This is a genomic window from Candidatus Providencia siddallii, from assembly GCF_964026685.1.
In the GTDB taxonomy this organism is placed as follows: Bacteria; Pseudomonadota; Gammaproteobacteria; order Enterobacterales; family Enterobacteriaceae; genus Providencia_A; species Providencia_A siddallii_A.
The window spans coordinates 461,371-519,041 of sequence record NZ_OZ034688.1; the positions used below are offsets into that span (position 1 = coordinate 461,371).

The following is a 57,671-nucleotide window of genomic DNA, read 5'->3' on the forward strand; positions in this document are numbered from 1 at the left end:
TTTGAAATATAGTAAGGATCAATTAAATATCCACCATTTACTATAACTGAGTAAGCTCGTACCAATTGTAACGGGGTAAATGAAGATACACCTAATGCAATTGATTCTGTATTATTAATATTTTCTAAAGGAAAACCGAAACGTGTTAAATAATTAGAAGCATATTCTATGCCAATAGCTCGTATCATTCTTACCATGACAACATTTTTAGATTGACCTAAACCTTGACGTAAACGTATAAGACCATCATATTTTGCTGGAGAATTTTTTGGACGCCAATTTGAATTTTTACCTGAATCCCATCTACTAATTGGTGCGTCATTAATTAATGATGATAACGTCATACCTTTATCAATTGCAGCTGCATATAAAAATGGTTTTATACTAGAACCAACTTGTCTTAACGATTGAGTAACACGATTAAATTTACTTAAATTAAAATTAAATCCACCTACTAATGTAGTAATTGCTCCATTATTCGGATTTAAAGCAATAAAAGCTGCATTTACATCTGGAATCTGAGATAAATACCATTCATTTTTTATTTTTCTAACCCAAATTTGTTCTCCAGCATGAATTACATTATTAATCATCATTGGTGGTATTCCTTGTTTTTCGTCAGAAATAAACCTACGAGCCCATCTAACACCTTTCATAGTAATTACTTCTTGTGACCCGTTAGATAATAATATATTTGCACTATTTTTAAAAACAGAAAGTACCACTGCAGGTTCTAATTCCATATATTTAGAAATTTCTTTCAATTTTTTAAGTATTTTACTAATTCCCCAAGAAGACTCTCCAGATTTCCATAATATTTCTGAAGCACCTCTGTAACCATGTCTTTCATCATAATTAATAACATTATTTTGTACAGCATTTATAGCTGCTAATTGGTGTTTACTAATTATTGTAGTATATACTTTATATCCATCAATATATGCATTTTCCCCGTATTTATTATATAACGTTTGACGAACCATTTCTGATAAATATGGTGCATTAACTTCAATTTTTGCAATATGATAAAATGTTTTTATTTTTTCTTTTTTAGCATAATTATATTGATTTTTTGTAATATAACCTTCTTCAAACATACGTAAAAGAACTATATTTCGCCTATTAGTAGCACGATTATAGGAATAAAACGGGTTAAATGTTGAAGGTGCTTTCGGTAAACCTGCAATCATTGCTATTTCATTTAAAGTTAACTTATCAACTGTCTTACCAAAATATACATATGCTGCTGCTCCAACACCATATGCACGATTTCCTAAATAAATTTTATTTAAATATAATTCTATAATTTCATTTTTGGTAAATAATTGCTCTATACGAATTGCTAAGAAAACTTCTTTAGCTTTACGTAAAAATGTTTTTTCTGGACTTAAATAAAAATTTCTTGCAAGTTGTTGAGTTATAGTGCTTGCGCCTTGAGAAGGATATCCTGATATTATTAACATTATTAAAGCACGAAAAATACCTATAACATCAATACCATGATGATCATAATAACGACGATCTTCTATGGCAATAAAAGCCTGAACCATTAGTAATGGAATTTCGTTTAACATTACTGGGACACAATGCTTTTCACCGTATTGAGCCATTAACTTATTATCTGCACTAAATATTTTCAATGGAACCTGAAGATGAATATCTTTCATCATTGTTACATCTGGTAATGATTTTTCTACATACTTATATACACAATAAATAAATATAGCTCCAAAAAAGATACAACAAAAGACAAAAACAAAAAAATATTTAACAAACTTCATTTTAAAAATTCCAAATTTTAATATTTACTCAATAATAAAAATATAAAACAATATAATAAAATGTTTATTAATTTATTAAATAATTATATATAATTAAAATTTATTAATTTTTATTTTTATAAAACTTATTCAATAAATATTTATATGTAAAATTAATATATAATACTAATTTATTTTTAAAACTTCATAATATTTGTATCATATAAAAACATTTTTCTAAATATTCATTTATTATATTACATACTTTGTGTAAAATATAAAAAATATTTTTATTTAAAAATATTCGTATTAATTTTTTTAAAAAAAATAAAAAAACAAAATTATATACTTTATATTTATAGAATTATTTATAAAAAAAATAAAAACTTGCAATTATTTTACATAAATAAAATATAAAAATCATAAAATTATATAATAAATTGTAATTTAATTACAAAAAATTAAATTTAATATTTTATAAGTATTATAATAAATAAATTATTACAAAACAAAAACATAATGATAAATTAAAATATTGTATCAATAATAACATGAGTAATTATATTTTAATATAAAAAATAAATAAATATATATTTTTATCTTTGTAATAAACTTACAAAAATAAAATATCAAAAAAATAACTATTTTTTTATAAAGCGATAATTATTTTATAAAAAATATTTTTAATTAATATATAAAAACAAAATAATTGATATTACAACAAAATAATTTTATTATTTAATTAAATTAATATGTTTATCAAAAAAAATTATTTAATTTATTATTCAAATAACAACTATTTAAAACATATAAATAATTAAACTATTTATATTATAATTAATATAAGAAATAAATATATGACAGAAAAACGCAATATTATTTTAGTTGGACCAATGGGATCAGGAAAAACTACTATTGGACGTCAATTATCTAAACAACTAAATATGGATTTTTTTGATTCTGATTATGAGATAGAAAAACAAACAGGTGTTGATATAAGCTGGATATTTGATTTAGAAGGTGAAAACGGTTTTAGAAAAAGAGAAAAAAAAATCATTAATAAACTTACAAAAAAACAAGGTATTATTTTAGCAACTGGTGGCGGAACTATAAAACTTAAAGAAATACGCAATCGTTTGTCAATTTGTGGTGTTGTTATATATTTAAAAACAAGTATTGAAACACAACTTTCTCGTACAAATTTTAATAATAAACGCCCGTTATTACAAATTAACTCTCGTGAAATCCTTCAAAAATTATCAAACGAACGAAACCCAATGTATAAAGAAATAGCTGATATAACTATTCACACAGATAAACAAAAAACAAAAACTGTTACTTATAAAGTTATTGAATTATTAAAAAAAAAATATTATTTATTTTAATAATATAAAAATGGAAATAAAAAATGACGAAATATTGTATTACAATAAATGACGTTAATTATCCAGTAAAAATAATAAAAAATTTATATCATAAAATTAATATATTTAAACAATTAATTTCAACAAAACAAATTATAATAATTACAAATAAAACAATAAAAACATTTTATTTAAAAACAATAAAAAATATTTTTAAAAATACAGTTATTAAAATAGATTCAATTATTATTCCAGATGGAGAAAAATATAAAAATTTATCAATTATAAATAATATTATTACTAAATTACTAAAAAAAAAATATACTAAAAATATTACTTTGTTAGCTTTAGGTGGTGGAGTTATTGGTGATATTACTGGTTTTGTAGCATCAATATATAAACGCGGTGTACAATTTATTCAAGTACCAACAACATTGCTTTCACAAGTAGATTCTTCTATTGGTGGAAAAGTAGGTGTTAATCATATTTTAGGAAAAAATATGATTGGAACGTTTTATAAACCAACTTCTGTTATAATAAATTTAGATTTTTTAAAAACATTACCAAAAAGAGAATTATACTCAGGTTTTGCTGAAGTAATTAAATATTCTATTATTTTAGATAAAGCTTTTTTTAATTGGTTAGAAAATAATATTAATCTTTTATTACAACTTAATAAAGAAGCAATAGAATATTGTGTTTATAAATGTTGTAAGTTAAAATTAAAAATAGTTTCAATTGATGAAAAAGAAAAAAAATCATTACGTACATTACTTAATTTTGGGCATACATTTGGTCACGCAATTGAAACATATATGTGTTATGGTACATGGTTACATGGAGAAGCTATTTCAGTAGGAATTGCAATTGCAACAAAAATATCTGAATTAAAAAAACAAATAACATCAAAAGAAGCTAATAGAATAATTACACTTTTAAAACAAGCACATTTACCAATAAAAGGTCCTTTTGAAATGAAACCTAATCATTATATCACTTACATGATAAATGATAAAAAAAATATAAATAACAAAATTAATTTAATACTACCAATATCAATTGGAAAATCTATAATATATCAGAATATCGATATAAAAACTATCACACTAGCTATATCTTATTTAAAATAATATAAACTATAATTTAATATATTTTATAAAAAATATTTTTATTATAAAAATATAAAATTTAATCTAAACATAGTTATTTGATTATTTTAAATACTTATATTTAATATATTATTTAAATATAAAATATATAAAATAATCATATGATAAATATGATATATTATATTAAATCAATGCTTAAGATATAAAAAAATAAAAATAAATAAAATTCTATAAAATATTTTTAAATACATATTTAAATGTAAAATTATTAAATATTTTAATATTATTTATAAATATAAAAAATTAATAATTTTATTAAATATTTTAATTTTAAATTTTTTTAATAAACAAAAATTTAAAATTAAAATGTATTCTTAGGATCAAATATGAAAAAATTTATTATTTCTTCATCTATTTTATCTGCTGATTTTGCACGTTTAGGAGAAGATATAAATAAAGTTCTTATAGCTGGTGCAGATAAAATACATTTTGATGTTATGGATAATCATTATGTGCCAAATTTAACATTTGGTCCACAAGTTTTTAAATCACTAAATGATTATGGAATTACAGCTCCAATAGATATACATCTAATGGTTAAACCAATTGATCGTATAATATATGACTTTATAAAAGTTGGTGCTAAACATATAATTTTCCATCCAGAAACAAGTAAAAATATTAAAAAAACTTTAGAATTAATTAAAGATTATGGATGCACTTCAGGATTAGCATTAAATCCAAAAACATCATTTAATTATCTTGAATCTGTAATGGATAAAATTAATACAATATTACTTATGTCTGTAAATCCTGGATTTGAAGGACAATTATTTATCCCAAATACATTAAATAAAATACGTCAACTTCGAAAAAAAATAAACGATAGTAAATATAAAATTAATTTAGAAATTGACGGTGGGATAAAAATAAATAATATTTTATCAATCGCAAACGCTGGAGCAAATATATTCGTTATAGGTTCTGCAATTTTTCATCAAAAAAATTATAAATATGTTATAGATGAAATAAACAATAAACTATTAAAAAACTCTAATTAAAATATTTTTTCTGATATTTTAATTAATAAAAAGTTATTAAATATATATAATATAAAATTATTTTAAAAATATAAATAAAATTAACAAATGAAAACTTTTATAAAAAAACAAATAGTATTTAGCGGTACACAACCTTCCGGTAAATTAACTATAGGTAATTATATAGGCGCTTTACGACAATGGGTTAAATTGCAAAATAATTACGATTGTATTTATTGTATAGCAGATCAACATTCTTTAACTATTAAACAAGATCCAAAAAAAATACATAAAAAAATATTTGATACTTTAGCAATATATTTAGCATGTGGTATAGAACCTAAAAAAAGTATTATCTTTACTCAATCTCATGTTCCACAACATTCGCAATTAAACTGGATATTAAATTGTTTTACGTATTTTGGTGAATTAACTAGAATGACACAATTTAAAGATAAAATAATTAAGCAAATTAAAAATATTAATTCTGGTTTATTTAATTATCCTGTTTTAATGGCATCAGATATATTAATTTATCAAACTAATAAAGTACCAGTTGGTATCGATCAAAAACAACATATTGAATTATGCAGAAATATTGCTAAACGTTTTAATAAAATATATGGAAAAATATTTTCCATACCAGAACAACTTATCGATTACGAAAATAATAAATCAACTATAATGGGATTACAAGAACCAACAAAAAAAATGTCTAAATCTGATTTAAATATAAACAATATAATAACTTTAATGGATAATCCAAAGATTATATCAAAAAAAATTAAATATGCTTTAACTGATTCTGAAAAACAAGAAAATAATATTTATTATGATATTAAAAATAAACCAGGAATTTCAAATTTATTAAATATTTTATCAGGATTTACTGGTAAAAAAATTACTGATTTGGAAAATGAATTTAAAGGTTATAAATATAATTTTTTAAAAAATACTGTATCTGATGTAATTTCTAATTTCTTAATTGAAATACAAAAACAATTTAATTACATTAGAAAAGATGAAATTTTACTTAAAGAAATTATAAAAAATGGAGCTCAAAAAGCAATTGAACGCGCACAAATTACTTTAAATAAAGTATATGAGATAATTGGTTTTATAAAAATACATTAATTTTATAATTTTTTATATAAATATAAAAAACAAATTTATATTTAATTAATATAAACATTCAATATAATAATGAAATTATAATTGATATATAATATAAAATTATCGCATTTACAAAATTAACAAATAGTAATTCTTAATTTTAATTACTATTTGTTATTAAATTTACAATTTATATTTTTAATTCAAATCTATTACTAGCTTCATACCAATTAATCACAGACCAAAACGTTTTTACATAATCAGAACGACGATTTTGAAATTTGAGATAATATGCATGTTCCCATAGATCTAAACAAAATATAGGATATTCATAATTTTCTAAAATATTTTTTTTCATTAATAATGTATCTTGATTATTTGTAGATACAATGTCTAATTTTTTATTACTTTTCAAAATTAACCATACCCATCCAGAACCAAAATGTTTTATAGCTATTTTTTCAAAATTTTCCTTAAAATTTTCAATACTACCAAAATTACAATTAATAGTTTCTTTTAATTTTCCTTCTAATACACTTCCTAATCCTAAACATTTCCAAAAAAAACTATGATTTAAATGGCCGCCTATATTATTACGTAATAATAAATATTTATCACAAGAAAGTATATTTAATTTTTCAATTAAATTATCAAATTCTAAATTAGAAAATTCAGGTAATTTTTTTAATTCAGAATTTATGTTATTAACATATGTTTGATGATGTTTAGTATAATGAATTTCCATAGTCATTTTATCAAAAAAAGGTTCTAACGCATCATATTTATATGATAATTCAGGTAATTTACAATTCATTTAATTCTCCATAACATATTAAAATATAATAATTTTATTATAAAAATATATATTTTGCTAAAATAATTTTATTAAAAAATATTTTATGATATATAAAATCAACATTTTAATATTATAAATTTAATTTTAAAAAAAATAAATTTTATTAATATATTTTAAAATAAATAAAACATAATTTTTCATTAATTAAAAAAAACAAAAAAAATATAAAATACTTTAAAATTTAATTGAATTATTTTAAAATATATTTATAAATTTTACTACAAAAAATTATTTATAATAAATAACATATATCAAAAAAATACTAAATTAATTTTTTACAGATACATTAATTATAAAAAATAATTGAATATTTAATATAAAATTAATATATTTATTTAAAATAAACCAAATATTTTAACAACGAATTTTCAACGCATCAATATTATAAAATTATTATTAATATTTTATTTTTTATTATCAACAAAATTGTTTTTAACAATATAAATAAATCAAATTAAAATAATTAATTTTATAATACAAAAATATTTTTTTTAAAACAATTAAATTATATTATTAATTTAATTAATAATAAAGTTATCATAATAATAATTATTATTATGATAACTTTATATCTTTTTTATTAATTGTTTTTTTTATATAAGTTTTAAATTCAGTAAACCCACCAATATATTTTTTATCAATAAAAATTTGTGGAATTGTTTCAATTTTTTTACCAACTATTTTAAATAATTCTTCTTCAGTTATACCTTCCGAATAAATATCAATAAATTTATAATCAAATCCACTATTTATACTTTTAATTTTTTCAGAAAGTTCTTTAGCAAAAATACAATATTTACAATTATTACTACCAAAAATAACAGCGTACATTTTATCTCCTTTTAAAAAAATATTTTATATTTCTTATAAAAAATAAAATTTATATAAAATATTTAAATAAGTAATTTATTTAAATTAAAAAAATATTTTATATAACACATAAAAATCAAAACTAATATTTAAATAAATAATATATATATTTTAAAAAATTATTTTTTTAAAAAACTACAAAATAACATTTAACAACTAATTATATATTATATACAATATTTTATATTTTATACTTTTTTTAATTTTTAATTAAAAATTAATATATAATAATATTTTTTACAAAAATTATATAATAAATTAATTATCTATGTAAATAATTAAAATCTATATATTATGAAATTAATACGAATACCAGCATTAAAAGATAATATAATTTGAATTTTATTAAATAATAATCAACAATGTATAATAATAGATCCTTCTGAATCTAAAAATGTATTAAAAATAATTATATCTAAACAACTAAATCCAATTGCTATTCTATTAACTCATCATCATAGCGATCATGTAAATGGTGTAATAAATATATTAAATATTTTTCCAAAAATATTAATTTTTGGACCAAAAGAAATTTTAAATCAAAAAATAACAAAATACGTTAACAATGATGATAAATTAAATTTTGATAATTTTAATATTAAAGTAATTTCATTACCAGGTCACACATTAGGACATGTTGCTTTTTATCAACCTCCATATTTATTTTCCGGTGATGTTTTATTTTCAGGAGGATGCGGACGTGTTGTTGACGGGACATATGAACAACTCTTTAATTCTATAAAAAAAATAACACTGTTACCAAATGATACAATTATTTGTTATGCTCACGAATATACGCTAAATAATTTAAAATTTGCTAAATATATTTGGCCAGAAAATAAAATAATTTCAAAATATCAAAAAAAAATAATTAAAAAAATTTTAAATAAAAAAAATATTTTTACAACTTTAAAAATAGAAAAAAAAATCAATATTTTTCTTCAATGTAATAATTTAAAATTACAAAAAAAATTACAAATTAAAAATCCTTCTGAAAAATCCATTTTTAGTTTTTTACGTAAATTGAAAGATAAATATTACATTTTTTAAAAATAATTTTTTTATAAAATATATCCATCAAAAAAATTATAAATATTTTATTTAATAAGAGTGCTTTTATTAAAAATAATATAATATTTAAAATAAATTAATATATTATTTTTTATATAATAGTATTTATTAAAAAAATAAATATAAAATTTAATAAAAACTTTTTATTTTTTTTATAAAAATATTAATGAAATTAATATAAAACTAAAATATACTTTTAAAATTACTATAAAAAAAATTGGATTTTATGAATTAATATATTAATGATATTTATAAAACATTTAAAATTATCATTTATAATACAAATTATTTATATTGTAATATTAATATATATTTTATATAATAAATGTCAATAAATGCATAAAAATTACATAATTATAAATAATTAATAAAATTTAATTTATTATTTTTATTTTTTATAATAAAAATATTTTTTAATAAATGTAATTATTAATTAATTTATAATTTTTATTAAAATAAAATAACGTATGACAAAATCAGATTATTTAATGCGCTTAAGAAAATGCACAACCATTAACACACTTGAACGTATTATAGAAAAAAACAAATACGAATTATCAGATGATGAATTAGAATTATTTAATTCAGCAGCAGATCATAGACTTGCAGAATTAACAATGAATAAACTTTATGATAAAATTCCTGCTTCAGTTTGGAAATTTGTTCGTTAATTTTTAAAAAAAATTTAAGTTTTAACGTATTTAAAATTTCGGAAATCTTGCTATATCAATCTCGTCGATATAAAATCAATTATGGCTGCTTTCTTCCGAACCTGACCTGATTAACTAATCAATATCACAAGCATACAACAAGACTTCCTTCTTTATTAAATCATTTTTATAACAAAATATCAATAGTAAAACCAATATTTTATTATTTTAATATACATTGATCATTTAATAAAATATATTAATAATACAATTAATTATGATTTTTAAAAAAATTATAATTTTTATTGCAATTTAGTTTTATTATTTCTTCATATATTATTTTACATAATTATATACTTTTAATCCAAAACTAAATATAAAACAAATAAATAATATATAAATTACTGTGATCTATAATATATAATACACTTATAAAAATTTAATAAATTTTATTAAATTAATATAGTATATACAATTATTTAAAATATAATATAATTATAAAAATAAATTATTTTATTTTTATAAAACAAATATACTATTTATTAACAAAAAATTTTATTTTTGCGTTTTGACGAAGATTTGACATAAAAATATCGTTAATTGTAAAATTCATGGCTTTTTGATATTCAGTTAATAATTGTTTTAATTCATATTTCGTTGGTTCATTTAAAATAATCTTATTAAGTTTTATAAGAACTAAATTTTCAAATTCATCACGAACAACAGTATAAGATGGATTATTTTTAACTGGAGGTGACATTTCCATAGTTGCATTAATAATTGCATTTTGTGAAATTAATCTAGAAACAATTTGTTTATTTGTAAAAAACATATTTAATTTTTTTAAATAAACATCACCTTTACCAATTTTAAAAGCATCTAATAATTTTTTACCTTCTTTTTTTAATTCTTCATTTGTTTTTTTTATTCTTATTAATTCATAAATTTCATTTTTTACTTCATTTAATAATTTTATATATTCATGTTTACGTTTTATTATATGAATAATGAATATTTTATTATCATTTTTAATATCAATTAAATCAAATCTTGTATTTTTTGATTTTTGTTTATTAATTTCTTTATCATCAAAAATCTTTTTAATAACTTTTGTAATATTTAACTCAGCAGGCGGGGTATTACGTCCAAACCAATTTGTTGTTTTAAATTTCAATTTATTAGTTTTAATTAAATATAATAATTTATTATCGTCATACAATGATTTACTAATATTGTATTTTAATTTATTAAATATTTTTATTCTTTTTTCTTCTAATAAAATATTTTTAATAAGATGTTTTACTGTAAATAATGGCTTTATTTTTTTTGGCTTTATATCAACTAAACTAAAAATAACATAATTTTCCTGTGACTTAATTGGAACAGAAAATTGACCTTTTTTTGTTAAATTAGCAGAAATAATTTCATTTGGTGTAGAATCCGCTTCCATCCATCCTATAATACCATTATTTTTTGCTGTAAATTTATCTGTCGATTTTTTTAATGCCAACAAAGCAAAATTTTCACCATTTTTTAATTTATTAACTATATCAATAGCTTCATTTTTTGAAGAAACTTGTATTAAACCATATTTTTTTTGCTCAGGAAATGTATATTTATTTAAATTTTTTTTATAATAAGATTTTATATCTTTATCTGATATTGTTAATTTTTGTATTTCTTTAGGATTTATATCTATATAATTAACTTTTACTTGTTCAGGTGAAACAAAAAAATTTTTATTTTTATCATAATATGTTTTAATTTCTTCTTCTAAAACTATTTGTTTTTTTTTAATATTAGAAAATGGCAAAATAGACGTATTTATTTCTCTTTTTTGCATGAATAATTTAGCATATTTTTTTATTTCTGAAGGTAATACAAAATCACTACCTATAAATGATTTAACAAAATAAGTACGAATAAGATTCATTCGAATCTGTTCAGCAAAGTCATCAGCATTAATATTATATTTATTTAGTATTTCACGATATTTATTACTATTAAAATGATTATTTTTAAAAAAAATTGGCATAGCAAAAATTATTTTTTCTATTTGTTTATCACTAACTGTAAAATTTAATTTTTTAGCATATTGATCTATCAATTCATTATTAATTAAATTATCCAAAACTTGATTACGTAATAAATTCATATTTTCTTCATTATTTATTACTTCTGAAAACCTATCACCTAAATATTCTTGTAATAATTTACGCTCTTGTTGAAAAGATTGCTGTAGTTGTTCATTTGTAATTTTTTGTCCGTTAACTTCTACTATTTTATTACTATGTTCATTAAAATTTTTTACCATAATACCTGTTATTATTAATGATAAAATCATTATAATTACTAATATTTTAATAAAAAAATTACTTCTTTTTTTATATATATTTTTAATCATAAATAAAATCCCAATTTTATTTTTTTTAAATGTATCTATAATTACATTTATTTATTTCATATAAATAATATAATTTTAAAATTAAACAGAAACGCACCATTTTATATGGTGCGTATATATATTAAAAATATTTCAAAAACACTTCATTAATTTTAAAAAAATATAAAAATTTAAATTTTTTCAATAAAATATATTAATATATAAAATATTAATATTTATAAAATTAATATTTTTTATAAAACTACATTAATAATTTTAAATATATTTATATAATATTTAATATATTTATTTTATTAATAATTATTAATTATTAACAAATCTACATTTTTAATAAAAATAATTAATAATTTAATATAAATATTAATTTAATACATAATAAAAATATAAAAAAACAATATTTACAAAATATTTAATTTAATATTTTGTAATTTTTAATAAGGATTATTTACAAAAGCTAAAAAAAATACTTCTTCAATTGTTTTAACTAAATGAATTTTAAAATTAGATATCGCATTTTTAGGAATTTCTTCAAGATCGCGTTTATTATCTTCTGGAAGAATAACAACTTTTATACCACCACGATGTGCTGCTAATAATTTTTCTTTTAAACCACCAATAGGTATTACCAAACCTCTTAAAGTAATTTCACCAGTCATAGCAACATCAGATCTAACAGGATTACCTGTTAAACAAGATACTAAAGCTGTTGACATTGCTATACCAGCACTAGGACCATCTTTTGGTGTTGCACCTTCAGGAACATGTACATGAATATCACATTTTTCATAAAAATCATCATTTATACCAAGTTTTTTAGCTCGAGCACGAACAACAGTTAAAGCTGTTTGAATAGATTCTTGCATAACTTCTCCGAGTGAACCTGTATAAGTTAATTTACCTTTTCCTGGAACACATGCAGTTTCAATAGTTAACAAATCACCACCAACTTCTGTCCAAGCTAAACCTGTTACTTGACCGATACGATTTTCAGTATCTGCTCTACCATAATCAAAACGATAAATACCTAAAAAATCTTTTAAATTGTCTATATTAATTTTTATTTGCTTTATATTTTTATCTGTTAAAAAAATTTTAACAGCTTTACGGCATAATTTTGAAATATCTCGCTCTAAATTACGAACACCTGCTTCTCGTGTATAGTAACGAATAATACCAATTAATGCACTATCATCAATAATCAATTCACCTTTTTTTAAAGCATTTCGACGTAATTGTTTTGACAAAAGATGTTTTTTAGCTATATTTAATTTTTCTTCTTCAGTATACCCCGATAATCTAATAACTTCCATTCTATCTAATAATGGTGCAGGTATCTTCATTGAATTTGATGTTGCTACAAACATAACATCAGAAAGATCATAATCAACTTCCAAATAATGATCATTAAAAGAAATATTTTGTTCTGGATCTAAAACTTCTAATAAAGCAAAAGCTGGATCACCACGCATATCAAAAGACATTTTATCAATTTCATCTAATAAAAACAAAGGATTTTTAACACCAACTTTTGCCATCTTTTGAATTAATTTACCAGGCATAGAACCGATATAAGTTCTTCGATGACCACGAATTTCTGCTTCATCACGAACACCACCAAGAGCCATGCGTGTATATTTACGACCAGTTGCTTTAGCAATAGACTGACCAAGTGATGTTTTACCTACACCTGGTGGCCCTACTAAACATAAAATAGGTCCTTTTATTTTATTTGATCTACTTTGAACTGCAAGATATTCTAAAATACGATCTTTTACATGTTTTAACCCATAATGATCAACATCAAGCATTTCTTGAGCTTTTATTAAATCTTTTTTTACTTTACTTCGTTTATACCATGGTACTTGTATTATCCAATCAATATAACTACGAACAACAGTTGCTTCAGCTGACATTGGTGACATCATTTTTAATTTTTGTAATTCTGATTCAGCTTTTTCTTTTACTTCTTTTGGCATTTTAGAATCTTCAATTTTACGTTTTAAAGATTCATATTCATCTGGAATATCATCCATTTCTCCAAGTTCTTTTTGTATAGCCTTAATTTGTTCATTTAAGTAATATTCACGTTGACTTTTTTCCATCTGTTTTTTTACACGATTACGTATACGTTTTTCAACTTGTAACATTTCAGTTTCAGTTTCCATGGTCAACATAAGAAACTCAACTCGTTTTTTTATATTTACCATTTCTAAAACTTTTTGTTTATCAATTAATTTCAATGGCATATGTGAAGCAATTGTATCAATTAATTTATCTAATTGATCATGATTTATCATATGTAATGAAGTAAGAACTTCATGTGGAATTTTTTTGTTTAATTTAATATAATTTTCAAATTGACTAATAATAGTACGATATAAAACTTCATTTCCTTTTTCATTAATAAATTTAGTTTTATAAAGTTCAGATTTTACTAAATCCGAATCATAAATTGTACTTAATATTGATTTTGTTAATTCTGGAGCTAAATATTCAGCTTGCGCTAAAAAATATTTACCATTATCAATTAAATTAATAATACGAGCACGTTTTAATCCTTCAACTAAAACTTTAACAGTACCGTCAGGTAATTTTAACATTTGAAGTACAAAAGACACTGTACCAACTGTAAATAAATCGTCAACACCAGGATCATCAGTTATAGCTTCTTTCTGTGCAACTAATATCACTTGTTTATCATTATTTATTGCAACTTCCAAACTATAAATAGATTTTTCACGACCAACAAATAAAGGAATAACCATATGAGGGTATACCACTACATCACGCAGAGGCAATACTGGCATTTCAAGACAATCGGAACGCTCTAGATTCATAAAGCTCTCTCTTCGTTTAGTTAACGTAGTAGTTTAATATTTTTGAATATAAAGTAAAATTACTTAAAAATAATAAAATAATAATTTTTAAAATAAACATAATGAACATAAAAAATTTTTAATAACTATAATTAATTATTTATAAAATTATTTTTAATTAAAACATTATCATTAAATTTTTGTTTTTTATTAGATTTTTCATAAAAATATAAAGGATCAGAATTATTATTAACTACATTTTCATCAATTAAAATTTTTTCAACTTTTTTTGTAGAGGGAACATCATACATAGTATTTAACAATATGTTTTCAAGAATAGAACGAAGTCCTCTTGCTCCTGTTTTATGTAATAATGCTTTTTGAGCTATAGCTTTAATAGCATTATCACAAAATTCAAGTTTAATTCCATCCATTGCAAATAAAGTTTTATACTGTTTTATTAATGCATTTTTAGGTTTCTTTAAAATTTGAATTAAAGTATTTTCATTTAATTCATCTAAAGATATAATAATAGGAAGACGACCAATAAATTCAGGAATCAAACCAAATTTAATTAAATCTTCAGTTTCTATTTTAGATAATAATTCATTTTTTGTCTTTATACTAGATTCATTTTTAAGATTTGCAGCAAAACCAATACCAAAAGACATATTTAAACGACGTTTTATAATTTTATCCAAACCAATAAAAGTACCACCACAAATAAATAAAATTTTAGAAGTATCAACTTGTAAAAAATCTTGTTCTGGATGTTTTCTTCCACCTTTTGGCGGGACTGAAGCAATAGTACCTTCAATAATTTTTAACAAAGCTTGTTGTACACCTTCACCTGAAACATCACGAGTAATTGATGGGTTGCTTGATTTACGAGAAATTTTATCAATTTCATCTATATAAATAATCCCACGTTCAGCTTTTTTAACATCATAATTACACTTTTGTAATAATTTTTGAATTATATTTTCAACATCTTCTCCTACATAACCAGCTTCTGTTAATGTAGTTGCATCTGCTATTGCAAAAGGTAAATCTAAATAACGCGCTAACGTTGTAGCTAATAATGTTTTACCACTTCCTGTAGGTCCAATTAATAATACATTACTTTTATCTAATTCAACTTCATTTTTTTGTTCATAATAATGAAATAAACGCTTATAGTGATTGTAAACTGTTACAGCTAACATTTTTTTAGCTTGTTCTTGTCCAATTACATAATTATCAAGATAAGTTTTAATTTTATATGGTACTGGAAAACCATTTTTTTTAAAATTAAAAATAAAACTATTATGATCTTTATTAATAATTTCTATGAATAAATTTACACATTCATCACAAATATAAACTAAAATTCCTGCAATTAATTTTCTTACTTCATTCTGACTTTTTCCGCAGAAAGAACAAGATAAAATTTTTTTTATTCCTTCTTTGCGTTTATCTATCATCAATTAACCTCATAAATTATTACTATGTTAAATAATACAATAAATATTAACGATAATTATATATTTTATCTACTAAACCATATTCTTTTGCTTCATTAGAAGATAAAAAACAATCACGTTCTGTATCATAATTTATTTTTTCAATAGATTGACCTGTATGATAAGCCATTAATTCATTTATTTTTTGTTTTATTTTTACAATTTCTTTAGCATGAATTTCAATATCTGTTACCTGTCCATTATAACAACCTATAGGTTGATGAATCATAATTTTTGAATTTGGTAAACAAAAACGTTTTCCTTTAGTCCCAGCACATAATAAAAATGCACCCATTGAACAAGCTTGACCAATACAAATAGTACTAACATCAGATTTTATAAATTGCATAGTATCATAAATTGACATACCGGAAGTAATTATTCCACCAGGTGAATTTATATAAAGTTGAATGTCTTTATCAGGTCCTTCTGATTCAAGAAATAACATTTGTGCAATAATTAAATTTGCTAATCCATCTTCTATTTGTCCAGTTAAAAAAATAATACGTTCCTTTAATAAACGCGAATAAATATCAAATGAACGTTCACCAATAGATGTCTGTTCAATAACCATAGGGATAAGATTATTTTGAAAATATTGTTTTTTACTATCATAAAAATAAGACATCAAAAACTCCTAATAAAAATTTATAATTATTTTTTTGTAAAAAAATTACATATTATTATTTTATATTTATCAAAATAATATATGATAAATAATATACTTTATAAAAAATTTTATAAATTTTTAAAATATTTATTAATATATAAAAACTTTTTAAACAAAAAAATATTTATATTCAATAAAATATTTTTTTAAAATATTTTAAATAAAAACTTTTATATAAATAAACAAATAATACCAAATTATAAATTATTTTAGTATTTTATTAATCGAATAAATTAGTTTTATTTATAAAATCATCAAAATTGATTTTTATTTCATTAATTTTTACAATTGACAATATGCTTTCAATAGCTTGTTTTTCTAAAACTAAATTACGAATATTATCTATATTTTTTTCATTATTAATTAATTTTTTTGAATCTTTATTTTTAAATAAATTTTTATTAATTAAAGTTTTAACACGTTCTTCATCTACTATAAGTTGATTTTTATCAATAATTTCCCTTATTATAAAATTATCAATAACATTTTGTCTTATATATTTTTCTAACGTTTTATACGAAAAATTTTTAATTTTTTGTTTATTTTTATTTATAAAAAAATTTTTATTTAAAAAATTATCAATTTCTTGTTTTATTAAAAAAGAAGAAAATGAAAATTTATTAATTTTATTTAAAATACTTAAAATTTGTTTTTTAATAGATTTATAAATCAATTCTTCTAATTCATGTTCTATATTAAGACGTAATTTAAATTTTAAACTATCTAAAGAATTATCGGTAACACCAAATTTTTTTATAAAATCTTCAGTAAAATTAGGTATATCACATTGTTCTATTTTTTTTAAAGTTATACTATATTTAATATTTTTACCTTTTATATCTTTAATATGATAATCTTTAGGAATTTTAATTTTTATATCAAATTTTTCGCCTACTTTACGACCAATAATAGATTTTTCAAAATCTAACAACATTTTACCAATACCAATAATTAATACAAAATCTTTAGCACTATTACAACTAAATTCTTTATCATCAATATAACCAACATAATCAATTGTTATCCGTGAACAAAATGATGCTTTTTTAACATTTTTCCATTTCGCTTGATTCATATATAATTTTTCTAATACAATACTTAAATCTTCATTATTTATGGAAATAACATATTTTTTAATTTCAAATTTTTCTATTCCTTTTAATTTTATTTCAGGAAAAATTTCAAATTCAGCAGAATAAATTAAATCTTTGTTTTTATCAAATTCGATTAAATGATAACTAGGATCATTAGATATTTTAATTTTTTGTTCAAAAACTATTTTAAAAAAATTTTGTTGCATTACATTTACTAAAACATCTTGTGTAATATTTTTTTTATATAATTGTTTTACAATATTAATTGGAGCCTTACCTTTACGAAAACCATTTATTTGTACTTTTTTAGCAATAAAAAGAAGTTCATTATTTATTTTTTTTTTAATTTCTAAAGAAGGTATTGTAATAGTTATAGAACGTTTTAATCCATTAATAACATCTATAGAAACTTGCATTTTTCACCTCAAAAATAAATCTTTACTAAATAAAATCTTTATTAATTTTATAATTAAATTATAATTTTTTTTAAAATTTAAATTACAAAATTATAATTTAAAATTATATTAATATTTTAATAATTTCAAATTATTCAAAATTAATTATATTAATACCAAAACATAAAATATTAATTTATATTTATTATAACATAGTTTTACTTATACTAAAAAAAACAATTTTTTAATTTTCATTAAAAAATATTAACAAATATATTTTTACTTCTAATTTGATAAATTAAATATTACTGTAAAAATTACAAATTATATAACATATTTAAAATTTTTTATTTAATTTTATATTGATTTAATATCATTATACATATAAAATTTAATTTAAAATACAAAACTAAAATTAAAAATTTAAAATTATGTTAAAAAAAATTTATTTATTTATTTTTATATTATTTATTACTACTAGTTGTTCACAAAAAAGACATGTTGTATCTCTTGAACCTAAAATTATATTGCCTATTCAAAAAATATTTTCAAATTCTACTTCAATTAATATAAATATCATTGACAATAGAGTTAAAAAATTTTTAAGCGAAATTAATCATAATGGTAAATTATTAACTATTAATTTATCTCGTGATCCTACTTATCTAATGAAAGAAGTAATTGAAAAACAAATGATAGCCCGTGGATTAAAAATAAAATCACCTTCACATTTTAATGTATTTGTTCAATTTAATAAATTAGAAGCAAAAATATATGAAGGAACTTTACATCACAATATAATTGTAAATTCAAGCATAAATTTAATAATTACGGCTCCAAACGGGTTAATAAAAACTCGTTCATATACAAGAAAATTTAGCACACAAGAATTACTATCGGCAAATAATATAAAAATTCAAAATGCAGTAAATAATACATTAACAGATTTAATCAGTGATATGGCTAATGATCAAGAAATACTAGATTTTATAAATCAAAATCTATAATATATTTTCTTAAAATTATCTTTTTTAAAAAATTAAATTTTAAACATTTAACATATATAACATTATATTATAAAAAAACAAATTTTTATCAAAAAAATAATATTTTATAAATGCATATCTTAAAAAATAATGAAAATAACTGTTATTGGTTGTGGTTCAATTGGGAAAATATTATTAGCACATCTTACTTTATGCGGGCATAATACACAAGGTTGGATAAAATCAAAATTAAAATCTAATTTTTTTGTATATGTAAAAAAATATAATATAGATTTTTTTCAAAAACCAATTATATGTAATAAAATAAATCATTTATCTAATAGCAAATTAATTATAGTTTGTTTGAAAGCATGGAACATATCTAACGTTATTTTACCATTACTTCAAATTATCCCAAAAAATACAGCTATTTTATTACTACATAATGGAATGGGTGTTTTTGATAAAATAAATGAATTAGATCATCCATTTTTAGTTGGCGTAACTACACATGCAGCATGGCAAAAAAATAACAAAGTTTTTCACGTAACAAATGGAGTAACAGATATAGGACCAATAAATAAAGCTGCAAAATCTTTCTGTTATATAGCTAATATTTTAAATAAAGCAATACCAATTGTAAATTGGCATGATCAAATATCAACTATATGCTGGCGTAAATTAGCAGTTAATTGCGTAATAAATCCACTTACAGTTATCTACAATTGTAAAAATGGTGATTTAAAACAATATAAAAAACAAATAAATAATATAATCTTTGAAATTCATCAAGTTATGATTAAATGTGGAATTATAATAAACAAAAACAAATTAATTGAATATATATATGATACAATTAACAAAACAACAAATAACTATTCATCAATGTTACAAGATATCAAAAACAATAAAAAAACTGAAATCGATTATATTACTGGTTACATAATAAAACAAGCAAAAAAATACAACATAAAAACACCAAAAAATAACTATTTATACTATTTTATAAAAAAAATAGAAAATGTAAAATTAAAATACATAAAATAAACAATAATTTTATATATTCAAAAATACTTAAAATTTCAATTAAGGTCGATAAATTTTTATGTTAAAAAATCCTTTTTCATTAAGAATTAAAGCTTGCAGACGACTCATAATACCGCGTTCACAATATAATAAATAAGTTTTGTTTTTTGGTAAAATAGGAAATTGTGTATTCAATTTATAAAATGGTATATGTTTTATTTCTACTCCTTTTATAAATAAAGGTTTAGTTTTATATTCATCTATTGTTCTTATATCTAAAATAATTTCATTTTTTGAAAAAATTTTATTAACTACTTCAACTTTTAAATTTACTTTTATTTTTTTAAAAAAAAATTGATTAAAATCAACATATTCAACACTTTTAATTGCAACATCTAAAATATTATAATCAATTTTATTTTCTTCTGTTTCAATAGAAGATTGAATTGCTTTTGCTGTTTGTTTTTTTAAAAATTTTGTACAATATTCAGGTATATTTTTCGTAAATTTTTCTGTTCCAATCTTACGAGATATTTCAATAATAACTTCTTTGTCATAAGCAATTAATGGTCTTAATACAATTAAACTCGAAATATTATTTATAATATTTAAATTAATTATTGTTTGACTAGAAACCTGACCTAATGACTCACCGGTTGCTATTGCTTGTATATTATAATGTTTTGCTATTTTAGATGCAGCTTTTATCATCATACGTTTTAAAATTATACTGATTTGATCAGATTTTACCTTTTTAATAATCTCAGAAACTAAAAATTTAAAATCTATAATAAAAAATTTGACATTATGAGTGCTACCAAAACGTTTCCATAAATAATATGCTATTTCTTTTACTTTTATTTCATATTCGATATTTCCTATATTAAAAAAACAATAATGTACACAACAACCACGACGAATTAACATATAACTAGAAACACATGAGTCAATACCACCTGAAATTAATGATAAAACATTTTCTTGAGTTCCAATTGGAAAACCACCTATCCCATTAAAACGAGATTTTACTATAAATAAAATATTATCTTTTATCTCTAAATGTATAGTAATATCTTGATTTTTTAATTTTACAATAGATGATTTTATAGAATTATTTAACATAAAACCAATATAACTTTCAGCTTCAATAGAAGAAAACTTATGTTTTCCTTTACGTTTTACACGAACACAAAATGTTTTATTTTTTAATTGAATTGAATAAATTGAATACACTTCTTTAAAAATATCATCAAGATTCAAAAACGTTTTTTTTTCTACTTCTAAAAAATAATTGATACCAGGAATACGAGTAAGTTCATCGCATATTTTATCATATTTTGATAAATCATAAATGTATACTTCAATATAATCCCATTTGCGAACAACTAATATTTCTTTACTAATCTTCTTTAATATATTATTAATATTATTAGTAAGAGTTCTAATAAAATATAATCTAACTGATTTACTTTTTATAGTTATTTCTGAAAATAACTTAATAATAAAATTCATAGTTAACTTAAAATTATAATAATTAGTAATTATATAAAATAACTTAGTATTTCATATATAAAATACCATAAAATATTTTATTTTCTTGATAAAGAATAATAATAAATTGTAAGTATATAAATACTAAGTTAATCTTATATGAAATTAATTCTATCAAATGATATAATACTAAGGATTAAAATATGACAAAAGAAAAAAATAAACAAACTCAAATTAGTTTTGAAAATTCACTTAAAGAACTTGAAGATATTGTTACATTACTAGAATCTGGAAAATTATCACTAGAAGAAGCTATTAATAAATTTGAACAAGGTATTAAAATTGTTAAAACAGGACAAGATATTTTACAAAAAGCAGAACAACGAGTACAAATTTTACTAAGCGATAATGAAAATAAATCACTTGAAAATTTTCAACCTAACATACAATAAATTATGCCTGAAAAAAAAATAAAAAGTTTCAATTTTTATCAAAAACAAATTTATAATAGAATAAACAATTATTTATTAACTTTTCTTAATAAATTACCTTTGGTTAATTCAAAATTAATAGAAGTAATTAAATATGGCACGTTATTAGGCGGTAAACGATTACGTCCATTTTTAACATATGCTGTAGGCTCTATGTTTGGAATAAGCAAAAAAAAATTAGATGCCCCTGCAGCAGCTGTTGAATGTATTCACGCATATTCTTTAATTCATGATGATTTACCATCAATGGATAATGATTTTCAACGACGTAATAAACCAGCTTGTCATATTAAATATGGTGAAGGAATTTCTATTTTAGCTGGTGATTCATTACAAGCATTAGCATTTCATTTGCTCTCTACAGCACAAATATCTAATATAAATAATATGGATCGTATAAAAATGATATCTGAACTAGCACAAGCAAGTGGTATTATTGGTATGTGTGGTGGACAATCATTAGATCTTTATACAAAAAATAAAAATATTAACTACGAACAACTTAAATATATTTATAAACATAAAACAGTAGCACTTATTCGAGCTGCTGTTCGCTTAGGAGCTTATGCAGCTGGATCAATTAGTAATAAATTAATACCAATTTTAGATAAATATTCTGAATCTTTTGGATTAGCATTTCAAATTCAAGACGATATTTTAGATTTTTTATATGATAAAAATAAAATAACAAAAAAACAACAATATAATTTTAAAAATTATAAATGTACTAATATAACAAAACTTGAATCAAAATTATCTAAAAAAATACATGAATTATATCAAGATGCTCTATTAACTTTAGAAACTATTCAAAGTTATAGTTATAATACAAATATGTTAAAAGCTATAACAAATTTTGTTATAAAACATAAAAATTAAAATTATTCTTTTCAACTTTAACATATATAAAAAATAATTACAACATTTACTTAGTTATATAAAAAAAATAAAATAAATTTTTTATAAATAAAAATTTTTATATTGATAATATAACTTGATATTTTTTAGTTATAAATGAGCATCTAAATGATTGATACTATTAAATATCCAACACTATCTATTATAGAAACACCTAATGATTTACGTTTGTTACCTAAAAAAAGTTTACCTAAACTTTGCGACGAACTTAGACAATTTTTACTTAACAGTGTTAGCAAATCTAGCGGACATTTTGCATCAGGACTTGGTGCTATTGAAATAACAGTTGCAACACATTATATTTATAATACTCCTTTCGATAGTTTAATTTGGGATGTTGGGCATCAAGCTTATCCACATAAAATTTTAACTGGACGTCGAAATAAAATAGATACAATTCGTAAAAAAAATGGTTTACATGCGTTTCCATGAAGAAATGAAAGTGAATATGATGTACTTAGCGTTGGACATTCATCAACATCTATAAGTGCTAGTTTAGGTATAGCTATTACTGCGCAAAAAGAAAATATAAATCGAAAAACAGTTTGTATAATTGGAGATGGGGCTATTACAGCAGGTATTGCATTTGAAGCTATGAATCACGCAGGAGATATAGCACCTAATATGTTAATCATTTTAAATGATAATGATATGTCCATTTCTGAAAATGTAGGAGCTTTAAATAATCATTTATCCAATTTACTTTCTATAACTATATACAATAATACACAATATAAAAACAGAAAAAAAACTTTTATTAATATTCAACAAACAAAAAATTTTTTTAAAAAAAATAATAACATTAAAAATGCAATTCCACCTGGAATAATGTTTAAAGAACTAGGATTTAATTATACAGGTCCTGTAGATGGACATGATGTAATTAAATTAACAAAAATTTTAAAAAAAATACGAAACTTAAATGGTCCTCAATTTTTACATATTTTAACAAAAAAAGGTCGTGGATATGAACCTGCTGAAAAAGACCCAATTAGTTGGCACTCTGTACCAAAATTTGATCTAAGTACATATAGCTTACCAAAAATTAAAGAAACAACACCTACATTTTCAAAAATATTTGGAGACTGGTTATGTGAAGTAGCAAAAAACGATAAAAAATTAATAGCAATTACACCAGCAATGTGTGAAGGATCAGGAATGGCTATTTTTTCAAAAAAATATCCAAAACAATATTTTGATGTTGCTATAGCTGAACAACATGCTGTTACATTTGCTGCTGGGTTAGCTATAGGAGGATATAAACCGATAATTGCTATTTACTCAACTTTTTTACAACGTGCATATGATCAAGTTATTCATGATATAGCAATACAAAAATTACCAATAATGTTTGCTATTGATCGTGCCGGTATTGTTGGAGGTGATGGTGAAACCCATCAAGGATCATTCGATATTTCATTTTTACGATGTATCCCAACAATGATTATTATGACTCCAAGCGATGAAAACGAATGTCGTTTGATGTTACACACTGGTTATCACTATAAAAATGGACCAACAGCTGTACGTTATCCTAGAGGTATAGGTACTGGTACAAAATTACAACCATTAAAACAATTATCTATTGGAAAAGGAGTTATACGACGACAAGGTAAAAAAATAGCAATACTATGTTTCGGAACTCTTTTAAAAAATGCTTTAAAAGCAGCAAATAAATTAAACGCAACAGTTGTAGATATGCGTTTTGCTAAACCACTTGATAAAATATTAATTTTAAAAATAATAAATAATCATAGTATATTAGTCACATTAGAAGAAAATGCAATAATTGGTGGAGCCGGCAGTGGTGTAAATGAATTTTTATTACAAGAAAAAAAAATATTGCCAATCCTAAATTTAGGATTACCTGATTCTTTTATTCCGCAAGGAGATCAAGAAGAATTAACTATAGATCTTGGTTTGGATTCCAACGGGATAATAAAATCAATTAATAATTATTTAAAAAAATAAATATTAACCTTTTGTTTTTTTTTAATAATTTATTATATTATTGATAATATAATAAATTTGTTTTTATCAAAAAAATACTAAATTAAAATTAAATATCAATAGTTTTATTAAAAAATTAAAAAAAATAAAATATATAAAACTAAAACAATATTAAATCATACATATTATAATATTATTCAAAAAACAAAAAATATAAAATACTTTGTTTTTATATAAAATAATTAATTTAATTATATTAAATTTTAATTTTTCAATAAAATATCTTAATAAAATATAAATTTTATATAAAAAAATTTTATCTAAAATATTATAACTTATAGTAATAATACTATGTTATATTTAAAATATTAATAATATATTATTATATATATAAATAATTACACATGAAAAAATTGCTGCAATAATATCATCAATCATAATACCAAAACCATTTATAACTTTTTTATCAAAAAAACAAATTGGCCATGGTTTTAATATATCAAAAACACGAAAAACAAAAAAAGCAATGAAAATTCACTTAAATTCAATACTAGGAATACTCATTAATGTTATCCAAATACCTATAAATTCATCAAATACTATACTATAATGATCATGAATCTTAATATTATTTTGTTTACAAAATATACAACCAATAAAAAAACCAATTATTATTACAATCCAAATTGTAAAAGTAGAAAATATTTTTGTCATTAAAATCCAAAAAAATATTGCAATAAAAGTTCCAAATGTCCCAGAAAATTTTGGAAATAATAACCCACTACCAAAACCTGTTACAACTATATAAAATATATTTTTTATATTTAATATTTTTTTTATTTTTTTACTAATTTTTATTAATAATAAAATGTTCAAAACCATTAAAAGTTATATCAACTTCTTCATTGTTATAATAGTAACGAATACCATTAGATTGCGATTTTATTGTACCGATACAAGTAAAATCAACACTAAAACGTTTTAATGTTGTTTCTAATAAATCTTTATTAACTTTAGATATTGTAAAACATAATTCATAATCATCACCACCACTTAATGACCATAAACGATTTTGTTCAAATGTAGTATTTTGTTTTAATGCTTCTGATTGAGGTAAATTATTAATATCAATACACGCACCACAACAACTTGCATTTAAAATATGTTTTATATCAGAAACCAAACCATCAGAAATATCAATAGCTGAAGATGCGATATTCCGTAAAATTTTACCTTCTAAAATACGTGCTTTAGGTCTTAAATAACGATTAATTAAATATTTTTTATAAAATGTATTTTCAACTTTTAATTCATTTTTTAAAATAGCAAGACCGGCAGCACTATCACCTAGTGTACCAGTAATATAAATAAAATCTCCATTTTGTGCACCAGATCTAGATAATTCCATTCCAATTGGAATATAACCATAAACAGTATACGTTATGCTCATAGGTCCACGAGTAGTATCACCACCAATTAATTGCATTCCATAATAATTTAATTGTTTAAAAAAAATATTACTAAAATTTTCTATCCAATTAAAATCTATAAAAGGTAAAGTGATAGCTAAAGATATCCAAACAGGATCAGCCCCCATAGCAGCAAGATCACTTAAACTTGAAGCTAATGTTTTATAAGCAATATCATCTGGTGAAATATTAGGTAAAAAATGAATACCAGAAACAAATGTATCCGTACTAATTGCTAATTGTTGTTTATCTGGTATCACAACAACAGCACAATCATCTCCGATACCAATATTTACATCTCGCCTATTCTTTTTTTGACGATCAAAATAATCCCAAATAAGATTAAATTCACTATATAACATTATAATTTTCCATTTTAAAAAAAATTATTTTATAAATTTATTTATTTTATATTAATTATATAAAATATAATAACTAGTTTATTTTTCACGATTAATTATATGAATTATTTTATCTAATACACCATTAATAAATTTATAACTATATTCAGATCCAAAAATTTTAGCTAATTCAATACCTTCATTAATTATAACTTTATAAGGTATATCTTTACGATAAATTAATTCATATATTGAAAGACGTAAAATTGCTTTTTCTATTTGTCCTAAATTATTAAAATCACGAGATAACAAAGGTATCATTAAACTATCAAGTTTTCTTACATTATTTGTAATTCCAAAAATTAATTCATAAAAATAAGTTGTATCAATATTTGATATTGTGCATTCATCACTAAAATCATATTCAATTTTAGTAATTGGATTTTTAGAAATTTGCCACGAATAAATTATTTGTACTACACGTTTTCGAGCTCGAGTACGAGCAATAAGTTTCATTATTTTCCTCTTAAAAAAGAGATATAAAAATAATTTATTTGATTTTATTTATTTTTAATCTTATTAATTACATTAATCATTTCTAATGCAGTTAACGCTGCTTCAACACCTTTATTACCTAATTTACTACCAGATCGTTCAATAGCTTGTTCAATATTTTCAGTAGTTAAAATACCTAAGGCAATTGGGATTTCATTATTAATTCCAATACTAGAAATAGAAGAAATACAATCATTTGATAAATATTTAAAATGTTTTGTATTACCACGAATAATAGTACCTAATGCAATAATTGCATCATATTTTTTAGATTTTGCTAAAATTTTTATAATTAATGGTAATTCATAAACACCTGGAACCCAAATAACGGTTATATTATTTTTTAATATTTGACCTATTCGTTCTAAAGAATCAATAGCACCCTCCAATAATTTGTCATTAATAAAATGATTAAATCGTGCAACTATCACAGCTATAAATGAATTTGTAGCTGTAAGTGTACCTTTTATAATATTCATATTATTTTCCATAAAAATTATTTTTTATTATAAATTGTAATACGTAAATCATTACCTATTTTTTTTATATTTGAAAATTTAAATTTAGGAGCATCAGATATAATATTAATTCCAGAAAAATCAACTAAATTACAAGCATCTTTACCAAAAAATTTAGGAGCAATATAAATAATTAATTCATCAAATAAATTAAATTTTATTAACGAAGTAGCAAATTTAGAACCAGATTCAACTAAAATAGTATTAATTTTTTTACTACCTAATTTTATCATTAAATTTATTAAATTATTATATTGATATTCAAAATTAAAAAATACTTCTTCTACATCGCCTTTCCATTTAATATCATTATGTAAACATGAGCGAATTAATAAACATTTTCCTTCTAATTGTGTTATTTTATGATTTGGAGTAATTAAATTTTTTTTATCTAAAACTATACGTATAGGTTGCCGTAATTGTTTTTCTTTGTAGTCTTCTTTTATATTCAATGGAAGTTCATGCCAACGTACAGTTAAAGAAGGATTATCAATTATAACAGTTTTACTTGTAGTTAAAATAGCACATGATTCAGAACGTAATTTTTGTACATCTTTTCTAGAATCTATACATGTAATCCATTTACTTTTTCCTGATTTAAGTGCAATTTTACCATCTAAAGAACAAGCAAGTTTTAATCTAATATAAGGTATACCTGTACGCATTCGCTTAATAAAACCACGATTAATAGTTTCAGCTTTTTTTAAAAAAACATTTTTTTTTATTTTTAATCCAGCTTTTAAAAGCATATTTATACCCATACCTGATACTTTTGGGTTTGGATCTTTCATTGCAACTACAACACGACTTACACCTGCTTTAATTAAAGCTTTTGCACATGGAGGGGTATGTCCATAATGACTACAAGGCTCTAATGTAACATATACTGTTGCATTTTTAGCTTTTTCTTTTGCCATTTCTAATGCTAATATTTCCGCATGAGCATTACCTGTTTTTTGATGAAAACCTTCACCAACTATTACATTATTTTTTACAATTACACATCCGACATTAGGATTAGGTGTAACAGTAAATCGACCTTTTTGTGCTATTTCAAGAGCACGATTCATATAAAATTGATCTTTATACATTATTTATTACATTCCAATTTATCAATTTCTTCCCAAAACTCATTAACATCTTTAAAACTACGATAAACAGAAACAAAACGTATATATGCAACTTTATCAATTTTTTTTAATTCATTCATAACTAATTTCCCAATAAATTTAGATTTCACCTCTCGTTCACCTATAGAACGCAACTGATTTTTAATATTACTAATCGCAGATTCAATAGAATATAAATCAATATTTCGTTTTTCTAAAGCTTTTAACATACTTATACTAAGTTTTTTTTCGTCAAAAGGTTCACGTATTTTATCATTTTTAATTATACGTGGCATTATAAGTTCTATTATTTCAAATGTAGTAAAACGTTCATTACAAATTTGACATTTTCGTCTACGACGAACTTTTGTTTCACTACAAAATAAACGAGAATTAATAACTTTTGTATTAATTGCAAAACAAAATGGACAACGCATAATTTTTCCTGATAACATTTATAAATAAATAACATATTTAAAATAATTATTCATTATTAAACATCAGATATTAATATAATGATTATAAATTTAATGTAATATTAATTTTACTTAAAACTTTCTTAGTTTTAAATATTTATATTTTATAATATTTAAAATAATAATTAAAACTTAAATATTTTAAATAAAAAAATATTTTTAATTATTAAATAACGTATATAAGTATGAAAAAAATAAAACAACATTTTTATTTTTTTAATAATTTTAATAAAAATTAAAAAAATAATTAAATATATTAAACTTTATTAAAAAATATTTTATAATAAAACATTAAATAAATAAAAATCAATTTTTATTATAAAATAATATTTAAAATATTATTTATTTTAATAGATATTAAAATTATTTGATTATATATCAATACAATATTATATATTAAATACAATTATTTTAATATTATATATTTTAAAATTAAAATAAAATATTTAATATTATTTAAAATAATTAAAAACATTTTTTTATATTTTAATCTAATATATATTAATATTATATTTACAATGATATTTATATTAAAATTTTATTAAAATTATTTAATAATAATCACTTATTAAAAATAATAAAATATATTAAAACATTAAATTTTATTATTTATATATACTAAAATATTTAAAAAAATTTTATTAACTTAATTAAACATAATCTTAAATTTTTAAAATATATATATTATATATAATTTTTTTAAAAAATAATCTTTTTTAAAATGAAAGAAATTTGTTTTGATTATCCATAATAAGATATCTTTTAAATTAAAATAAATATTTTTATATATTTAATTAATATATTTATTTAAAAAATATATTTTTAAAATAAAAAATTAATATTCATTTAAATATATTTATTTTATGATAAAATATATTTTTTAAAAAAATAAAAAACATTTTATATAAAAATATATAAGCAATAAAATAAATAAAATTTAAAATAATAAATAAGAGAGAAAAATATGACTTTAGTAGCAAGAGAAGCACCGGATTTTATAGCCCCAGCTGTTCTTAGTAATGGTGAAATAATTAAAAATTTTCATTTAAAAAATCATTTAAAAAATCATTTAGCAATAATTTTCTTTTGGCCGATGGATTTTACTTTTGTGTGTCCTTCAGAATTAATTGCATTTAATAATCGTTACGAAAAATTTAAAGAACAAGAAGTAAAAATCATTGGTATTTCTTCTGATTCTGAATTTGTACATAACGCATGGCGTAAAACATCAATAAATAATGGTGGTATTGGAAAAATTAAATTTCCTATGATTGCTGATACTAAACATGAAATTATGAAATCTTATAAAATTGAACATCCAGAAGAAGGAGTTGCTTTACGTGCTTCTTTTCTTATTGATAAAAAAGGAATTGTTCGTCATCAAATAATAAATGATTTAGCATTTGGCCGTAACATTGACGAAATGCTTCGTATGGTTGATGCATTACAATTTCACGAAAAAAATGGAGAAGCTTGTCCTGCTCAATGGGAAAAAGGAAAAGAAGGAATCAATACAACCGAAAGAGGAATAGCAAATTTTTTAATAAAAAATGCAAATAATCTTTAATTTTTTATAGTATTTAATGCGGATTAATTAATTCGCATTAAATATTACATAGTTTTTGCTTTATATATAAAACAATAATTAATTAATTATAGATATAATATATAACTAATAATCTATATTAGATTACAATAAATAAATTTATTTTATAATATTAAATAAAAAATATTTTTAATAATGAATTATTTCAAAAAATAATTATGTAAAAAAAATACAAAATAAAACTTAATATTATCTTATACAAATTTTTATCTAATAGTATTAAAATTAACTATAAATTTAATTTCTAATATTATTTTAAATAACTTAACAATATTTAAAAAATTAAACTCATAAATTAATAGTTTTCTATATCAATTATTATTTATAATTAACATATTTATATAAAATATTATTCTATAAAAATAAATAAAATTTTATATAAATATATAAAAATTAAAAACTAAAAAAATATAAAAAAATAATTTTATCAAGGATATTTAATAATGACAAAATTTGAAAAATTTCTTTTTGAACAAAAATTTCATTCTAAAACAGAATATGAAATAAACGAATTAATATTATCAATAATATTAGCAGCAAAATTTATTCAACACAAAATAAACTCACCTAAATTTAAAAATATATTAAAAAATAATGATAATAATATAAATATTCAAGGTGAAATACAAATGAAATTAGATCAATATGCAAATAATAAATTTAAACATATTTTAAAATTTCAAAAAAATGTTGCAGGGCTCGTATCTGAAGAAGAAGAAAATATCATTATTTTTGATAACGACCGTGCAAAAAAAGCTAAATATATAATTTTAATTGACCCACTTGATGGTTCTTCAAATATAGATGTCAATATTCCAATTGGAACAATTTTTTCTATTTATCAACGCGTCACGCCAATTGGTTTTTTAATAGATAAAAATGATTTTCTTCAACCTGGAAATAAACAAATAGCAGCTGGTTATATACTTTATGGAGCTTCAACTATATTAGTTTTTACAACAGGTTATGGAGTGAACATATATACATATGATTCATCTTTAGGAGTTTTTATTTTATCTCAAAAAAAAATAATATATCCACAAAAAGATTTAATTTATTCTATAAATGAAAGTAACTATTTTAGTTTTTCAAAAGAAATAAAAAAATATATTAAATATTGTCAAAAACAAAATAAAATTATTGAAAATTATTATATTTCACGATATGTTGGGTCTCTTGTTGCGGATTTTCATCGTAATTTAATAAAAGGAGGAATTTATATTTATCCAAATACAATAAAATACCCAACTGGGAAACTTCGTTTATTATATGAATGCAATCCAATCGCATTTTTAGCTGAACAAGCTGAAGGCAAGGCTAGTAATGGTACAAGTCGAATTTTAGATATCATTCCAAATAAATTACATCAACGTTCACAATTAATTGTAGGAACAAAATCAATGGTAAATAAAGTTGAATACTTTATAAATAAACTTTAATAAAATTAAAAATATATTTTGCTAAATTTTACTTTTAAAGTATACAAATTTTAAAAACAATATAAATATAATTTTCAAAATAATTTATTATAAAGGAAATTTTATGAATTTAGATAAAGTTCAAACAGGAAAAAATCCTCCTGAAGATATTTATGTTATTATAGAAATTTCTGCAAATGCAAATCCTATAAAATACGAAGTAGATAAAAAATCTGGAGCATTATTTGTAGATCGTTTTATATTAACCACAATGTTTTATCCATGTAATTATGGATATATTAACAAAACATTATCTTTAGATGGTGATCCACTTGATGCATTAGTTCCTACTCCATATCCTATACAATCAGGTTCAATAATTTATTGCAGACCGATTGGAACATTAGAAATGATAGATGAATCAGGTGAAGATTTAAAAATAATTGCGGTTCCTCATAATAAATTAATAAAAGAATATAATCTCATAAAAGATATAAAAGATTTATCAAAATTACTTAAAAAACAATTAATTCATTTTTTTACACATTATAAAGAACTAGAAGAAAAAAAATGGGTTAAAGTTAAAGGATGGGGTGATAAAAATAAAGCAAAACAAGAAATAATTTCTTCTATAGAAAGATATAAAAATAATCTTTTATAAAATATATTTTATACAATATATATAAAATTATTGTAAATATATATAATTAAAAATCAAATTGATAAATAATATCTAAAGCATGATTTATACCAGAAACCACCTCTAAATAAAGTTTAGGTATCAATTGATAACGTAATGTTAATGTTGCTAAAGAATCAAAAATCCCAACACCATATTTTATTTGTAAATCATTAGTAATTTTACCAGTTACAATAACTTGTGAATCGTTACCTAATCCTTTTAAATCTAATGTTAAATCAGATAAACCTAATATTTTACCTATTTTATCAATTAACACCCCGCTTTTTGCAATACTTAATCCAATTAATATTGATTTCATATAAGAACTTGTTATACTATTTGAATTTATACCTTCTCCTTTTATTAAATAAGAAAAAGCTTCTTGTTGTGTTTTAAACGGTTCAGAAAATACATTAATTTTAATATTATCTGCAAAACCTATAAAATTAACACCAGCAATAACACCATCAGATGTATTATCTGGATTACGAATAGCTTCAAAATTTAAAAATGGTTGATCAATAGAACCAGAAAACAAAATTTGACCTTTTCGAATTAATAAATCTTGACCATACGTAGAAAAATGACCAGATTGAATATCTACTTGTCCATTAACATGTAATCCATATATATTTTGAATAACATTCAATAATCCATTCAAACGAACATCCAATCCAAATGCATTTAATTTAACATCATTACCAATTTTTATTTTTAAATTAGTACAAATAGGTAAAAAAAATAATTTTTTTGTAATTTGTTTATCTTTTTCATCTAACATAATAACATCTGATGATTGATTAATAATAGATATTGGTATTTCATTAACAAAAATTCTTGAGGAAGGAAAATCTATTGTTCCATTTATTGTTAATAATGAAGATGAAAATTTTAAAACAACATCCATTTGAACATCTGTTTGAATTATTGGTAAAAATGTAAAATATAAATTTTTACCTTTTAATACAAGTTTAGCATCTAATAAATTAATATTTTTCCAATTTAATTTACAATGAAAATTTAAAAAACCTTCATATGTATTTAATTCTCCTTTTAATATTGAATCAATACCATTAAATATAATTTTTAAATTTCCATTTCTAATAACAATTGGTATTTCTGAAGATTCTATTTTTATATTAGAAATATATATATTTCCATAAATTAATGGATTAATTATTGTCCCTTTTAAAATTAAATTAGTATTAAATTCACAATTTATAATTTTTTTATTTTTGATAAAATACTTACCAATATTAATTGGAAGATGTTTTATTTCAATCTGACCAAACAATAAATTATTTTTTTTTATATTAGAAATTTGTATTCTACTTTTTAATTTAATTAAATTATTTTTTTTTGATAAAACATCAATATAAATTTTATTTTTTTCTATATACATATTTAAATTTATTGAATTTAATTCAATAGGAATATATATATCTTCAGTAATTTTTGTTATTTTAATTTTTTCTCCTTGTAAATTTATATTTATTTTCGGAAAATTAAATAAATTATCAAAAATTATATTTATTTTACCAAAAAATAAACCATTAATACGAATATTTTTAGATATAAATGATTCAAAAATTTTTGCATCTAAACGATCTAATACAATATTAAAATCAATATATTTTATTATTTCAGATAATTTTAATAAAACACAAATTTTATTAAAATTATCTAATAAAAAATTACTTCCAATGAATTTTCGTGTATGTTTTATATTTTTAAAAAACGTTTTTTCTTCTAATTGATATTTACTAGTAATATTTTTATATATAATATTTATTAAATTTTCATAAATATCTTTAATCGAATAATTATTTTTTTTTGTTAAAATAATACATCCTTTAATTTGATTACTAACTACGTATATTTTAAAATTATTTATTTTTTTATTATTTTTAATATAAAATATTATTTCTTTTAAAATAAAATTAGATCTTTTGAAATCATATAAAAAAATAGAAAATTCATTATTTATTTTTTTATCTGTAGAAAGCATTCCTTTTATTTTAATATTTTTTATATAAATATTATTTTTAAAATTTAAATTATAAATATTAAAATTTATAAAAGTTTTGATAATTCCAAAATTATTAAATAATTTTATGTTGCAATTAATAATACTATTTTTTTTAAAAAATAATTTTTCATTTAAAAATATATTTAATTTAATATTAAAATTATGTTTGTTTATAATAATACCATTTATTTTTAAATGATTTTTACCTAAAAATAAATTAAATTGTTTAATGCTTAATATACTATTAGAATTATATTCTATTTTACTATTAAATTTTAATTTTCTATTTTTAATAATCCCATCTAAAAAAAAATTATAAATATTAAATGTTATTTTTTTTTCATATATTTTTCCATTTATTGCCGCTTTACCTTTAATTTTTAAAGGAAAACCATCATATTTTTCATTTAAATTAATTTTTGAAAAACTTAATATAAAATTCCAATTTATGATTTTATTAAAATTAATAAAACCAGTAATATTACTATTTATTTGTGAAGTAATTAAACGAAATGATTTTATTTTTAATTGTTTTTTATTGAAATCACATTCAATATTTAATTTTGATAGAATTGGTTTTTTTTTAATTATTACTTTATTTAAAATAATATCGTTATAAAAAAAATTACTATTCAAATTTAAATGTATATCATTTAAATTTAAAATAAATGATTTTGTTTTTAACAAATTTGCTTTTATTTCCAAAATAGAATCAATTAATCCATGTATTTTTAATATAAAATATAATTTATCAAATAAATCACATTTAATAGAAAAAATATTTTTTTTATTATTTAAATATTTTAATTTATTAAAATTATAAATACCGTCTAAAGATATTAAAAATTTATTTTTTATTGATAAAATTCCAGACAAAAATATATTTATTTCTGACGTATTTATATTAATTTTTTTTAAAAATATTTTTTTTTCCTTATTAAAAATAATAAAATTAAAATTATTAATTATTAATTTTTTATTTTTTTTAAATATAAAATTTTGATTAAATATTTTATTAATATTTAAATTAATAGGAATTACAATTTTATTTGGCTTTATTAAAAATAACTTACTTAAAATATTTTTAATTTGATTAGAAAAAAAATCATAATTATTAAATGAAGTTTTTAAAATAAAATATTTTTTTGTAAAATTTAATAAATCAATTTTTATATCAACAACATCAGTTTTAATAATATTAATATTTTTTTTTTTCCATAAAAAATGAATAATTGTTTTACCTGAATCAATATTAATATCATTAATATTTAAAACAGAAGAAATTATATATAATTTATTTAAACGTATAGTAAAAAAACGATTTATTTTCTTTAAAAAATCTAAATCTGATATATCATTAAAAAATAAAGAATTTTGTATATTAATATTAATTTTATCAATTTTTAATGTTTCAATATAAAATTCTCTTTTTATTAATCTATTCGGACAAATTTTAACTTTAATTTCATTAGAATTAATATCTATATTATTTGTTTTATATTTTATATTATATAATCTTAAATTTTTTATATTTCCTTTTATAGATTTTATAGTTAATTCAGGTATAAAATATTTTGTTCCTATATTAACAAAAAAATTCAATCCTGATTCTGTATATAATAAAAAACTTAAACTAGCAAAAATAATAATAAAAACCAATATTAGTGAAATAATTAAATATTTCAAAAATTTTGATAAAATCACAATTCAGCTCCTAAACTAACATAGAACTGTATTTTATCATTAATTAAATTATTGATTGATTTTGCGAAATCAAACTTTATTGGACCTACTGGGGATACCAAACGAATACCAATCCCTGTACCTATTTTAAATTTATTTATTTCAATATTATTAACTGCTTCACCTATGTCTATAAAAACTGCACCCCACCAACTATTAATAAAATTATATTGATATTCAGCTGAAACAAATAATAATTTTGATGCACCTGTTAATTTACCATAATTATCTTCAAGAGAATTTTTTTGATAATCATAACCTCTAATTTTTCAATCACCTTCAGCAAAAAAGCGTAAATCAAGTGGTATTTTTTCAAAATTATTAGTTAAAATTAAACCTAAATTACTACATATAACAAATCTATGTCTATATATTGGAGTTCTAATCAAAACATGTTTTGTTTGTAAAACAAAAAAATCAACATCTGATTTCCAAATATTATTAGAATAATCAATTGAATAACTTTGACTATCCCCTCATATTGGCATCACACCACCATGTTGTCTAATACGACTTATATTTGAACCTAAGTAAATCAACATAGTTTTATTACTTATATTTGCTTGAATAAAATTACTTAACATCCAACGAGTATATAAACTATAATGCCAACCATTAGAAAAATTTAAATTACGAGATATATTAAATGTAACTGTATCAGATTGCATATTATTTAAATTTATACGTTTTAATCCAGTTTGAATAATATAAAATTGCTCAAGTGGGTTTACTTTTAATGGAATTTTTAAAAAAGTATCTAATAATTGTTCATGTTTTGCTATACTAATACTTGAAGTTAAATTTTGACCATAAGAATTTATCCAGGGTTTATTTCATGTTACTTTAAAACGAGGACCAACATCAGTTGAATATCCAACACCTAACTCAATAAAATTTTTAGATTTAGGTGTAACTACAACTTCAATAGGTATATCATAAGAATTAAATTTTTTAATATTAGAAATAACTGGTATAACATTAACAAAAGAAAACCAATTTGTTTCAAGTAATCGATTATGAAATTCTGCTATTTTTTCAGATGAATAATAATCTTTATATTTAAATGTAGTTATATTATTTAAATAATCTTTATGAATTTGAGAAGATTTATATGATATTTTACCAAACTTATAACGTTTACCGCTATCAAAATTAAAATTCCAATAAGATGAATGATTATTAAGTGAAATATACAATTGACTTTTTTTCATTACTGCATCAAAATAACCTTTACTTATAGCTAATTTACTAAATTTATTTTTTAAAAAATCATAATCACCATCATTTTGAATTTCTCCAATTTTAGGAACATATTTTGCAATTATTTTTTTAAAATCAAAATCATTTTTAACTTCACCTTCTAATTTTATATTTACTTGTTTTAATAAAATCGGTTTTCCTAAAATAACTTTTATAGTTAAAATAGAAATAACAGGATAATTATTTTTCAAATAATTAAATTTAATCTTAGAATCATAATAACCTAATGGTTTTAAACCGTCTTTAATTATTTTTTCTAAACGAGAATAAAAATAATTATTTATTATAATTTCATCTTTTGTAATAGAATTAAGTTCATCTTTAACATTGTCATAAAGTTTTTTTTCAAGTCCTTCAACATTAATAATAAAATTTTTTGAATATACGGTATAAACACCAATTATAAAATAAAAAATACAAATTAAAAAATATTTCGACACTTATACCCCTATAATAGGTTATTAATTTTATTATAATTTCATATTAATATGACTATATAAATGATATCTACATAAAAATTTTGTATATATTAAATAACATTAAAAATGTTTTATATTAAAAAAATAAAAACTTATAAAATAAATTTAAAAAAAATATAAAAAAAAGAAATCTTATAAAGATAAAATAAAATATAAAATATTACTATTATTTGGTAAAATATTTTTAAATTAAATTTATTATATAAAATATAATATCTTATATAATAAATTTAATTTTTTATAAAAATAAATTAATATAAAATTTTTCAAATAAATTATATCAATATATATATTTTGTAAAACATTAATTGAATTAATTTATTACATATTAAAATATATATAATTAAAATTTTTTTAATTATATATATTTTAATATGTAATAAATTATAAAAAAATATTTAACCAATAGTTTTAATACAAATTTTTATAAAAATTATTAAAATAAATAAATATTATTATTTAAAAATACAAATATTTATTTTATAAAATACAAAATTATAACGTAATTATAATTTTGTATTATTAATATTATTTTTACAAAAAATTATATTTAATATATTAAAATTACTTTTACATAAAAAATATAAAATATATTTATCTTAATAAAATTTTATAAATATAATTATATAAAATATTATCTTATCAAAATCTATTATGATATAACATTAATCAATATTTTATATATTACCAAACAAAACTAAATATATTAAAAAACAATTAATTTTATATAATTAAAATATTAAATAAATTGATTTATATAACAATTTTATATAATATATTTGTAAAATTAATTACGTCCTACAGGATTTGAACCTGTGACCTACGGCTTAGAAGGCCGTTGCTCTATCCAGCTAAGCTAAGGACGCATATATTGTATAAAATAAAAAATGACAGTAATTATATATCTATTTTTTAATAGATTCAATAATTTTTTATAAAATTTTCATATACTTTATACAAATAGGTTTTAAAAAATAAATGATAGCAAAAATTATTAATGGAAAAAAAATTGCTAAAAAAATTAAAAAAGATATCAGCAAAAAAATACAACTATATTTATTATTAGGAAAACGTAATCCAGGATTAGCAGTAATTTTAGTTGGAATAAATGCTATTTCTCAAATTTATATAAATTGTAAACGACGTGCTTGCAAAGAAGTAGGTATATTATCTTTTTTTTATAATTTACCTAATTTTACAACAGAAAACGAATTATTAAATTTAATAGATGTTTTAAATAAAAATAATAAAATTGATGGAATTTTAATTCAACTACCATTACCTAATAATATAAATAATGATAAAATCATAAAACATATTCATCCAAATAAAGATGTTGATGGTTTTCATCCATATAACTTAGGCAGATTATGTCAACGCAATCCTAATTTGCGTCCATGTACACCAAAAGGGATAATAACTTTACTTAAATATTATAATATTAAAACTTATGGACTTAACGCAGTTATTGTTGGTGCATCAAATATTGTTGGTCGTCCTATGTGTCTTGAATTATTATTAGCCGGGTGTACTACAACTATTACTCACCGTTTTACTAAAAATTTAAAAAAACATATTGTTAATGCAGATTTATTAATTGTTGCTGTAGGTAAACCAAATTTCATTCCTGGAAAATGGATAAAAAAAGGCACCATTGTTATTGATGTTGGTATAAATCGTCTAAATAATGGTAAATTAATAGGAGATGTAAATTTTTTTGAAGCTTCAAAACGTGCTTATTTGATAACACCAGTTCCTGGTGGCGTCGGGCCAATGACGGTTGCATCACTTATACAAAATACTTTACAAGCATACAAAATACATAATATTACTTAAATTTAAAACATGTTTAAATATAAAAAACAAAAATAATAAAATCAACTTGTATTATATAATATTTTATTATATAATTTTATTTTGTATAAAAATTGATAAAATATTATTTTTTTCTCCAAAATGTTTTTTCATTTTTATCTTCTAAAATAATACCGACTTCAAATAACCTATTTCGTATAACATCCGCAAGATGCCAATTTTTATTTTTACGAGCATAAGCACGTTGCTTTATTAAACTTTCGATATTATTATTTATTTTTTGTATATTATTTTTTTTTAAAAAATTTTCTGGATTGTTATTTAATAACCCTAATATACCTCCTAACTCACGTAATTGTGCAGCAATAACATTAGCTTCGTAAAACATATTTTTATATTTTAATTGATTAATTTTATATGCCATATCAAATAAAACAGAATACGCTAATGGGGTATTGAAATCATCATTCATAGCATCATAAAAATTTTTTTTAAATTTTCCGTTTTTAATAGGAATTAAATTAATATCCGTATCTAATAATGAATTATATAATCTTTTTAATGAAAAATATGCTTGTTTTAAATTCTCTTTAGAATAATTTAAACTACTTCTATAATGAGAAGATAATAAAAAAAAACGCAATACTTCCGCATCATAATCTTTAAGAATATCACGAATAGTAATAAATTTATTTAAAGATTTAGACATTTTTTTTTCATTTATTGTAACCATTCCAGAATGCATCCAATAATTAACATATTTACAATTATATATACTAACAGATTGTGCTATTTCGTTTTCATGATGAGGAAAAATCAAATCACAGCCTCCACCATGAATATCAAAATGATTACCTAATATTATATTATTCATCACTGAACATTCAATATGCCAACCAGGACGTCCTTTGCCTCAAGGTGAGTTTCAACTTGGTTCGTTTTTTTTTGACATTTTCCATAATACAAAATCCATTTCATTATTTTTTATATTAAAATATTTAATGTGTTTTCCTGTTTTTAATTTATTTAAGTTTTGACCTGATAATATTCCATAACTATGATATGTTTTTACATCAAACATAACATCACCATTTTTTGCAACATAAGAATGTCCAGATTTAATTAATTTTTCAATAAAAATAATAATGTCATTTATATAATGTGTAACACGTGGTTCTTTATCTGGAGGTAAAATATTCAATAAACTAAAATCTTTATTCATTTCTACAAACATACGATTTGTTAAATCATTAACACTTTCATTATTCTTTGTTGCACGTTGAATAATTTTATCATCAATATCTGTAATATTACGTACATAAGTTAATTTATAACCTAAATGACGTAAATAACGACTAATAACATCAAAAATAATAAATGTTCTTGCATGTCCAATATGACATAAATCATATAGTGTAATGCCACATACATACATACCAATATTTTTTTTATGAATAGGTTTAAATTCTTCTTTTTTTCGACTTAAAGTATTAAAAATTTGCAACATTTTATTTTCCAACAATAATAAATTATTATATTTTAAAATTTAAATGAAACAATTTAATTTTTTAAATATAAAAAGTAAAATAATTACAAAAAAATAAATATATAGTATAAAATACTATTATTAAATTAATATTTAGTAAATTAAATATATGTCTGCATATATTATTTCTGATTTACATTTAAATAAAGATAAACCTTTAATAACATTAAATTTTTTGAGATTTATTCAAAAATATCTTACATATTATGATGATTTATACATTATTGGTGATTTTTTTGATTATTGGATAGGAGATGATGATAACAATAAATTACATCAAAAAATTGCATTTTCACTTAAACAATTAAATTTAAGAAATATAAATTGCTATTTTATTCATGGTAACAGAGATTTTTTAATTGGTAATTTTTATGCAGAACAATGTGGTATGAAAATTTTACCTCAAGAAACACTATTAAATATTTATAATAAACGCATTGTAATTTTACATGGTGATACATTATGTACAAATGATATTGAATATCAAAAATATAGAAAAAAAATATATAAACCTTATTTACAAAATATTTTCCTTAAATTACCACTTTTTATTCGTCATAAAATTGCAAAAAAAATAAAAAATAAAACTAAAGATGCTAATATATCAAAATCAAAATTTATCGTAGATGTAAATTTACAATCAGTTATAAACACATTTAATAAACATAAAGCACAATGGATAATACATGGGCACACTCATAAACCTGCTATTCATAAAATATATATAAATAATAAAATACATTACCGTGGTGTATTAGACGCATGGTGTAATAAAAATTCTACTTTTATTATCAATAATAAAGGAATAAAATTATTATTCTTCTAAAAAAATAAAAACACAAAAATAAAATATTCAAATTATTAAAATTCATGATATATTTTATAATTAAGTAATTTTTATTTTTTTTAATATTTTATATTGTTGGGATAAAATTAAAATGATAATACAAAATCACAACATTCAATCTAAACCAAAAATAGCAATTGTTATGGGATCTAAAAAAGATTGGATAACAATGCAATATTCTGCTAACATATTGACAGAATTACAATTAACATTTCATGTTGAAATAATCTCAGCACATAGAACTCCAAATAAATTATTTTCATTTGCAGAAAATTCTAAAAAAAATGGTTTTCATATAATTATTGCTGGCGCAGGCGGGGCAGCACATTTACCTGGAATGCTAGCTTCTAAAACGCTTTTACCTGTATTAGGTGTACCTATACAAAGTACAGCATTAAATGGGATTGATAGTCTTTATTCAATATTACAAATGCCAAAAGGTATACCAGTAGGAACTCTTGCTATAGGAGTTTCTGGTGCCGTTAATGCTTCATTATTAGCTGCACAAATTTTAGCGATTAATGATATGTCAATATTTAATAAACTATCTATATGGAGAAAATCACAAACAAATGATATATTAAACAATCCTGATCCAAGGATCATAAAATGAAATCAATTTACGTTATAGGTGATGGTCAATTAGGACGTATGTTAAAACAAGCAGGTGAACCTTTAGGTATAAAAGTTTTTTTAATTGGATTAAATAGTAATTTAGATTTTACTTCTTATAAACAAACTATAATAACAAATGAAATTGAACATTGGTCTAATACTTCATTAATCGAAAAATTATATAAACATAATTCTTTCATAAACAATCATATTTTAAAATATTTAACAGATAGATGCTCACAAAAAAAAATATTTGATTCTTTGAAATTATCTACCGCAAATTGGTCTTTATTAAAATCTCCTAAACAATTAAATGAATTATTTTTAAAATTAGGAAATTTTTTAATAATAAAAATTAGAACTGGTGGATATAATGGTAAAGGTCAAATACATATAAGTTCTAAAAAAAAAACAAATATTCCAACTGAATTATATGGAAAATGTATTGTAGAACAAAAAATTAAATTTGATTCTGAAATATCTATTATTGGAGCACGTAATAAAAATAATAAAACTGTTTTTTACCCTATTACTTATAATTTACATAAAAATGGTATTTTACAAGCTAGTGTTGCTTTTCCGAAACAAAATAATTTTTTACAAAAACAAGCTCAAACAATGTTGAAAACAATAATGGACGAATTAAATTATATTGGTGTAATGACTATGGAATGTTTTGTTGTTAATAATAAATTATTAATAAATGAAATTGCGCCACGTGTACATAATAGCGGTCATTGAACTCAAAACGGGGCTTCTATTAGCCAATTTGAATTACATTTAAGAAGTATTTTGAATTTACCAATTTTTTCTCCTGAAGTAAACAACCCAGCAGTAATAATAAATTTAATTGGTATTAATATTAATATAAATTGGTTATCTTTACCATTAATACATCTTCATTGGTATGAAAAAAAAATTTTTCCAAATAGAAAAGTTGGACATTTAAATCTTTCACATTATAAATCTGATTTTTTTATTTCAAATTTAAATTCTTTAATTAATTTACTACCAAAATCTTATAAAAAAACTATAGATTGGATAAAAAATAAACTACAATTATACTTTAATAATTAAAATAATTTTTTTATAATTTTTTTAAAAAAAAATCATATTTCATAATTTATGAAATATGATTTTAAAAAAAATAAATATATCAACACTAAAATAAAAAATAAAAAAAATTACTTTTAGAAAAAATATACTTATTAAAAAACTATATTACTATTTTATCTTAAAAATATTTCTTATTAAAAAATTACCAATAACCTAATATTTTCCACCACATACCACCAATAAATAACCAAATTATTAAATTAATAAAACTTACAATAAAACCAGTTTTCCACCATTCACCTAATGTAGTATAACCAGAACCAAAAATAATAGGAGCAGTCCCCGTACCATAATGTGTAATAGACATCATTAAAGACGACGAAAAGGATAAAATTAACCCTAAAAACATTGCTGGAGCCCCAATTGATAACCCAGCTGCAAAAAATGCACTAAACATTGCTGTAATATGTGCTGTTGTACTAGCAAAGAAATAATGAGAATATACATATATTAACAATAAAATTAACATTCCATAAAACCAATTAATTCCCATGCTATGAATAATAGTTCCTACTGTTAATGACATCCATTTTATCAAACCTAGTTTACCAAGATAAGTTGCCATCATCACAAGTGCTGAAAACCAAATTATTGTATCCCAAGCACCTTTGTTTTTAAGAACATCATCCCAACTAATTACTCCTGTAATCAACAACAAACTTAATCCAATAAACGCAGCAGTTGTTGGGTTTATAGTAAACATAGGACCAAATATCATTGATGGAACACCAATCCACATTATTAATAACAATAAAAAAATACCAATAGTAATTTTTTCAGCTGTTGAAATAGGACCTAAATTACGTATACATTCTTTAGCAAAATTAGGAGCGTCAGGTGTTGAAGTAATTTCAGGTTTATATAGAACATATATAATTAAAGGTGTAAGTATTAATGATATTATAGCTGGAACAAATGCAGCGATAGCCCACATACTCCACGTAATCATATTACCATGATTAGTTTCATTAACTATCAAATTAACAATTAAAGGATTTGGAGCAGTTGCAGTGATAAACATAGCAGACGTAATTGGATTAATATTATAATTAACAAGAGCTAAATAGCGACCTATTTTACTAGAAGTCCCATCTTCAGCTTTTGAATTAAAACTATTAGATATAGAACGCATAATTGGATGAATTATTCCACCACCACGAGCTGTATTACTAGGTGTAATAGGAGCTAATATTGTTTCAGCAAAAGCAAGCGAATAAGCAATTCCTAAAGTTTTTTTACCAAATAACGAAATTATATAATATCCAATACGAGATCCTAATCCAGTTTTATTTAAACTAATAGAAATCATAATTGAAATACCTATTAGCCAAATTAAATCATTAGAAAAACCACTTAATGCATCAACTATCGCTCCTTTAAATGATCCTGAATTAGTTACACCAGTTAAGGCAACTAAAGAAATAGCAATTATTGAAACAGCTCCAATTGGTAAAACTTTACCAATAATTGCAGCAATAGTACCTACAAATAAAGCTAAAAGATGCCATGCATTCGAATCAACTGCATTTGGAATCGGGATTAAAAACCAGATTATTAATGATATTGCAACTACAATTAAAAATGGTATTAATTTTAATGGCGTTAATTTATTCATAATTATATCCATACAAATTTATAAAATCTAATACGTTTAAATTTTAAACAAAAACATTTTTATAAAAAACAATAATTAATAATTATTAAAAAAATATTTTTTAATATAAACATATTTTTTATAAAATCAAATAATATTTTAGAAAAAATAAAAAAACAAAAATATAAAACAATATGTATTAAATATATTATTAAAATTTTATGTTTATACAATACTAATTATTTAATATCATTTTATGAATTATAATAAAATAACATATTATTAAGTATATTTTTAAAAAAAATAAATACCTATATTTATATTAATAAAAATAATAATTAAACATATAATTTTACATTTTATTATTTAATTAATTATATTTTCTAAAAAAATATTTTTTTTAATTTTTAATTAATACAATAATTAAAAAAATAAAATTTAAAAAAAATATTTTTATTTAAAAAATATAAGATCATATAGAAAACTAATTATTTATGATTAATATAAAATATTAAAAAAAAATTTACATAGTAATTTTACACAAAAATAAAAAAATAGATTATTTTTAATAAAAAACTAAATATAATTTTTTAATACAATATCAAAACATTAATTATAATGTACGATTAATATCATTAAACAAAAAAAATTACATAAAGTAATTTAATGATTACTTATATATAAAAATATTTTATATTATAAATATAACTAAATTTTAAAAAAAATTATATTTAATATTTTTTTATAGATATTTTAAGAAAATAATTTGTTTAAAAGTATAGTTACTGATATAAAATATAATATATATAATTAATTTATAACTACATTAAAAACTGCACATGGAACTAAAATGTTAATTTTTGATTTTAAAAAAATAGGAAAAAAAGTAATTAATATTGAATATAAAGCTATTTGTAACCTTGACCAAAGTATAAATGATAATTTTAATCATGTTTGTCAATCAATTTTTTATTGTAAAGGTAAAATTATTGTAATGGGTATGGGGAAATCTGGACATATAGGACGTAAGATTGCTGCTACTTTTTCTAGCACTGGAACGCCATCATTTTTCATTCATCCAGCAGAAGCTAAACATGGAGATTTAGGAGTAATTACAAAACAAGACATTGTCTTAGCTATTTCAAATTCAGGTGAATCTGATGAAATTTTAGATTTAATTCCTTCTTTTAAAAAAAATAAAATAAAGTTAATATGCATAACTAATAATTCTAATAGTAAAATGGGAAAATATGCAGATATTCACTTAAATATAAACATAACACAAGAAGCATGTCCATTAGGGTTAGCTCCAACTACTAGCACCACTGCAACATTAATAATAGGTGATGCTTTAGCAATTGCCTTATTAACTGCAAGAGGATTTACAGCAGCTGATTTTGCAATATCTCATCCTGGAGGAGCTCTTGGAAAAAAACATTTACTTTTAGTTAGTGACGTAATGAAAGTAGGAAATGATATACCTTGTATAAACAAAAATGCTTCATTAAATGAAGCATTAACTGAAATTAATAATAAAAAAATTGGTATGACAGTAATTTGCGATGATGATATGAATATTAATGGCGTTTTTACTAATAGTGATTTGCATAGAATATTCAATTCTACAATTGATTTTAATAAAATTAAAATTTCAGATCTAATGACATCTGGCGGCATTAGAGTTAGACCAGATATATTAGCAATAGAAGCAATGAAGCTAATGAAAACAAAACATATTACATCTCTATTAGTTGCTAAAAATAACAAATTAATAGGTGTACTTAATATACATAATTTACTTAAAATAAATTTTTTATAAAAACTAAAAAAAATGAAATTAAACTCATATTATAATTTTTTGAATTTTCTTAATTTAAAAAAATTTATAAAAATAAAATTACTTATATGTGATGTTGATGGTGTTATGTCTGATGGATCATTTTATATTGGTAATAATGAAGAATTAAAAATTTTCAATGCTCAAGATGGATATGGTATACATTATTTATTAAAAAATAACATTCAAGTTGCAATTATTACAGAAAAAAAAACAAAATTACTTAAAAAAAGATCTAATAATTTAGGTATAAAACATATTTATCAAGGTCAAAAAAATAAACTTTTAATCTATAATAAATTATTAAATATCTTAAAAATAAAAAAAAAAGAAATTGCTTATATTGGAGATGATTTAAATGATTTATCAATTATTAAAAAAGTAGGTTTATCTATAGCTGTAGCAAATGCTCATCCAATGTTACAATTAAATGTAGATTACATAACAAATAACCACGGAGGTAAAGGTGCAATCCGTGAAGTATGTGATTTAATTCTTTTTTCTCAAGGAAAATTAGAAAAAACTTACAAAATTAATTATAATTAATGAATATTTTTAAAAAATGGTCAATTATTATTTTATTTTTTATAACAATCCCACTTATTATATTAAATATAAAAAATAAAATGTTTTTTACTAAAATTGATCAAAAAAAAAATAACGATCAACCTGATCATCAAATAAATAATTCTACAACATTCATATATTCTACAAATGGGAATTTAATATATAAATTTTTTTCAGATAAAACAAATAATTATAATAAAAAAAAAACCACTTTGTTTTTAAATCCAATTTTAATAACTTATAATAAAAAAGGAATTCCAACATGAAAAATAAAATCACTAAAAAGTAAATTAATAAACACTAATATAATTTATTTCTACAATAATGTACAAATAAACAATCTCATAAAAAAAACAATAATTCAACAAATTACAACTAAAAATGCAATATTTAATTTAACAACAAAAGATTTTTTTTCTGATGAAAAAACAATTATTATTGGCCATAATTTATTATCTAATAGTTTAAAAATAAAAATAAATTTTTGTAACGAAACAATTGAATTAATAAAAGATGTAAAAACTTCTTATAAAATAAAAAAATAAAATGAATAAAATAATTCTTTTTTTAAAAAAAATAATTATAATTTATATTACAATTATCAGTTTTCCGCTTATAGCATTAAAAAATGATATTCAACAGCAATTAAATATATTTTCAAATAAACAATTTATTGATTTTAAAAAAAATATCACAATGTTTTCAAACAATGTTGTAATTAAACAAGGAACTATAAATATAAAAGCAGATAAAGTAATAATTACTCATCAAAAAAATAATAATAATAAAATTACTATAGAAGCTTTTGGGGCTCCAATAACTTTTCATCAATTACAAGATAATGGAAATATAATTAAAGGAAATTCAAAACAAGCTAGATATGAAGTTGATAAAAAACTTATTATATTAAAAGGAAATGCGCATCTTGAACAATTAGATAATAACATTTCTAGCGATATAATCACATATATTATTTCAAAACAAAAAATAGAAGCTTTTAGTAATAAAGGAAATCATGTAACTACAATTTTATATCCAAAACAATTAAAAAATAATTTTTAACTATTTTAACAAATAAAAAATTAAAACAAAAAATAAAATGACAAAATTAATTGGAAAAAATTTAATTAAAAAATATAAAAATCGTACAATAATTAATAATATCACTATTGAAGTGAATTCAAAAGAAATAGTTGGTTTATTAGGTCCAAATGGAGCAGGTAAAACAACAGCTTTTTATATAATGGTAGGAATCATTCAGGTAGACAATGGTAAAATTATGATTGATTCTAAAGATATTACATTATTTCCTCTTCATGAAAGAGCAAAACTAGGAATTGGTTATTTACCTCAAGAGCCTTGCATATTTAGACGATTAAATGTCTATGATAATTTAATGGCAATTTTTGAAATAAGACAAGATTTAAATTTAAAACAACGAAAAGAAAAAACTGAAAAACTAATGGAAAGGTTTAATTTAAAACATATATATAATAATATGGGATATTCGCTTTCTGGTGGAGAACGACGAAGAGTAGAAATAGCAAGAGCTGTTGCAGCAAATCCAAAATTTATTTTATTAGATGAACCTTTTGCTGGTGTAGATCCAATATCTATACTTGATATAAAAAAAATAATTAAAGATCTTTGTAATTATGGTATTGGGATACTTATTACAGATCATAATGTACGTGAAACATTAGATGTTTGTAAAAAAGCATATATAGTAAATCAAGGTGAAATAATAGCTAATGGGAAACCAATAAATATACTTAACAATGAACAAGTAAAACGTGTTTATCTAGGAGATAATTTTCATTTATAAAATATTAAATAATTATTAAAATGAATAAAATATCACTGTTTTATATAAAAAAATATAGATATCTTATTTATTTTTTTTACAAAAATTACATATTAAATATTAAAAAACTAAAGAAAAATAAATAGTATTATAAAATAAAAAAATGATATTTTTAAAAATTTATTCATACATCAATAATGTCATTATAATTTTTAATAAAATAACATCAAAAAACAATAAAATATCAGTTCATTTAAAAACTCAACAAAAAAAATAAAAAAAGGAGTATTATAATGATGCTGATAATTATTAGTGGATGTTCTGGTTCTGGAAAATCTGTTGCATTACATACATTAGAAGATATCGGGTTCTACTGTGTAGATAATTTACCTGTTAATTTATTACCAGAATTAACATTCTTATTAGCCAAAAAAAAAATTTTCAACAGCAGTAAGCATTGATATACGTAATATACCAAACAATTTTAAAATATTTGAAAAAACTATAAATAAACTACCATCAATTTTTTTTCATCAATTATTATTTTTAGATGCTAATTATAATACAATTATTAAAAGATATAGTGACACTAGAAGAATACATCCGTTATTTAATAAAAATTTATTACTTGAAAAAGCAATTAAAAAAGAAAATAAAATTTTAGAACAAATCAGATCTTGTACTGATTTAATAATAGATACTTCAGAAATGTCTGTTCATGAATTATTAGAAACTATAAAAAATCGTTTAGTTGGTAAACATAAACGAAAATTAACTATAATATTTAAATCATTTGGTTTTAAATATGGTCTTCCAATTGATGCAGATTATGTATTTGATGTAAGATTTTTACCTAATCCTTATTGAAACTTAAAATTACGTTCAATAACTGGTCTTGACAATCCTGTTAAAAATTTTTTAGATAAAAACACCGAAATATATAATTTTATTTATCAAACTAAAAATTATATAAAATTATGGCTTCCAATGTTAGAAACAAATAATCGTAGTTATTTAACTATTGCTATAGGTTGCACTGGCGGAAAACATTGTTCAGTATATATAGTAGAACAATTAGTTAAATATTTTCGTTCTAATGGTAAAAATGTTCAATCATATCATAGAACACTAGAAAAAATAAAAAACATTAAAATTTTAGTATTAATATTAACAATATATTATTTTTAATAAAAATATTTATCTATTACAAACATTGTAATAGATAATAAATTACAAAATTTATATTTTATATTAATAAAATTTTAATTATTTTTTTAAGAAATATATTTTTATTTTTTTTTTTTTTTTTTTTTTTTAAAAAATTAAATAAATTAATTTTAAAAAAAATAACATCTAATCAATATATAAAAATATCAAAAATATTAACAATTAATTTTTTTAAAAAATAAAAATAATAATGGCCATATAAAACCATTAATTACACAATTTAAAAATATTTTTAAAGAAAAAAATATATCAAAAAACAAATATTCAATAATAAACGTAACTAAATTTTGAACAATAGTAAATAAAATAACTAATAAAATCTGTTGCCATAAAGTTATATTACGAAATAATTGTTCTTTATATGTTAAAAAATAACAAATTATACTAAATAATAATGCATTTATACCTAATACATAACCTTGAATAAAATCAACAATAATGCCCAAAAAAAAACTAACCCATATACCAATCAAACAAGGTGAAATTATTAACCAATAAAATAAAACTAAAAATAACAATGTAGGACGATATATAATAAACTCTTTAGGCCATAATATAAATTCTAAAATAAAAGCAACAAAAAAAGATAAAAAAACAAAAGTATATTTATCTTCACTTAAAATTTTATTCACATTTAAAACACCAAATATTATAACAAAACTATCTTTTAACTAAATTAATTTTATTAAAACGATAGTTAGCTGAACGATATACATCAGAAATATCAGATAAAGTTTTTATTTTTCTTTTATTAACCCATAACAATAAAACATAACGTAATCTTTTTAATTCTGCATATGGTTTTACAAAAATAACTCTACATGCACGTTGTATATCATATTTAATATTAATAACAACACCAACTGGATAACCTTCTGGAAATTTATTCCCTAAACTAGATGTAACTAATATATCTCCGATACGAATATCATTTTTTCCTTGCCAATAACACAATAAAAAATCATCTAAACAACCATTACCTGAAGCAATCATACGAATATCATTACGTAAAACTTGTACAGGCAAAGCATGTGATATATCACAAATCAATAACACACGGCTATTAAACTTATTAACGCTGATTACTTGCCCAACTATACCTTTATCATTTATAATTGGTTGCCCATCATACACTCCATCAATAAATCCTCTGTCAATAACTATTTGATCTCGATAATACGTTTTTGTATTTGAAATAACTTCTGCCATCATTACACGTTCTTCTTGAAGTAAAGGTGCGCCTAATAATTTTTTTAATTTAAAATTTTCTTCTTTTAAATGATTAAAAAGAAGAAAATTTGCATTTTTTAAAAATAACTCTTTACGTAATAATTTATTTTCAAATTGAATTTGTCTTTTATATGAAAATTTTTCTAATGCATTATTAAATATTTTTATAGAAGTATTACTTAATAAATAAAATGGATTAGCAATCATATCTAAATAATTTCGAATTATATTTAAAAATTCAAATTTCAAATCAATAGATATAATTATCAAAGCAATAAATATTGCAGAAGAAATACGAAAATGTAATGACGAATCACGTCTAAAAATTGATTTCATTTATAAAACTTTTAATATTAAAAAATACTAATTTAAAAACAATATTAAAAACTTTTTAATTTTTTAATCTTCACTAAATAAATCACCACTATGAATATCTATCATATCTAAAGCTTTACCACCACCACGAGCAACACATGTTAAAGGATCTTCAGCTATAATAACTGGAATACCTGTTTCTTCCATTAATAATCTATCTAAATTACGTAATAAAGCGCCACCACCAGTTAAAACCATGCCTCTTTCTGAAATATCAGAAGCAAGTTCCGGAGGACATTGTTCTAATGCTAACATAACAGCACTAACAATCCCTGATAAAGGTTCTTGTAACGCTTCTAAAATTTCATTTGAATTTATTTTGAAACCACGTGGAACGCCCTCTGCAATATTACGACCACGTACTTCAATTTCATTAATTTCATTAGTTTGAAAAGCTGATCCAATTCCATGTTTAATACGTTCAGCTGTGGCTTCACCAATTAACGAACCATAATTTTTACGAACATAACTAATTATAGATTCATCAAAACGATCTCCACCTATTCTTACTGAAGAAGAATAAACTACACCATTTAATGATATTACAGCTACTTCTGTTGTGCCTCCACCTATATCTACAACCATTGAACCAGTTGCTTCTGAAACAGGTAATCCTGCACCAATCGCTGCTGCCATTGGTTCTTCAATTAAGAATACCTCTCTAGCTCCAGCACTTAAAGCTGACTCACGAATAGCTTTTCGTTCCACTTGAGTTGCACCTACAGGAACACAAACTAATACCCTAGGGCTTGGCCTTAATAAACTGTTACTATGAACTTGTTTTATAAAATATTGCAACATTTTTTCTGTAAGAAAAAAATCAGCAATAACACCATCTTTCATTGGTCTGATAGCCGAAATATTTCCAGGAGTACGACCTAACATTTGTTTAGCTTCTCCACCAACTGCTGCAACACTTTTTTGAGCACCAGATCGATCTTGACGAATTGCTACAACAGATGGCTCATTTAATTTTACACCTTGTCCTTTTACATAAATTAAAGTATTAGCTGTACCTAAATCAATTGAAAGATCATTAGAAAATATGCCGCGAAATTTTTTAAACATAATAAAAAATCACCTATGTTTTTAAAACAAATTAAACTAATTTTTCCATTAAGAATTAAATTAATCAAAACTAACTTACATATAATATTATTATTTCAAAATTTTAAAAAATAAAATACATAAATATTACAAAAATAAAATAACATATTTTAAAATAATAAAAAACACAAGATATAAAATCATCATTTTTAATATTACAAAAATACATTTTATATGCTTTTATTTTTAAAAAAAATAAATATAATTATATATCAAGTAATGTATTAAACTAATAGTATTTATTACTACAATATAAAAGAATAATATATAAAATACATTAATATTTATTTTTTTTAAAATAAAATATACAAAATATTAAAATTTTATATTAATAATACAATAAAATTTATTTAATAACAACTAATTATTTTCATAAAATAAATACTATTCTTATATAAAATAAAAAAATAAAAAACTTTTTATTAAAATGTAAATAACAAAAAAATATTAATACAAATCCATTTATCATATTATTAATAAACTTATCAAGTTATAACATAATGACAAAAAAAAATCATATTTTACTTTTAAATGGTCCAAATTTAAATTTATTAGGAATTCGTGAACCTAATAAATATACTAATATTAGTCTTAAAAAAATTATAAATAAACTAACAAAAGAAGCCATAAAATTAAATGTTAATCTAAGCCATTTTCAATCAAATGCAGAACATAAACTAATTAATAAAATTCATTGTGCACAAAAAAATCATATTGATTTTATTTTGATTAATCCAGCTGCTTTTACACATACAAGTATAGCTATATTAGATGCAATATTATCAGTGTGTATTCCATTTATTGAAATACATTTAACTAACATTTATGCTAGAGAAAGTTTTCGTCAAAAATCTTTTTTTTCTAATAAAGCTATAGGAGTGATATGTGGATTAGGTGCAGATGGTTATAGTTTTGCTTTACAAACAGCGGTAAAACACTTAATTTTAATTAAAACAACTAAAAATACGGAATAATATTAATGAATATTCGAAAAATTAAAAAAATAATTGAATTAATCGAAAAAAGTAATATTTCTGAATTAGAAATTTGTGAAGGAGAAGAATCATTACGAATAAATCGCGATTTATCTCTTAATAAAACAACACATAAACAATATTGTTTAACAACAAATTCATCTGAACATAATATTACTAATAAAAATATTAATTTAGAAAAAAATACTAATCAAACTGTACTATCTACAGAACATAAAGTTTTATCACCAATAGTTGGAACTTTTTATCGAGCTCTAAACCCAAAAGCAAAACCTTTTGTAGAAATTGGACAAAAAGTAACAATAGGAGATCCTATTTGCATTATTGAAGCAATGAAAATGATGAATCAAATAGAAGCAGACAAAACAGGTACAATAAAAGCTATTTTATTACAAAACGGTGATACTGTAGAATTTAACGAACCATTAATTATCATTGAATAATAAGGCAAATGTGTTATGTTAAAAAAAATTCTTATAGCTAATCGTGGAGAAATAGCATTGCGCATATTGCGTGCTTGTAAAGAATTAGAAATAAAAACTGTAGCAATTTATTCTACATCTGATAAATCACTAAAACATGTTTTACTAGCTGATGAAACTATTTGTATAGGATCAAGTAAACCAAAAAACAGTTATTTAAATATTCCAGCTATTATCTCTGCAGCTGAAATTACAGGAGCTCAAGCTATACATCCAGGATACGGATTTTTAGCTGAAAACGCAAATTTTGCAGAACAAATTGAAAATTCAGGATTTATTTTTATAGGACCAAAAGCTAAAACAATTAGATTAATGGGAGATAAAATCTCTGCAATTAAAATTATGAAAAACGTAAACATACCATGTTTACCTGGATCTTATAATGCACTAGATAATAATATAAAAAAAAATAAATATATTGCAAATAAAATTGGATATCCAATAATTATAAAATCATCAGGAGGAGGTGGTGGGCGTGGAATGCGTGTTGTTTTTAATGAAAAAGATTTAGAATCTTCAATATATCTTACACGAGCAGAAGCAAAATCTTCATTTAATAACGATATAGTTTATATGGAAAAATATCTTAAAAATCCACGTCACATAGAGATTCAAATTATTTCTGATGGACAAGGAAATGCAATATATTTACCTGAACGCGAATGTTCAATACAACGTCGTCATCAAAAAATAATAGAAGAATCACCATCTATTTGTATTACAGATGAACACCGAAATAATATTAGTAAATTATGTATTAATGCATGTATTGAAAATGGTTATAGAGGTATAGGTACTTTTGAATTTTTATTTGAAAATAACAATTTCTATTTTATAGAAATGAACACTCGTATTCAAGTTGAACATCCTATTACAGAAATGATAACAGGAATTGATTTAATAAAAGAACAAATTAATATAGCTTCAGGACTAAAATTATCTATAAAACAAAAAGATATTTTAATTCGCGGTAATGCTATTGAATGTAGAATTAATGCAGAAGATTACAAAACTTTTATTCCTAGTCCTGGTAAAATTATTAATTTTCACCCGCCAGGTGGATTTGGTATACGATGGGATTCTCATATTTATACAGGATACACTATTCCATCACATTATGATTCATTAATTGGAAAATTAATAAGTTATGGAGAAAATCGTAAAATTGCTATTTCTAAAATGAAAAATGCATTAACAGAATTAATTATTGATGGAATAAAAACAAATATAAAATTAAACAAAATAATTATAAA

General features: G+C 20.8%; 48 protein-coding genes, 1 tRNA gene, 1 other RNA gene and 1 pseudogene (2 of these 51 only partly in view). 27 read left to right on the top strand and 24 right to left on the bottom strand.

Annotation, left to right across the window (positions count from 1 at the left end; translation table 4 throughout):
- A protein-coding gene (gene mrcA / locus AAGD61_RS01955; protein ID WP_341764779.1) for a peptidoglycan glycosyltransferase/peptidoglycan DD-transpeptidase MrcA crosses the window boundary here: on the bottom strand, positions 1-1,781 show its 5' portion. Its footprint begins 739 nt before the window's first position; the window shows 1,781 of its 2,520 coding nt (coding positions 1-1,781); it begins with the start codon at positions 1,779-1,781; its stop codon lies off the left edge, out of view.
- Positions 1,782-2,617: 836 nt separating this feature from the next.
- Between mrcA and aroK the strand changes: the two genes are divergently transcribed.
- The 4 genes from aroK (at position 2,618) to trpS (ending at position 6,407) form a co-directional block, all read left to right on the top strand.
- Complete coding sequence (gene aroK, locus AAGD61_RS01960; protein WP_341764780.1) at positions 2,618-3,145, top strand: shikimate kinase AroK; 528 nt, start codon at positions 2,618-2,620, stop codon at positions 3,143-3,145.
- A 23-nt stretch (positions 3,146-3,168) separates the two neighbouring features.
- On the top strand, positions 3,169-4,254 hold the full coding sequence (gene aroB / locus AAGD61_RS01965) for a 3-dehydroquinate synthase (protein WP_341764781.1): 1,086 nt from the start codon (positions 3,169-3,171) through the stop codon (positions 4,252-4,254).
- A gap of 365 nt (positions 4,255-4,619) precedes the next feature.
- On the top strand, positions 4,620-5,294 hold the full coding sequence (gene rpe / locus AAGD61_RS01970) for a ribulose-phosphate 3-epimerase (RefSeq protein ID WP_341764782.1): 675 nt from the start codon (positions 4,620-4,622) through the stop codon (positions 5,292-5,294).
- An 87-nt stretch (positions 5,295-5,381) separates the two neighbouring features.
- Positions 5,382-6,407, top strand: a complete 1,026-nt coding sequence (trpS, locus tag AAGD61_RS01975) for a tryptophan--tRNA ligase (protein ID WP_341764783.1) — start codon at positions 5,382-5,384, stop codon at positions 6,405-6,407.
- A gap of 169 nt (positions 6,408-6,576) precedes the next feature.
- Here trpS and AAGD61_RS01980 read toward each other — a convergent pair whose 3' ends face one another.
- Both AAGD61_RS01980 and AAGD61_RS01985 read right to left on the bottom strand, forming a co-directional pair.
- Positions 6,577-7,200 (bottom strand): Fe-Mn family superoxide dismutase, encoded by a 624-nt coding sequence (locus AAGD61_RS01980; RefSeq protein WP_341764784.1) that lies wholly within the window; start codon positions 7,198-7,200, stop codon positions 6,577-6,579.
- 597 nt (positions 7,201-7,797) lie between these two features.
- A complete protein-coding gene (locus AAGD61_RS01985) occupies positions 7,798-8,073 on the bottom strand; it encodes a GrxA family glutaredoxin (protein WP_341764785.1) in 276 nt (91 codons plus the stop codon).
- Positions 8,074-8,406: 333 nt separating this feature from the next.
- On the opposite strand from AAGD61_RS01985, the gene gloB reads away from it, so the two are divergent.
- Entirely contained in the window at positions 8,407-9,162 is a 756-nt protein-coding gene (gene gloB / locus AAGD61_RS01990) for a hydroxyacylglutathione hydrolase (RefSeq protein ID WP_341764786.1), read from the top strand.
- A 488-nt stretch (positions 9,163-9,650) separates the two neighbouring features.
- Complete coding sequence (locus AAGD61_RS01995) at positions 9,651-9,854, top strand: HHA domain-containing protein (protein WP_341764787.1); 204 nt, start codon at positions 9,651-9,653, stop codon at positions 9,852-9,854.
- A 45-nt stretch (positions 9,855-9,899) separates the two neighbouring features.
- On the opposite strand, the gene ffs is transcribed toward AAGD61_RS01995, so the two are convergent.
- From ffs to tig, 6 genes are all read right to left on the bottom strand, one after another.
- Positions 9,900-9,994: signal recognition particle sRNA small type (gene ffs, locus AAGD61_RS02000), an RNA gene on the bottom strand.
- Positions 9,995-10,368: 374 nt separating this feature from the next.
- Complete coding sequence (ppiD, locus tag AAGD61_RS02005; protein ID WP_341764788.1) at positions 10,369-12,237, bottom strand: peptidylprolyl isomerase; 1,869 nt, start codon at positions 12,235-12,237, stop codon at positions 10,369-10,371.
- 431 nt (positions 12,238-12,668) lie between these two features.
- Positions 12,669-15,074 carry an endopeptidase La gene (lon, locus tag AAGD61_RS02010; protein ID WP_341764790.1) on the bottom strand — a complete coding sequence of 802 codons (2,406 nt, stop codon included), beginning with the start codon at positions 15,072-15,074 and terminating at the stop codon, positions 12,669-12,671.
- Between the two features lie 131 nt (positions 15,075-15,205).
- Positions 15,206-16,516, bottom strand: a complete 1,311-nt coding sequence (clpX, locus tag AAGD61_RS02015; protein ID WP_341764791.1) for an ATP-dependent Clp protease ATP-binding subunit ClpX — start codon at positions 16,514-16,516, stop codon at positions 15,206-15,208.
- A gap of 46 nt (positions 16,517-16,562) precedes the next feature.
- A complete protein-coding gene (gene clpP / locus AAGD61_RS02020) occupies positions 16,563-17,183 on the bottom strand; it encodes an ATP-dependent Clp endopeptidase proteolytic subunit ClpP (RefSeq protein WP_341764792.1) in 621 nt (206 codons plus the stop codon).
- Positions 17,184-17,445: 262 nt separating this feature from the next.
- On the bottom strand, positions 17,446-18,735 hold the full coding sequence (gene tig / locus AAGD61_RS02025; RefSeq protein WP_341764793.1) for a trigger factor: 1,290 nt from the start codon (positions 18,733-18,735) through the stop codon (positions 17,446-17,448).
- A gap of 410 nt (positions 18,736-19,145) precedes the next feature.
- Between tig and AAGD61_RS02030 the strand changes: the two genes are divergently transcribed.
- Together AAGD61_RS02030 and panE are read left to right on the top strand one after the other, a co-directional pair.
- Positions 19,146-19,721 (top strand): YajG family lipoprotein, encoded by a 576-nt coding sequence (locus tag AAGD61_RS02030; protein WP_341764794.1) that lies wholly within the window; start codon positions 19,146-19,148, stop codon positions 19,719-19,721.
- Positions 19,722-19,850: 129 nt separating this feature from the next.
- Positions 19,851-20,747 (top strand): 2-dehydropantoate 2-reductase, encoded by an 897-nt coding sequence (gene panE / locus AAGD61_RS02035; protein ID WP_341764795.1) that lies wholly within the window; start codon positions 19,851-19,853, stop codon positions 20,745-20,747.
- Positions 20,748-20,786: 39 nt separating this feature from the next.
- On the opposite strand, the gene thiI is transcribed toward panE, so the two are convergent.
- Positions 20,787-22,238, bottom strand: a complete 1,452-nt coding sequence (gene thiI, locus AAGD61_RS02040; protein ID WP_341764796.1) for a tRNA uracil 4-sulfurtransferase ThiI — start codon at positions 22,236-22,238, stop codon at positions 20,787-20,789.
- Positions 22,239-22,420: 182 nt separating this feature from the next.
- Between thiI and xseB the strand changes: the two genes are divergently transcribed.
- From xseB to dxs, 3 genes are all read left to right on the top strand, one after another.
- Positions 22,421-22,669, top strand: coding sequence for an exodeoxyribonuclease VII small subunit (xseB, locus tag AAGD61_RS02045; RefSeq protein WP_341764797.1), 249 nt, complete (start codon positions 22,421-22,423; stop codon positions 22,667-22,669).
- 3 nt (positions 22,670-22,672) lie between these two features.
- Positions 22,673-23,587 (top strand): (2E,6E)-farnesyl diphosphate synthase, encoded by a 915-nt coding sequence (gene ispA, locus AAGD61_RS02050; RefSeq protein WP_341764798.1) that lies wholly within the window; start codon positions 22,673-22,675, stop codon positions 23,585-23,587.
- Between the two features lie 147 nt (positions 23,588-23,734).
- Entirely contained in the window at positions 23,735-25,597 is a 1,863-nt protein-coding gene (dxs, locus tag AAGD61_RS02055; RefSeq protein ID WP_341764799.1) for a 1-deoxy-D-xylulose-5-phosphate synthase, read from the top strand.
- A gap of 339 nt (positions 25,598-25,936) precedes the next feature.
- On the opposite strand, the gene AAGD61_RS02060 is transcribed toward dxs, so the two are convergent.
- From AAGD61_RS02060 to nrdR, 6 genes are all read right to left on the bottom strand, one after another.
- Positions 25,937-26,458: a phosphatidylglycerophosphatase A gene (locus tag AAGD61_RS02060; RefSeq protein WP_341764800.1), complete on the bottom strand. Its 522-nt coding sequence runs from the start codon at positions 26,456-26,458 to the stop codon at positions 25,937-25,939.
- On the bottom strand, positions 26,424-27,407 hold the full coding sequence (thiL, locus tag AAGD61_RS02065; protein ID WP_341764801.1) for a thiamine-phosphate kinase: 984 nt from the start codon (positions 27,405-27,407) through the stop codon (positions 26,424-26,426). The genes AAGD61_RS02060 and thiL overlap by 35 nt, the downstream gene beginning before the upstream one ends.
- A gap of 78 nt (positions 27,408-27,485) precedes the next feature.
- On the bottom strand, positions 27,486-27,902 hold the full coding sequence (nusB, locus tag AAGD61_RS02070; RefSeq protein WP_341764802.1) for a transcription antitermination factor NusB: 417 nt from the start codon (positions 27,900-27,902) through the stop codon (positions 27,486-27,488).
- 44 nt (positions 27,903-27,946) lie between these two features.
- On the bottom strand, positions 27,947-28,420 hold the full coding sequence (gene ribH, locus AAGD61_RS02075) for a 6,7-dimethyl-8-ribityllumazine synthase (RefSeq protein WP_341764803.1): 474 nt from the start codon (positions 28,418-28,420) through the stop codon (positions 27,947-27,949).
- A 17-nt stretch (positions 28,421-28,437) separates the two neighbouring features.
- The gene (gene ribD / locus AAGD61_RS02080; RefSeq protein ID WP_341764804.1) at positions 28,438-29,550 is read right to left on the bottom strand and encodes a bifunctional diaminohydroxyphosphoribosylaminopyrimidine deaminase/5-amino-6-(5-phosphoribosylamino)uracil reductase RibD; all 1,113 of its coding nucleotides are present in this window, start codon (positions 29,548-29,550) and stop codon (positions 28,438-28,440) included.
- A complete protein-coding gene (gene nrdR / locus AAGD61_RS02085) occupies positions 29,550-30,005 on the bottom strand; it encodes a transcriptional regulator NrdR (RefSeq protein WP_341764805.1) in 456 nt (151 codons plus the stop codon). The genes ribD and nrdR overlap by 1 nt, the downstream gene beginning before the upstream one ends.
- 1,003 nt (positions 30,006-31,008) lie before the next feature.
- Between nrdR and AAGD61_RS02090 the strand changes: the two genes are divergently transcribed.
- The 3 genes from AAGD61_RS02090 to ppa all read left to right on the top strand — a co-directional run bounded on the left by AAGD61_RS02090 (position 31,009) and on the right by ppa (position 33,729).
- The gene (locus AAGD61_RS02090) at positions 31,009-31,611 is read left to right on the top strand and encodes a peroxiredoxin C (RefSeq protein ID WP_341764806.1); all 603 of its coding nucleotides are present in this window, start codon (positions 31,009-31,011) and stop codon (positions 31,609-31,611) included.
- Positions 31,612-32,093: 482 nt separating this feature from the next.
- The gene (gene fbp / locus AAGD61_RS02095) at positions 32,094-33,089 is read left to right on the top strand and encodes a class 1 fructose-bisphosphatase (protein WP_341764807.1); all 996 of its coding nucleotides are present in this window, start codon (positions 32,094-32,096) and stop codon (positions 33,087-33,089) included.
- A 103-nt stretch (positions 33,090-33,192) separates the two neighbouring features.
- Positions 33,193-33,729: an inorganic diphosphatase gene (gene ppa / locus AAGD61_RS02100; RefSeq protein WP_341764808.1), complete on the top strand. Its 537-nt coding sequence runs from the start codon at positions 33,193-33,195 to the stop codon at positions 33,727-33,729.
- Between the two features lie 46 nt (positions 33,730-33,775).
- Here ppa and AAGD61_RS02105 read toward each other — a convergent pair whose 3' ends face one another.
- From AAGD61_RS02105 to AAGD61_RS02115, 3 genes are all read right to left on the bottom strand, one after another.
- Entirely contained in the window at positions 33,776-37,483 is a 3,708-nt protein-coding gene (locus tag AAGD61_RS02105; protein ID WP_341764809.1) for a translocation/assembly module TamB domain-containing protein, read from the bottom strand.
- Complete coding sequence (gene tamA, locus AAGD61_RS02110; protein ID WP_341764810.1) at positions 37,453-39,222, bottom strand: autotransporter assembly complex protein TamA; 1,770 nt, start codon at positions 39,220-39,222, stop codon at positions 37,453-37,455. The genes AAGD61_RS02105 and tamA overlap by 31 nt, the downstream gene beginning before the upstream one ends.
- An 831-nt stretch (positions 39,223-40,053) precedes the next feature.
- A tRNA-Arg gene (locus AAGD61_RS02115) sits at positions 40,054-40,127 on the bottom strand.
- 112 nt (positions 40,128-40,239) lie between these two features.
- Between AAGD61_RS02115 and folD the strand changes: the two genes are divergently transcribed.
- Positions 40,240-41,097 carry a bifunctional methylenetetrahydrofolate dehydrogenase/methenyltetrahydrofolate cyclohydrolase FolD gene (folD, locus tag AAGD61_RS02120; protein ID WP_341764811.1) on the top strand — a complete coding sequence of 286 codons (858 nt, stop codon included), beginning with the start codon at positions 40,240-40,242 and terminating at the stop codon, positions 41,095-41,097.
- Between the two features lie 103 nt (positions 41,098-41,200).
- Here the strand turns inward: folD and cysS are convergent, their stop codons facing one another.
- Complete coding sequence (cysS, locus tag AAGD61_RS02125; protein ID WP_341764812.1) at positions 41,201-42,583, bottom strand: cysteine--tRNA ligase; 1,383 nt, start codon at positions 42,581-42,583, stop codon at positions 41,201-41,203.
- Positions 42,584-42,731: 148 nt separating this feature from the next.
- Between cysS and AAGD61_RS02130 the strand changes: the two genes are divergently transcribed.
- The 3 genes from AAGD61_RS02130 to purK all read left to right on the top strand — a co-directional run bounded on the left by AAGD61_RS02130 (position 42,732) and on the right by purK (position 45,161).
- The gene (locus AAGD61_RS02130; protein WP_341764813.1) at positions 42,732-43,448 is read left to right on the top strand and encodes a UDP-2,3-diacylglucosamine diphosphatase; all 717 of its coding nucleotides are present in this window, start codon (positions 42,732-42,734) and stop codon (positions 43,446-43,448) included.
- A gap of 112 nt (positions 43,449-43,560) precedes the next feature.
- Positions 43,561-44,100, top strand: a complete 540-nt coding sequence (gene purE, locus AAGD61_RS02135; protein WP_341764814.1) for a 5-(carboxyamino)imidazole ribonucleotide mutase — start codon at positions 43,561-43,563, stop codon at positions 44,098-44,100.
- Positions 44,079-45,161 carry a 5-(carboxyamino)imidazole ribonucleotide synthase gene (gene purK / locus AAGD61_RS02140; RefSeq protein ID WP_341764815.1) on the top strand — a complete coding sequence of 361 codons (1,083 nt, stop codon included), beginning with the start codon at positions 44,079-44,081 and terminating at the stop codon, positions 45,159-45,161. The genes purE and purK overlap by 22 nt, the downstream gene beginning before the upstream one ends.
- Before the next feature lie 181 nt (positions 45,162-45,342).
- Here the strand turns inward: purK and AAGD61_RS02145 are convergent, their stop codons facing one another.
- The gene (locus tag AAGD61_RS02145) at positions 45,343-46,815 is read right to left on the bottom strand and encodes a DASS family sodium-coupled anion symporter (protein WP_341764816.1); all 1,473 of its coding nucleotides are present in this window, start codon (positions 46,813-46,815) and stop codon (positions 45,343-45,345) included.
- Between the two features lie 829 nt (positions 46,816-47,644).
- On the opposite strand from AAGD61_RS02145, the gene kdsD reads away from it, so the two are divergent.
- The 6 genes and pseudogenes from kdsD to rapZ all read left to right on the top strand — a co-directional run bounded on the left by kdsD (position 47,645) and on the right by rapZ (position 52,190).
- Entirely contained in the window at positions 47,645-48,613 is a 969-nt protein-coding gene (gene kdsD / locus AAGD61_RS02150; RefSeq protein WP_341764817.1) for an arabinose-5-phosphate isomerase KdsD, read from the top strand.
- A 12-nt stretch (positions 48,614-48,625) separates the two neighbouring features.
- A complete protein-coding gene (kdsC, locus tag AAGD61_RS02155; protein ID WP_341764818.1) occupies positions 48,626-49,177 on the top strand; it encodes a 3-deoxy-manno-octulosonate-8-phosphatase KdsC in 552 nt (183 codons plus the stop codon).
- Positions 49,177-49,743, top strand: a complete 567-nt coding sequence (lptC, locus tag AAGD61_RS02160; protein ID WP_341764819.1) for an LPS export ABC transporter periplasmic protein LptC — start codon at positions 49,177-49,179, stop codon at positions 49,741-49,743. The genes kdsC and lptC overlap by 1 nt, the downstream gene beginning before the upstream one ends.
- A gap of 1 nt (position 49,744) precedes the next feature.
- Positions 49,745-50,260 carry a lipopolysaccharide transport periplasmic protein LptA gene (gene lptA / locus AAGD61_RS02165; protein WP_341764820.1) on the top strand — a complete coding sequence of 172 codons (516 nt, stop codon included), beginning with the start codon at positions 49,745-49,747 and terminating at the stop codon, positions 50,258-50,260.
- A gap of 37 nt (positions 50,261-50,297) precedes the next feature.
- The gene (gene lptB / locus AAGD61_RS02170; RefSeq protein ID WP_341764821.1) at positions 50,298-51,023 is read left to right on the top strand and encodes an LPS export ABC transporter ATP-binding protein; all 726 of its coding nucleotides are present in this window, start codon (positions 50,298-50,300) and stop codon (positions 51,021-51,023) included.
- Positions 51,024-51,295: 272 nt separating this feature from the next.
- A pseudogene (gene rapZ / locus AAGD61_RS02175) lies at positions 51,296-52,190 on the top strand (RNase adapter RapZ).
- Positions 52,191-52,384: 194 nt separating this feature from the next.
- On the opposite strand, the gene mreD reads toward rapZ, so the two are convergent.
- The 3 genes from mreD to AAGD61_RS02190 form a co-directional block, all read right to left on the bottom strand.
- Positions 52,385-52,861 (bottom strand): rod shape-determining protein MreD, encoded by a 477-nt coding sequence (gene mreD / locus AAGD61_RS02180; protein WP_341764822.1) that lies wholly within the window; start codon positions 52,859-52,861, stop codon positions 52,385-52,387.
- 28 nt (positions 52,862-52,889) lie between these two features.
- The gene (mreC, locus tag AAGD61_RS02185) at positions 52,890-53,795 is read right to left on the bottom strand and encodes a rod shape-determining protein MreC (protein WP_341764823.1); all 906 of its coding nucleotides are present in this window, start codon (positions 53,793-53,795) and stop codon (positions 52,890-52,892) included.
- A gap of 63 nt (positions 53,796-53,858) precedes the next feature.
- On the bottom strand, positions 53,859-54,902 hold the full coding sequence (locus AAGD61_RS02190; protein ID WP_341764824.1) for a rod shape-determining protein: 1,044 nt from the start codon (positions 54,900-54,902) through the stop codon (positions 53,859-53,861).
- Positions 54,903-55,441: 539 nt separating this feature from the next.
- Here AAGD61_RS02190 and aroQ point away from each other — a divergent pair.
- The 3 genes in view from aroQ to accC are tightly spaced (at most 15 nt apart) and all read left to right on the top strand, a layout consistent with a single transcriptional unit that may run on beyond the window.
- On the top strand, positions 55,442-55,915 hold the full coding sequence (gene aroQ / locus AAGD61_RS02195; protein WP_341764825.1) for a type II 3-dehydroquinate dehydratase: 474 nt from the start codon (positions 55,442-55,444) through the stop codon (positions 55,913-55,915).
- Positions 55,916-55,920: 5 nt separating this feature from the next.
- Positions 55,921-56,379, top strand: coding sequence for an acetyl-CoA carboxylase biotin carboxyl carrier protein (gene accB, locus AAGD61_RS02200; protein WP_341764826.1), 459 nt, complete (start codon positions 55,921-55,923; stop codon positions 56,377-56,379).
- Positions 56,380-56,394: 15 nt separating this feature from the next.
- A protein-coding gene (gene accC / locus AAGD61_RS02205) for an acetyl-CoA carboxylase biotin carboxylase subunit (protein ID WP_341764827.1) crosses the window boundary here: on the top strand, positions 56,395-57,671 show its 5' portion. It continues 73 nt past the right edge of the window; the window shows 1,277 of its 1,350 coding nt (coding positions 1-1,277); the start codon lies at positions 56,395-56,397; the stop codon falls past the right edge of the window.